At 61.8% G+C, this 57,671-nt stretch carries 40 protein-coding genes (2 of these 40 running past the window's edge); 2 read left to right on the top strand and 38 right to left on the bottom strand.

The genetic code is table 11. From position 1 onward, the window contains the following. From rsmD to VGB22_10270, 22 genes are all read right to left on the bottom strand, one after another. Positions 1 to 347, bottom strand: the 5' portion of a protein-coding gene (rsmD, locus tag VGB22_10375; protein HEX9751670.1) for a 16S rRNA (guanine(966)-N(2))-methyltransferase RsmD. Its footprint begins 247 nt before the window's first position; 347 of the gene's 594 nt are visible here — the first part of the coding sequence; its start codon is at positions 345 to 347; its stop codon lies beyond the left edge, outside the window. Then, complete coding sequence (locus VGB22_10370; protein ID HEX9751669.1) at positions 344 to 865, bottom strand: helix-hairpin-helix domain-containing protein; 522 nt, start codon at positions 863 to 865, stop codon at positions 344 to 346. The genes rsmD and VGB22_10370 overlap by 4 nt, the downstream gene beginning before the upstream one ends. Further along, positions 862 to 1,788, bottom strand: a complete 927-nt coding sequence (locus VGB22_10365) for a M28 family peptidase (protein ID HEX9751668.1) — start codon at positions 1,786 to 1,788, stop codon at positions 862 to 864. The genes VGB22_10370 and VGB22_10365 overlap by 4 nt, the downstream gene beginning before the upstream one ends. Before the next feature lie 29 nt (positions 1,789 to 1,817). Then, positions 1,818 to 7,829, bottom strand: a complete 6,012-nt coding sequence (sprA, locus tag VGB22_10360; GenBank protein ID HEX9751667.1) for a cell surface protein SprA — start codon at positions 7,827 to 7,829, stop codon at positions 1,818 to 1,820. Between the two features lie 274 nt (positions 7,830 to 8,103). Next, complete coding sequence (murB, locus tag VGB22_10355; protein HEX9751666.1) at positions 8,104 to 9,051, bottom strand: UDP-N-acetylmuramate dehydrogenase; 948 nt, start codon at positions 9,049 to 9,051, stop codon at positions 8,104 to 8,106. A gap of 29 nt (positions 9,052 to 9,080) precedes the next feature. Continuing rightward, a complete protein-coding gene (locus tag VGB22_10350) occupies positions 9,081 to 9,422 on the bottom strand; it encodes a DUF1844 domain-containing protein (protein HEX9751665.1) in 342 nt (113 codons plus the stop codon). Between the two features lie 153 nt (positions 9,423 to 9,575). After that, positions 9,576 to 9,893, bottom strand: coding sequence for a hypothetical protein (locus VGB22_10345; protein ID HEX9751664.1), 318 nt, complete (start codon positions 9,891 to 9,893; stop codon positions 9,576 to 9,578). 518 nt (positions 9,894 to 10,411) lie between these two features. Further along, positions 10,412 to 12,532, bottom strand: coding sequence for an ATP-dependent DNA helicase RecG (gene recG / locus VGB22_10340; GenBank protein HEX9751663.1), 2,121 nt, complete (start codon positions 12,530 to 12,532; stop codon positions 10,412 to 10,414). A 127-nt stretch (positions 12,533 to 12,659) separates the two neighbouring features. Continuing rightward, entirely contained in the window at positions 12,660 to 13,871 is a 1,212-nt protein-coding gene (ftsZ, locus tag VGB22_10335; protein HEX9751662.1) for a cell division protein FtsZ, read from the bottom strand. A 72-nt stretch (positions 13,872 to 13,943) separates the two neighbouring features. Next, on the bottom strand, positions 13,944 to 15,170 hold the full coding sequence (gene ftsA / locus VGB22_10330) for a cell division protein FtsA (GenBank protein ID HEX9751661.1): 1,227 nt from the start codon (positions 15,168 to 15,170) through the stop codon (positions 13,944 to 13,946). Between the two features lie 31 nt (positions 15,171 to 15,201). Further along, on the bottom strand, positions 15,202 to 16,002 hold the full coding sequence (locus VGB22_10325) for a hypothetical protein (GenBank protein HEX9751660.1): 801 nt from the start codon (positions 16,000 to 16,002) through the stop codon (positions 15,202 to 15,204). Further along, the gene (murC, locus tag VGB22_10320) at positions 16,002 to 17,408 is read right to left on the bottom strand and encodes a UDP-N-acetylmuramate--L-alanine ligase (GenBank protein ID HEX9751659.1); all 1,407 of its coding nucleotides are present in this window, start codon (positions 17,406 to 17,408) and stop codon (positions 16,002 to 16,004) included. The genes VGB22_10325 and murC overlap by 1 nt, the downstream gene beginning before the upstream one ends. Next, on the bottom strand, positions 17,405 to 18,520 hold the full coding sequence (gene murG / locus VGB22_10315) for an undecaprenyldiphospho-muramoylpentapeptide beta-N-acetylglucosaminyltransferase (GenBank protein HEX9751658.1): 1,116 nt from the start codon (positions 18,518 to 18,520) through the stop codon (positions 17,405 to 17,407). The genes murC and murG overlap by 4 nt, the downstream gene beginning before the upstream one ends. A gap of 1 nt (position 18,521) precedes the next feature. Further along, positions 18,522 to 19,691 (bottom strand): putative peptidoglycan glycosyltransferase FtsW, encoded by a 1,170-nt coding sequence (locus tag VGB22_10310; protein ID HEX9751657.1) that lies wholly within the window; start codon positions 19,689 to 19,691, stop codon positions 18,522 to 18,524. Next, positions 19,688 to 21,088, bottom strand: a complete 1,401-nt coding sequence (gene murD, locus VGB22_10305; protein HEX9751656.1) for a UDP-N-acetylmuramoyl-L-alanine--D-glutamate ligase — start codon at positions 21,086 to 21,088, stop codon at positions 19,688 to 19,690. Before murD ends, VGB22_10310 begins: the two co-directional genes overlap by 4 nt. A 50-nt stretch (positions 21,089 to 21,138) precedes the next feature. Then, positions 21,139 to 22,224, bottom strand: a complete 1,086-nt coding sequence (gene mraY, locus VGB22_10300; protein ID HEX9751655.1) for a phospho-N-acetylmuramoyl-pentapeptide-transferase — start codon at positions 22,222 to 22,224, stop codon at positions 21,139 to 21,141. A 17-nt stretch (positions 22,225 to 22,241) separates the two neighbouring features. After that, positions 22,242 to 23,624 carry a UDP-N-acetylmuramoyl-tripeptide--D-alanyl-D-alanine ligase gene (gene murF / locus VGB22_10295; protein ID HEX9751654.1) on the bottom strand — a complete coding sequence of 461 codons (1,383 nt, stop codon included), beginning with the start codon at positions 23,622 to 23,624 and terminating at the stop codon, positions 22,242 to 22,244. Positions 23,625 to 23,725: 101 nt separating this feature from the next. Next, a complete protein-coding gene (locus tag VGB22_10290; GenBank protein HEX9751653.1) occupies positions 23,726 to 25,213 on the bottom strand; it encodes a UDP-N-acetylmuramoyl-L-alanyl-D-glutamate--2,6-diaminopimelate ligase in 1,488 nt (495 codons plus the stop codon). Next, positions 25,210 to 27,291: a penicillin-binding transpeptidase domain-containing protein gene (locus VGB22_10285; GenBank protein HEX9751652.1), complete on the bottom strand. Its 2,082-nt coding sequence runs from the start codon at positions 27,289 to 27,291 to the stop codon at positions 25,210 to 25,212. Before VGB22_10285 ends, VGB22_10290 begins: the two co-directional genes overlap by 4 nt. 60 nt (positions 27,292 to 27,351) lie before the next feature. Beyond that, complete coding sequence (gene ftsL / locus VGB22_10280) at positions 27,352 to 27,681, bottom strand: cell division protein FtsL (GenBank protein ID HEX9751651.1); 330 nt, start codon at positions 27,679 to 27,681, stop codon at positions 27,352 to 27,354. Next, the gene (gene rsmH / locus VGB22_10275) at positions 27,678 to 28,610 is read right to left on the bottom strand and encodes a 16S rRNA (cytosine(1402)-N(4))-methyltransferase RsmH (GenBank protein HEX9751650.1); all 933 of its coding nucleotides are present in this window, start codon (positions 28,608 to 28,610) and stop codon (positions 27,678 to 27,680) included. Before rsmH ends, ftsL begins: the two co-directional genes overlap by 4 nt. Then, positions 28,607 to 29,041, bottom strand: a complete 435-nt coding sequence (locus VGB22_10270) for a hypothetical protein (GenBank protein ID HEX9751649.1) — start codon at positions 29,039 to 29,041, stop codon at positions 28,607 to 28,609. The genes rsmH and VGB22_10270 overlap by 4 nt, the downstream gene beginning before the upstream one ends. A 462-nt stretch (positions 29,042 to 29,503) precedes the next feature. On the opposite strand from VGB22_10270, the gene VGB22_10265 reads away from it, so the two are divergent. Further along, entirely contained in the window at positions 29,504 to 31,945 is a 2,442-nt protein-coding gene (locus tag VGB22_10265; GenBank protein HEX9751648.1) for a C25 family cysteine peptidase, read from the top strand. 2 nt (positions 31,946 to 31,947) lie between these two features. Here VGB22_10265 and VGB22_10260 read toward each other — a convergent pair whose 3' ends face one another. The 12 genes from VGB22_10260 to VGB22_10205 all read right to left on the bottom strand — a co-directional run bounded on the left by VGB22_10260 (position 31,948) and on the right by VGB22_10205 (position 51,578). Next, positions 31,948 to 32,820, bottom strand: a complete 873-nt coding sequence (locus tag VGB22_10260; GenBank protein HEX9751647.1) for a glycosyltransferase family 2 protein — start codon at positions 32,818 to 32,820, stop codon at positions 31,948 to 31,950. Beyond that, positions 32,817 to 34,118 carry a glycosyltransferase gene (locus VGB22_10255; protein ID HEX9751646.1) on the bottom strand — a complete coding sequence of 434 codons (1,302 nt, stop codon included), beginning with the start codon at positions 34,116 to 34,118 and terminating at the stop codon, positions 32,817 to 32,819. Before VGB22_10255 ends, VGB22_10260 begins: the two co-directional genes overlap by 4 nt. A 10-nt stretch (positions 34,119 to 34,128) precedes the next feature. After that, a complete protein-coding gene (locus VGB22_10250; protein ID HEX9751645.1) occupies positions 34,129 to 35,319 on the bottom strand; it encodes a glycosyltransferase family 4 protein in 1,191 nt (396 codons plus the stop codon). Then, positions 35,285 to 36,241 carry a GNAT family N-acetyltransferase gene (locus tag VGB22_10245; protein ID HEX9751644.1) on the bottom strand — a complete coding sequence of 319 codons (957 nt, stop codon included), beginning with the start codon at positions 36,239 to 36,241 and terminating at the stop codon, positions 35,285 to 35,287. The genes VGB22_10250 and VGB22_10245 overlap by 35 nt, the downstream gene beginning before the upstream one ends. Positions 36,242 to 36,279: 38 nt before the next feature. After that, complete coding sequence (locus VGB22_10240; protein HEX9751643.1) at positions 36,280 to 38,541, bottom strand: hypothetical protein; 2,262 nt, start codon at positions 38,539 to 38,541, stop codon at positions 36,280 to 36,282. Positions 38,542 to 38,589: 48 nt separating this feature from the next. Next, positions 38,590 to 40,098 carry an apolipoprotein N-acyltransferase gene (gene lnt / locus VGB22_10235; GenBank protein HEX9751642.1) on the bottom strand — a complete coding sequence of 503 codons (1,509 nt, stop codon included), beginning with the start codon at positions 40,096 to 40,098 and terminating at the stop codon, positions 38,590 to 38,592. A 104-nt stretch (positions 40,099 to 40,202) separates the two neighbouring features. Next, positions 40,203 to 41,252, bottom strand: coding sequence for a phosphoribosylformylglycinamidine cyclo-ligase (gene purM, locus VGB22_10230; protein HEX9751641.1), 1,050 nt, complete (start codon positions 41,250 to 41,252; stop codon positions 40,203 to 40,205). A 102-nt stretch (positions 41,253 to 41,354) separates the two neighbouring features. Further along, positions 41,355 to 43,856: a primosomal protein N' gene (gene priA, locus VGB22_10225; GenBank protein ID HEX9751640.1), complete on the bottom strand. Its 2,502-nt coding sequence runs from the start codon at positions 43,854 to 43,856 to the stop codon at positions 41,355 to 41,357. Positions 43,857 to 43,941: 85 nt separating this feature from the next. Further along, positions 43,942 to 45,423, bottom strand: a complete 1,482-nt coding sequence (locus VGB22_10220) for a hypothetical protein (protein ID HEX9751639.1) — start codon at positions 45,421 to 45,423, stop codon at positions 43,942 to 43,944. A 175-nt stretch (positions 45,424 to 45,598) separates the two neighbouring features. Next, positions 45,599 to 46,939, bottom strand: coding sequence for a DUF4139 domain-containing protein (locus VGB22_10215; protein ID HEX9751638.1), 1,341 nt, complete (start codon positions 46,937 to 46,939; stop codon positions 45,599 to 45,601). A 114-nt stretch (positions 46,940 to 47,053) separates the two neighbouring features. Beyond that, positions 47,054 to 49,708 carry a valine--tRNA ligase gene (locus VGB22_10210; protein HEX9751637.1) on the bottom strand — a complete coding sequence of 885 codons (2,655 nt, stop codon included), beginning with the start codon at positions 49,706 to 49,708 and terminating at the stop codon, positions 47,054 to 47,056. 1,198 nt (positions 49,709 to 50,906) lie between these two features. After that, positions 50,907 to 51,578, bottom strand: coding sequence for a hypothetical protein (locus VGB22_10205; protein ID HEX9751636.1), 672 nt, complete (start codon positions 51,576 to 51,578; stop codon positions 50,907 to 50,909). A 531-nt stretch (positions 51,579 to 52,109) separates the two neighbouring features. Here VGB22_10205 and mazG point away from each other — a divergent pair. Beyond that, entirely contained in the window at positions 52,110 to 52,928 is an 819-nt protein-coding gene (gene mazG, locus VGB22_10200; GenBank protein HEX9751635.1) for a nucleoside triphosphate pyrophosphohydrolase, read from the top strand. Between the two features lie 32 nt (positions 52,929 to 52,960). Here the strand turns inward: mazG and VGB22_10195 are convergent, their stop codons facing one another. The 4 genes in view from VGB22_10195 to VGB22_10180 are tightly spaced (at most 47 nt apart) and all read right to left on the bottom strand, a layout consistent with a single transcriptional unit that may run on beyond the window. Beyond that, positions 52,961 to 54,223 carry a SpoIID/LytB domain-containing protein gene (locus tag VGB22_10195; protein ID HEX9751634.1) on the bottom strand — a complete coding sequence of 421 codons (1,263 nt, stop codon included), beginning with the start codon at positions 54,221 to 54,223 and terminating at the stop codon, positions 52,961 to 52,963. A 4-nt stretch (positions 54,224 to 54,227) separates the two neighbouring features. Beyond that, positions 54,228 to 55,403, bottom strand: a complete 1,176-nt coding sequence (locus tag VGB22_10190; protein HEX9751633.1) for an anhydro-N-acetylmuramic acid kinase — start codon at positions 55,401 to 55,403, stop codon at positions 54,228 to 54,230. Further along, on the bottom strand, positions 55,400 to 56,329 hold the full coding sequence (locus VGB22_10185) for a glycoside hydrolase family 3 N-terminal domain-containing protein (GenBank protein ID HEX9751632.1): 930 nt from the start codon (positions 56,327 to 56,329) through the stop codon (positions 55,400 to 55,402). The genes VGB22_10190 and VGB22_10185 overlap by 4 nt, the downstream gene beginning before the upstream one ends. 47 nt (positions 56,330 to 56,376) lie before the next feature. Next, positions 56,377 to 57,671, bottom strand: the 3' portion of a protein-coding gene (locus VGB22_10180; protein HEX9751631.1) for a sensor domain-containing diguanylate cyclase. It continues 325 nt past the right edge of the window; only the last 1,295 of its 1,620 coding nucleotides appear in the window; the start codon falls outside the window, past its right edge — the gene reads right to left on this strand; its stop codon occupies positions 56,377 to 56,379.

Raw genomic sequence — 57,671 nt, 5'->3', positions numbered from 1 at the left:
ACCGAAAACCGATCCCCGCGTCCCGAGAGTTGACGCAACGCGCGTCCGGCATCCACTGCCAGCACCTCGCTTGACAGCTCTGCGCCCAATTGCGCGATGTTGTCGTGCGTGCAGCGCAGGGCGGAGCGTCCCTGATCGACGAAAACCGCCCGGTCCGCGCCACGCGACAACGACTCCAATCCCAAAGCGCCGCTGCCGCAGAACAGATCGAGCACGTACGCGTGCGGCAATTCCGCGGCGATGATGTTGAAGAGCGACTCTTTGACTCGGTCGGCGGTCGATCGCACCGCGGTCGACTTGACCGGGCGCAGGCGGCGTCCACCCAATTCGCCGGCGATGATTCTCATCGGGCATCCTCTCCCCGGCTGCTGTCCGGGAGCGCGACACGAACCAAACCGATGATGGCGGCGACTTTCCTGGGACCGATCCCCGAGACGCGCTGCAAGTCGGAGACCGATCGAAACAGACCATTCTTTTCGCGATCGACGACGATGCGACGGGCCAACTCCGGACCGATGCCGGGGAGTCGACGCAACATCGATTCGTCGGCGGTATTCAAGTCGAGCGCCGATGAATCGGAGATACTTGATATCCAGGATTCCGATTCGGCGGACAGACGGTCCTTCGAGTCGACGGACGGTTCGGCGACAACGGTTTCGATCATCCACGCCGGGACAGAACCGCTGTCGCGTCGCAGCCAGCCGGCCGTGCCGACGATCAGGACCGCAGCCGCCAGAAGCAGGATCAGTCGAATCTCGAAACGGGAGAATCCGTAGGCCCCGGCGTGACGCGGATCGACGCTCCCGTCCTTAACAGCGGCCACCCCCTCGGATTCGGCCCCGGTATGGTCGCGGTCATCGGTCATTCCGAGTACACCAACTGCAAAACGACGCGTCCGACCGCCGCCAGCGACGCCGGAGCGCATTGTTCGGGCGTGTCATGGATCGTATGCCAGTATTCGTAGTTCATGTCGATGAGATCGATGGCCTGGATTCCCTTCCTCAAAAGCGGGATGTGATCGTCATAGATGTCTTCGCCCAGCGCATCGACAAACACTTCGATTCCCAAATCGGCTGCGATCTCCCACACGCGCTCGGTCAAGTCGGGCGCAATGCGAGCGGAGATGCCTTCCTTCACCAGACGCAGGTCCTTCCCGCCGACCATGTCAACGATGACCGCCCAGCGATAGATGTCGCGGTAACGGCCATTCGGCGGATCGAGCGCGTCGGCGAAGTGTTGTGACCCCTGGCACCACAGGCCGGGCGTACGACCGTATTCGCCCACATCCTCCCCATCGAAGAACGCGAGATCGACGCCCACCGGGGGCACCGCCGCCGCCAGCGCACGCGCCAGTTCAATCAGGACGGCGACGCCGCTGCCGCCGTCGTTGGCGCCGTCGAATCGTGACCGATGGTTTGCGGGATCGGAATCTTGATCGGCGTACGGGCGCGTGTCCCAGTGCGCTCCCAGCAGGACGCGTCGGTTGGCAGCCCGGTGGAAACGTGCAATGATGTTGCGCATCGGAATGGCGGAATCGACCTGAGGCAGCCAGCCGTCAAAACCCTGTACTTCGACGGTGTCGGCCAATCCACGCATCGTCTCGATCAGCCAGTTGGCGCATGAGTCGTGCGCGGGGGTCCCCGGAATGCGCGGGCCGAAGGCAACCTGGCGTTCCAGATCGGCAAAGGCGCGGTCGGCATTGAACTCCGGAGGCACGGTCCCACAGGACAGCCACGCCGCCACGACCGGCACGCAGGCAGTCGGTACGGCCCGTCGCACGAGATTCATGCGAACCAAATTACAGCGAATGCGTGTGACTAAAAACTGAATTCGGCCCAGATGCTCAGAGCACGGATGTGGGTCTTGCGGTTGCCGCTGGTGCCCTCGGTGTCGCGATCGGTCCAGTCGGCGCTCAGGCCGCCAGTGACGCGGGACGAGAACGAGTAATTCGCGCGCGTGGAAACGGTCATATCGGCGGTCCGTTGAGTGAGTGCGAATTGCGACTGGCCGCCGGGATCGGTGAACGACTCGTCGACTTTGTGGGTCACGGTCACCGCCAGTGACATGCGCGATTTCAGACGGATGCTGCGCAGGAAGGGCAGCGGGATTCCATTCGGCGATGAAAACGCGTAGTTCGCCGTGACCCGCACCTGCCGACTGGCGCGTTTGGTCTGTCCCGAGGTGGAGTTGTCGGTGATCGTCGAGGAACGGTCGAGACTGAAGTTCAACTGGATTTGCTGCGGTGTCGTGCCCTGAATCGCAAACAGCGGCGAGTAGGTCTCGCCCTTCTGCCGGCTGGTGGTCAGCGAGTTGCGTGTTTCATCATTGGTCTGGCTGTACCCGAAGCGCGCCGACGCCGTGCGGAAAACCCATCCGATGGGCTTGAACCGCTCCAGCCGCGACAACGAGGTCGTCAACGACGGAAATGTCTCCGAATCCGTAAAGGTGGGAGAGCTTCCGCCCTGGCGTGTCGTGGATTTGGCCTTGCTATACGACGACCCGAAGTCGAGAATCCCCAGGAAATTGATGGTGTTCTTGACGGTCACGCTGTTGCGGTGCGTTCGCCGGTCCTGCTGTGCCAGCGATTGATTCGACAGGTTTGCCCGCGCGAATAACTGGTCGATGTCGCTGAGCCCGAATTGGTAGAGCCGATCGGGTCGTTCCAGCAGGTTTTGTTGATTGGCGCCATCCGACTCCGAATAGCTGACGTTCAGCGGCTTGATCGGCGATGTGACAAACCGGAACCCTTTGATCAAGCCATTCCAGAGAGAGCCCACTCCCAGGCCGGGACCTTTCGGTTTGGGCTGTTCGACGGCGGTGCCGCTGGTGTCTGTCTGCTGCGGTGTGCCGGGCGTCGGGCGCGCCGGCGTCGGTCCCCGTCGCGGCCGCGCGGGAGTGCGCGCCTGACTCCCAATCATCAGCGCTGTCCAGAACCTATCGACGTCGAAGTTGCTGGAGACGACCCAGTTTCGATCCAGACTGACATCGTGGTCACCGTACTGCTTGTCGATGTCGTCACGGAAGTTGGCGTTGTAGGTCAGAGACGGCGACAGGAACGAAAACAGGGACGGCCGATAGCTTGAAGACAGGCGTTGAGTGAAATTCGTCTCGGTGCCCAGTCGGAAATTGCGCGGGTTCAGTGAAAGGTTCAGCCGCTCGGGATCGGCCAGATCACGGTTGGTGGTCATCGCGTACGAGATTTGCACCGGTGAAATCGGCTGGAGGGTCGTGCTCGCGGTGCCCTGAAAATCACGTCGATACGACTGCGTGAGTTCGCCCTGGCTGTTGATGCTCATCGAGCGATCGCGTCGGACCGTCCCCTGTGCGTCGAAGCCCTGTGGCAAGAGCGAAAACGGCGTACCCCAGATCCGTCGCGGCAGAAAAAGCAGGCGCGTCCAATAGAGCGCCGGGAATGTCAGGCGATTGGCGATTTTCAGCCGATAGTCGGCCCCGGCGTCGTATCGGTCGCTTTCGCTGAACGGCACGGTCGGTGACCAGGTCTGTGAACGGTTCGTCGCGAACCGTGTTCCGATCGAACCGAGGGTCGAATTGATGATCCAGTTGTCGGTCCGGGGTCGAATGCTCAGGCGTGTCGAGAAGCCACGACTGATCGATGTCGATGTTTCCTGCGTCCGCCGCTCGGGGGTCAGGACGATATCCGACCCGGTCAGCAGCCGCGGCTCGCTGGTGGATTTCGAGTAGCTCGCGGTCACGGGGAGCGAGACCCCCAACACGGGAGGCAGAAACCGGTCGACAGACAGGTTGCCGTTGAGGGATGTCTTCAGTTGCGATGCTCCGGCGACCACGCTGGATGTGCGCCCCTGGGTCAGCCCACGGAATGCATAGTTCCGTCCCTCCACAACGGCCGTAAAGCCGCCCAGATCGGCCAACTGCATGGTCATACGGCCCGTGGCCGCCAGTCCCGCGTCCCGGCGCACCTCGGTCAGACGGAGATCGTCAAACCAGATTTCCCCGGAATGCGGGCTCAGAGTCGAGTCGTCGAACCGCACCACCCCCAGTTGGCGGTAGGTAATGTTCGACAGCGAGGGATTGCCTTTGACACCGAGCTTGGTTTCCGGATCAAACAAATACCCGGACATTCCGACCGTTCGATTCTTGGTGTCCTTCAGCGCCGTGAGTTTGTCGAAGTCGATTTTCATGGCGTTGTTCCGCCAATTTTGAATCGGGTCGGAGTCGTAGGTCAGCGTGTCGGCGTACTCGTAATAGTCGGTCGTGCTTTGTCCGAAGCGCAGGTAGTACCCTGTTCGCGCATCAGTCTGCGAATGATGGTTGGCCCACATTTCGAGGTAGCGGTATCCGGTGTAGTCTTCTTTGGCCACGACGATAGCGGCCGTGCCGGAATCGTTGGATCGGAAGTTGTCATAGGCCAAAAGGAGCGACTGCTCCTTCTCACGAAATCCGCTGCGGGGATCGCGATAACCGCTGACGCCCGGCGGCGAGACATATCCGGTGTCGCCCGACGAGTTCTCCTCGGTGTTGACGACGCCCAGCTCGAAGGCCGCATCGACGCTGACGACCGAATCGACGACCTTCAGCCGCGCATCCCAGGTCCGTTCGATGATGTCGATCGCGGCGATGTAGACGCGCGTGGTCGTATCGACGCCCTCGATCCACAGCCGCGCAAACTGGATGTCGTTGGAGTCGGGGTTTTGCCCGGCATCGGCATAGGCCTCGTAGCGACGGGCGTCCCACAGCGGGATACGGTAGGTGTACCACGTCAGCGTCGGGGCAAACCGTGTCGGATCGTCGTTCGTCGTGAATGCCGAATTCTGGATGCGGCTGGGATCGGCGGCGTTGACGTCCAGATCGACCGTGAATTGGTAGTAGGCATTGTTCCAATCGCTTTCGGACTCGCCGCCGATATCCTCGGTGTTGGGACGCTGCCCGACGACGGGATCAAGGTAGTTTCCGTCGGTGCCGTTGACGCGTGGATGCTCGCTGCGTGTCCGGGAGTCGTCGACCTCAGCGGGCCAGTTATCTCCCGCCGGATCGGGCAACGTATCCCGATGATACCGGGCGCCATCCCACCAGCGCACTTCCTGTTGGTCGGTCAGCGCGTCCAGCCCGATGTCTTCGCCGTCCTCGAGGATGCGATTGCGCGATTGGGTCACCGAGTCGAGGTGGTCTTCGGTATCGAACTCACCGTTGAGGTTGACATCCTCGGTGATCCGCCCCAAGTCCAGGTGCAGCGTACCGGGGTCGCTCCCGCGCGACGCGACCGCCATGCGCAGTTCGATGAATTCGGCGCGCGACTGATTCCAAACGCCCGCCGGGAGCCCGCGCATGATGCCGGCCCACGCGGTCTTTGGATCATCGGACTTCTCGTCGCGCGTGGGTGAGTCGTACGGGCGCGACTCCAGGACGAGCACGTGTGTGCGTCGGTCGGTTCCGTGCTGGCGGTTCGGGTCGCGCTCATAGATGTCGGTGTCATCGAATTGTGTGTAGGGGTTAAACCAACTGAACCCCGGATCATTCAGGCCCTTGAACAGCCGTTGCCCCAACGAATCGATACCGTGATCGTGCACGCGGTTTCGGCGATAGTCATCGCCGCCGGGGGACGCCAGGGGCGGCGACGCAATCGTCCAGGACTCGCGCAGCACACCCAGACTGTACGCACGCTTGGCCCCTTCGAAGTCGTCGACGAAGACTTCGCCGCGTGTGTTCGGATTGGGAAATGAGCGGGCCGCGGCGGTTTGAATGTCGAGATAGGAGTTGGCCTCCGTCTGGATCATCGGAAGCGCATTGGCAAAGCTCGTGAGAAACTTCGGCTCCGCCCGCCAATTGAGGAAGACCTCGCCGACGATGTCGCGAAACGGCTCTTGTCCCAATTGCGCCGGCCGGTCGGTCGCCTTCGTGCCTTTGTACAGGAAGGTCGCGCCCGTACGGAAGTTTCGTCCGCCGTCGAATGTGGCGGACGCCCCAAACAGGGCGCGTCGCTCGACGGTCAGGAACGGCGCGTATTCGTAATCGATGGTGATGTTGGCGTCCGGGTCCAGGACATCATCGCGACGAAACGTAATCGTGCCCAGTTCATAGTCGACGTCGTAATCGGAGCCGCGATTGAGACGGACGTTGTTGTAGGTGACGACTTCCGAGCCGGGCAGGATGTTGACCGTTCCCAGCCGTACCTGGCTGGAACGCTGACGCGTCGTAATCCTGATGTAGTACTTCGAGGAGTCCTGTCGATCCTTGGAGAGCGCCTGATTGTAGATGCCGGGCGCCGTCTCGTCCAGCACGTCGCTGGCGAACGGGAACGGATCGGGAAAGATGACCAGTCCCGCGATCATATCGAGAATCGCGGGATTGTCGTCGATTTTTCCGTCGGGGACGCCGCTGCCGGATGAGTTGACCACGTCCAGACCCAGCAGCTTGATGTACTGCTGGCCGCCCTGGTGATTGAGGTTGGAGGGGTTCTCCTCGTCGCCCAGCCCGCCTCTGTGGATGTCAAAGTCGAGGTCTTCGTACTGGATGTTCCGGATGCGGAGATCATACACGTTTTTGCGTTCCGCCTCCCAGAAGCCGTCGTCGGGCTTGGGGTTGATCTTCTTGAGATACTGGAGACGGTGCGGCACGAAGTTGGTGTTTTGGCTGAGCTGTCCGATCGTGAAGACCTCGCCGTTGCGGACATAGCTCAGGTAGTATGCGAGGGTCGTGTTTTCGATGCTCTGGACGCGCCGGGGGAAGTAGATATAGTGCTGTGCGTAGTCGATGAGATACTCGGAGATGACGATATCGCGGGCGCGCGTGTCGACGGGCGTGGCGCCCAGCGACGAGTCCTGCAGATTATCGTACAGCCGGACGCGCGACGCCTCGATGTCGGTGTTCGAGACGCCCTGGTAGAGAATGAAATCGACGATGGTATCGCCGGGCAGCAGGATTTTCTCGCCGCCGATGACGCCCAGATCGAACATGCGGTAGCGTTCGTAGTTGTAGTCGCGGATGATGATGTTTTGCTCGCTGGCTCCCGCCGTGACACGCGCGGTGGACGTATTTCCCTTTTCCTGCGAGGCGATCAACTTCATGTCGATCGGTCCCAGCTTCGCGCCGGCGCCGATGCCGAAGAGCCCCTGGATGCGCTCGCTGTAGCCGACGAACTTGGCATCCGAGAGCGAGAGCGTCGTATTGCCCAGGTCGACCGACTGCAGGATGTCGTCCTCGTCGCCCTTGTAGCGGATGATGATGCGGTTGTCGAGGTCGGCCGTGCGTTTGGAGTCCTGATCGACTTTCACCGAGATCTTCGAGCCGATGTTCCCCTCGACGGTAAAGCGCGAGATCTGCTCCATCGACAACGAGGGAAACTTGCTTTGCTTGACGGTCGAAGTGCTGGCCTGGTCGGTCCATTGCGACCGTCCAGTGAAGAGGATTTTGCGATAACCGGAGACCTTCAGCCCGGCGCCGCCCTCACCGACGATGCTTTCGACCGCCGAGGGCAGCGCGAGCGTCATCCTGAGTTCCCCGCGGCGTTCCGACTCGCTCTGGCGCAACAACGCCCGGACCTGGCCATTCCAGTTTTCGGTGACACGCTGATGATCGCGAAACGCCATGTAGGTTTCGTAGTCGAGCGAATCGACCCGCGCCACGAGCCGGGCGTCCAGATTGAGCGCCCATGGTTCCAGATCGACGCGAGAGGGGGGCGGCGTCGGGCCGCCGAAGAACGTCGGCGTAAACGGCGTCAGAGTATCTTTGACGGGAGGTGAAAATGTGTAGCGATACCGCGGCTGATCTTCCGGTGGGATCGACACGCCGGGGGCGGAGTGGGCCGGCGCGGTGACCAAAAACAAGGCGATGACCGTCAGTGTAGCATACACCGACGTCATCGTCGCGCGCTGCAATCTGTGGTTGTCCCGACCGGCGTGCAAAAAGCGCACTCCGTAGTTACAGGTTATCACCAATCAATCGAGCTGTTCGATAGGCGCTCCTTTGTTAAGTTCGGCGCAAGCTACAGATAGCAAATGACCTGCCCTCCCCCGGGGAGAATATACTTTAAGGCCGCCACTGCCCGCAATGGGGCTGTAGGGCCTTATTGCCTTGTGTACAAACAGGATACCGACCGGGTTCCCGATCCGTACCGTTGAGGGTTTCTCAGGTGGTTGGGGGCTCACCCAGAAAGCGCACCTCACTTTGCAATTCGATTCCGAATCGCTCCTTGACGCGGCGTTTCATCTCGGCGGCCAGCGCCAGGATGTCAGAGGCCGTCGCGCCGCCGAGATTGACGATGACGTTGGCGTGTCGCTCGTAGACTCCTGCATTTCCGACCCGCAGGGATTTGGCGTCGACCTGTTCCAGCAGTTTCCCGGCGGGGATTTTCCCGTATTCGGCGGTCGATTCTTCTATGTTTTTGAAGTATGAGCCCGCCGATGGCAGATCGGCCGGGAGCTTCGTCGCGCGAATCGAGATGATGCGATTGACTTCCGAGGTAATCGCGTTGCCATCGCCCGGCCGCAGAGCGACGCGGCACGACAGCACGGTCCACCCATTGGCGGCGCAGGCAGAGCTACGGTAGGCGAATCCCATTTGGCCGGTCGGGACGGTCCGGCGTGCCCCCTCGCGCGTGAGCACTTCGACCGACACGAGAACATCCTGCATCGATTTACCGTAGGCGCCGGCGTTGCCGAATACCGCGCCGCCGACCGAGCCATAGATTCCGGCGGCGAATTCCAGTCCGGTCAACGCTTCGGTGCGGGATCGCTCAACCAGCGCGGCCAGCAGGGCCCCCGCTTCCGAATAGATGGCGTCTCCATCACGCGCGATCGCGAAACAGCGATTGTGAATGACAAGCCCACGGATGCCATCGTCGGAAATCAGGACATTGGAACCATCTCCCAGAAGCGTCGTCGGCACTTGTGCGTCGCGGGCCGTATTCAGCGCCATCACAAACTCGGCGATCGTGCGCGCAGGATAGTACCATTCGGCCGGTCCGCCGATCTTCAGCGTGGTAAACGGCGCCAGCGGCTGATTGTATCGCAGAGATTCCCGCAGCGGCGCACTCCATGCGGGCCAGCCGCCGCCCGTGTCGGCGCGTTGGGTCACGGCTGGGGCCGTCAGTGAATGAAGCGGCTTCATATCGGCGTATCGCTCTGCGGTGACGCGTCCGTCGGCGGTGAGTCTGCTTCGGCCACGGATGGCGCTGTTTCAATCGGTTTGTTCATTTCTTCGACAAAGTTCATCCGCAATTCATAGAGAACATGATCGAGGAGCTGACTCTCTTCGGGGGCCAGGTTCCCCTGTGTCTTGCGTCGCAGCATCTCGAGCAGATCGATGGAGTGACGTGCCGAGTCCAAGTCCCGTTCGATCTTGCCGGTCGCCGGATGGATCGTCTTGCCCATCTGCATGATGGCGGCCGTTTGCAACGAGATGATCAACCCCATCAGGTGTACGTCGAGTGTCGGCGTCTGATCCATCGGTCCTGTTCTACCCGCGCGAGAGTGTTATACCCACGCCGGGTTGTCAAGACTGATCGCGCATTCCGTGGGATGCCGATCCGAAAGAGGGCGGCCAATATGAGGCCTGATGAACCGAGAACTGAAGTTGCGAAGCTGACCTGCGGGTCGGACCTAAATCGCACTTGTACGCAGATACTCGACTATTGATCCTTCCATCCAGGAGAGTGCCTTCTTCTTGGATGCGATTCGAGAGTCTATTTCTGAAGGTTCTCTCTCGATGATTCGTGTGATACGGCCGACGGCGACGTTGACATCGTGCTGCTTATAACCAAGCAAACGAAAGCCAGTCAGATCATTCGTGAATAGCCCGCGTTCGACAAGCACAATCTCGTCCACTTCCTCGGAATACGACGGCTCATCGCTGCCAAGACCGATGAACATGATGTCCGATTCTTCGAGGTAACGGAATTCCGGCTCTGGGAGCTTCATATCTTCTTGCCCCGTTTGATCTTTGGCGTAAAGTAGATCGTTTTCACAATTTTCTCGTCATGTGTCACAACGCACCAGAACCATCCCCGCTTTGCAATTGTCGCGGTTTCATTGACCCATACTCTATCGACTCTTGCGTAGTGCATCATACATGCATCATCCAAAGTACTCTCACGTCTTTCATCGGGTGCACGTAGCGCTCTCTTGATGCTGTCAAAATTGAAACGATACCACGCCCGACCGGGATTCGCACGCAAATGCGACTCCCAATTAGTCTTTGTTAGAACTACCCGAGTCTTTTTACCGTCGCGTTTAAGACAGTTGAGGTAACATCGGCCCTTGGAATCGAATCGTGGTCCGGTTTCCATTTGGGCAATGAAAGGTAATGGAGATCCATGCCGTCACCACCACAATATCATTGTACGCGAGAACGACGTCAAGATGGCGTTGATGAACTGTTCGCAAGCTATTGCCGTGCCCAACTTTGCGTGGCAATCCTCAACTCAGCATCCTCCTCGTTATCCGGCTTCGACGAAGCCGGACTGATTCTGTGTGCGTCGTCGCCACTCGGATTCGAGCCGTGCCCGGACGGGCGGTGCGACCGGTCGTCGGCCCGAGACGATTTCGAATGCGAGGCGTCGGGCGGGATCGACCAGCTCCGCGTCGCCTTCCAGATCGGCGATGCGGAATGCCGGCAGTCCGTGTTGCCGCGTTCCGAGAATCTCGCCCGGTCCCCGCAAGCGCAGATCGGCTTCGGCGATTTGGAATCCGTCGGCGGTGGCGCACATGACTTCGAGGCGCTCCTTCGCGATCGGGGTCGGATCACGGCCCAGCATGAGCACGCAAATCGAGCGCCCCGGCCCGCGACCGATCCGCCCACGCAGTTGGTGCAATTGTGACAGACCGAATCGGTCGGCGTTTTCGATGACCATCAACCGGGCATCGGGGGCATCCACTCCGACTTCGATCACGGTCGTCGCCACGAGGATGTCGATGGCGCCACGGTAGAATCGGCGCATCGTCTCGGAGCGCTCGACGACCGGCGTCCGGCCATGGATGAGGCCGACGCGGCGATCGGCAAATCGCTCCCGGAGATGTTCGAAACCGGCGACCGCCGCCTTCAAATCGAGCTTTTCGGACTCTTCGACCAATGGATAGACGATATAGACGACATTCTGATCGGCCGTCGTTTGAGCAATGAACTCGTAGATTTTCTCGCGCGCTTCCTCGGACCGCCAGACCGTTTGGGTCGTCCCCTTGCGCGGCGGCAACTCGTTGAGAATCGAAACATCAAGGTCACCGTAGTAGGTCATGGCCAGTGTGCGCGGGATCGGTGTCGCGGTCATGACCAGCAGGTCGGGCCGATGTCCCTTGGAGACCAAGGTTTGGCGCTGCGCAACCCCGAAGCGATGCTGCTCGTCGATCACGATCATACCCAGATCGCTGAATGCGACACTGGCGGTCAATAAGGCGTGCGTGCCGACGATCAGCCGCGCCGTCCCCGAGGCGATCGCTTCATGGGCATCTCGTCGCGCGGTGGCGCCCAGCGACCCAGTCAACAGCACCGGCACAATGCCCAACGGCCCGAACAATCGCGCGAGCGTGTGATGGTGCTGCTCGGCGAGAATTTCCGTCGGCACAAGGAGCGCGGCCTGTGCGCCGTCTTCGATCCAGTGAGCCATGGCCAGTGCGGCAACGATGGTCTTGCCGGCTCCGACGTCACCCTGCAGAAGTCGCCGCATGGCGCGCGTGTCGCGCATATCCCGAAGGATCTCAGAGCCGACCCGCTCCTGCGCCGCGGTCAAGGGCCAGGGGAGTGATTCGACGATCCGAGCGGCCAGCGTGCCTTCGGAGCGGCACGGGCGCCCGTCGCGTTGTTCATCGATCCGTAATCGGTGTTGCGCCATCGACCACTCAAAAAAGAACAACTCGTCGAAGGCGAGCCGTTTGCGCGCGCGTGAGGCCAGCACGAGCGACTCGGGAAAGTGAACCTGCGTGATCGCCTCGTTGAGCGTGGGAAAACCCAGGGCCTCCAGTAACACGGGATCGAAGTGGTCGGGCAGTGACGGCACTTCGTCGTCAATGATCGGCTTCAGCACACGACGGAGCGCGCGGGAGGCCAGCCCGGCCCGACGCCAGGCATCCCCCGAGGGGTAAATCGGGACGACACGGCCCGTGTGCGTCAAATCGTCGGCGTCCTCGTCGCCTAAGAATTCGCACTCGGGGTGCACCAGTTGCGGCTCACGGTAGACGACGACCGTCCCCGACGCCGTCAGCCGCACTCCCTTTTTGAACGTGTCTTTCAGGTAGCGATGTCCGGAGAACCACACCAACGGGATGCGGCCGGTGCCGTCGTCGAGGACCGCTTCGAACCGCTTCTTGCGGCCGTACAGGAAGCCCGCCGAGATGATCTCACCGACGACCGTGACCGTCTGTCCTTCCACCACTTTGGCGATCGGGGCGATCAGGGAGCGGTCCAGATAGCGACGGGGGAGGTTTAAGAGCAAATCGGCAACGGTGTGAATGCCGAGCGCCGCCAGTGCCTCGGCACGCTGCGGACCGATCCCTTTGAGAAATCGGACCGGCCGTTCCCACAAGGCCGTTTGCGGACCTGAGATTTTCGCGCTGGTGGAGTTCATCGGCAACGTCGGGGAAGATAGAGACACCGAAATGCTCCGGGCTATCAGTTCTCTGTCCGGAAGGAGACTCACGAAAAACGGGGCAAAGCGGTCGCTTTGCCCCGTGTGCGATCCCAGGAGTGGCCGATCAGCGGTTGTCGGAGTGCTGCCCGACTTCGTTGCGTTCCATGTGTCGGCGGACGAAAGCCGGCACATCGAGGTTTTCCTCGTCGGCGTCGCCGTCGCCCGGCTGTTCAAGGACGTCGGCTGCGCCCACGGTCAGCCCGGCGATGCGATTGCTGACGCCGCGCTCGACGCCGAAGAGTTCGAGCGAATCCTCACCGCGCCGTCCGCGCGACAGTCCACGCTGGCCGCGCATCGCCGGAGCGATGATCATGTCGCTGCGGCCGAAGCCGGTGGCGATCACGGTCACGGAGATCTGATCGCCGAAGTTGGGATCGACGACCGCGCCGAAGATGATATTCGCCTCGCTTCCGGCGGTATCGGTGATGACCGATGATGCCTCGTTGACGTCAAAGAGCGTCAGGTCCGGTCCGCCGGTGATATTGACCAGGACCGCGCGGGCGCCGGCAATCGACACATCCTCCAGCAACGGCGACTGGATGGCCGCGCGGGCGGCGATCGAAGCTTTGTCGTCGCCTGCGGCGCAACCCGTGCCCATGAGCGCGTCGCCCATGCCCTTCATGACCGTGCGCACGTCGGCGAAGTCGCAATTGATCAGGCCGGGGATCGTGATCAGATCGGCGATTCCCTTGGTGGCCTGGTGGAGGGTTTCATCGCAAACATAGAAGGCGTCCGTCAGGCGCGTGGTTTTCTCCACGACGGTGAGCAGCCGCTGGTTGGGAATGCAGATCAACGTGTCCACTTTCTCTTTCAATTCGGCGATGCCCTGCTCGGCGCGTTCGAGGCGGCGTTTGCCTTCGAAATCGAACGGTTTGGTGACGATGGCGACGGTCAGGGCACCGTGCTGGCGGGCGAGTTCCGCGACGACCGGCGCGGCGCCGGTGCCGGTGCCGCCGCCCATGCCGGCGGTGACGAAGACCATGTCGGCGCCGGCCACGGCGGCGGCGACGAGGTCACGATCTTCTTCAATGGCGCGGCGTCCCATCTGCGGATCGGCGCCGGCGCCCAGGCCCCTGGTGACTTTGTCGCCGACCTGAATGCGGCAACTGGCTTTGGATTTTTCCAGATCCTGCGCATCGGTGTTGATGGCCATGAACTCGACGCCGGTGAGTCCGGCCGAGATCATCCGATTGATGGCATTGCCGCCCGCGCCGCCGACCCCCACGACCTTGAGTTTGGCCGACGACTGCTCGTCCATCGCGAATTCAAACGTCATGACGCCCCCTCACTGAGTGTATCACTGATTCATCAAGATATTAACAAGACAAACTATGCACATACATATCCATCATATCAATTGCGATAGTGCATGCGCCAGGCGCGATGCCATCCGGTGCATCAGGCCGCCGCCGCGCGGTCCGGCCAGGTCCAGACCCCCGGCCCGGACCACCAGTCCGACCGCTCCCAGATCACGCGGTGAGCCGGTGAGACCCATCCCCGCCGCCCAATCCGGGGGGCGTGCGACCCGTACCGGCAGATCGAAAACCCGTTCGGCCAACACCCCGGCGCCCGGAAGCGCGGCGCCGCCGCCGGAGAGCACGATGCCCGCGGTCAGCAGATCGCCGCCGGGTGCGCGTCGAATCTCGGCTTTGGCCAACTGGAGAATCTCCTCCAGGCGCGGGCCGATGATCGCGGCCACCACGCGCGGCGAGACGCTGCGTGTCGGTTGATCGCCGACGCTGGGCACATCGATCGGCACGTCGGTTGTCACACACTCGCCGCAGGCGACGCCGGATGTCGTCTTGATCGTCTCGGCGGCATCCAACGGCGTGCGCAGGCCGATGGCGAGATCATTGGTGACATTGCGCCCGCCCAGTGCCAGCGCGCCGGTGTGCCGAACGGCATCATCGACAATGACCACCACGCTCGTCAGTCCCGCACCGATGTCGACGAGCGCGACGCCCATCTCGCGCTCGCGCTCGGAGAGGGCGATATCGGAGACTGCCAAAGGCGACAGCGTCAGACTGTCGAGTTCATATCCCGCCTCGGCGATGCAATGACGCACGTTGCCGATCGAGAGCGTCGAAGCCGTGATAATGTGCACGGCGACTTCGAGCCGGGCGCCGACCATTCCGGTCGGGTCTTTGATGCCGCCGTGTCCGTCGACCAAAAATTCCTGCGGCAACACATGCAGGACATCGCGGTCGGGCGGGACAGGGACCGCGCGGGCCGCCTGCAGGACCCGCTCGACGTCTTCATCGCCGATCGCGCCGCCGCGATGCGCGACTGCGATCACGCCGCGCGAATTCACGCCGCGGATGTGATCGCCGTTGATGTTGACATGGACGCCATCGGCCTTTTCACCCGCCATCATCTCCGCATCGGCCAGTGCGCGCGCGACCGCGGTGGTCGTGCGTTCCAGATGCACGATCACTCCGCGCCGCAGCCCCTGCGACGGGGCGCGTCCGACGCCGATGACTTTGAAGTCGCCGTCTGACGACACCTCGGCCATGACCGCGGTGACGGTCGATGTGCCGATGTCCAGACCGGTTACAGTACGCTTGTCAGTGGTCATGCCCCCCTCTGACGCAATGAAAGGTGCCCCCTTACGAACCGTCCGTCAATTGCGAAATACACTCCTGCCGGACCTCCAATGCGCGAACGACCAACTGCCCGCTGAAGCGGGTATCAATCTCGCAGGGATACGGCAACGCATCGGTTTCTCTCGACAACAGTCCGGCCGCTGCGCGGGCGCGCGGGCGGATTGCTGTTCGTCCCAGAATGATTCGCGAGGAACCGTCGGCGGCGATGATTTCCCAGCCGGTTTCCTCGGTGAAGCGCCACTCCGACGCAATGCGTGAGTAGCGTTGTTCGGTTTCCATCAGCTCATTCCAGACCGCCGCCGCGACGCGCGCGCGCGAACGCAACCCCGAACCACGCCGTGCCATGGGACCGGTCCACACGGGCGCCTCGGCGGATTCGCCGACCGGTGAGATCAAGACCTGGCCCGACGGCGATATGCCGGTCGCGGCATCCAGCCAGAGCGCGGCCTGTGTCGGGGTCACGCGGATCGCCAATGTGCCCGGCAATTGCAGGCGCAGGCCCACGGTCGCCAGGTCACCGAAATGGCGTGAGAGCGCTTCGCGCATGTCGGCCAACGGCAGCCGAACAAAGTTGGAGTCGGCGTCGATCGTGATCAGCGACAACGTCGCCTCGCGCCAAACCGGCGTGCCCTCGTAGACCAGCGCCTGGACCTTCCAGACAGGATAGCGCCAGAGAACCGCGACGGCCGTGAGGATCACGGTATCCACGATGAGCAGCGTGACGCGCCGCCAACGTCGGCGCCGTGGGGGCACGCTGGTCACGGGCTCGATCGGAGCGGCGGCTGTGCCGGATTCGTCAACCATCACGCATTGACCTCGATGCGGCTGAGTCGTTTGAGAATGACCGGACCAACGCGATAGATGGATCCCGCTCCGATGGTCATGACGGCATCGCCGCTTTCGGCCCATTCGCTGACCAGTGCGGGCAGCTCATCGAGCGAATTCGCAAGACGGCATCCCAACGGCAGCGTTGAGGAATCGATGCGGTCGGTGATCAGCGCCGAGGTGACCCCCGGAATCGGCTGCTCGCGGGCCGGGTAGATCGGCGCGAGAATGACACCGTCGGCCAGTTGCAGCGCCTCGGCGAATTGCTGGTGAAATTGCTGCGTCCGCGAATACAGATGCGGCTGAAACAGCGCAATCAGGCGGCCGCGTCCATCGAGCCACAGACGCGCTGCCGCCAACGCCGCGCGCAACTCGGTCGGATGATGCGCGTAATCGTCGATGACCGTGACTCCGGCCGCAGCGCCTTTGATTTCGAAGCGGCGGCCGACGGTCTGGAACGAGTGGACGGCCTCGGCGATCGTCGCAAACGGGATCTCCAGTTCGAGCGCAACCGCGCAGGCGGCCAGGGCATTCTCGGCGTTGTGTCGTCCCGGCAGTGGGACCATCAGCGTGCCCATCCGTCCGCCGTCCATGTGGACGTCAAAACGGCTCGTCGTCGGCTTGACTTCGAGCGAATCGCCTGAGATATCGGCCGGCGATTCGAGCGCGAATGTGCGATGCCGACGGTTGATGCGGAAGTCAATCGCGGCCAGCGCGGGAGATGCGGCATTGGTCAGGACAGAACCGTAAAACGGGACGCGCCCGAAGAAGGCGACGAAGTTGTCCTGCAGATCGGCCAAGTCGGCGAAGCAGTCCAGGTGATCTTCCTCAAGATTCGTGGCAATCGCGATGGTCGGATGCAGGCAGAGAAACGAACGGTCGTATTCATCGGCTTCGGCCACGAGGTAGTCGCTGGAGCCCAATTGCGCGTTCGCATCGAGACTGACAAGGCGTCCGCCGACGATCACGGTCGGGTCCATACCGGCGTGCGTGAGAATGTGTCCGATCATCGACGTGGTCGTTGTCTTGCCGTGTGTCCCGGCGATGCCGATGGAAAATTTCAGGCGCATCAGTTCACCGAGCATCTCGGCGCGGCGGATGACCGGCAGCCCGGCCTCGCGCGCGGCGCGAACTTCGGGATTGTCGGGTGTGACGGCCGAGGAGATCACGATCAGGTCGGCGCCATGAATGTGTTTCGGATCGTGCCCGATGAACAGCGTGATGCCGACGGCGGTGAGATGATCGGTCGTTTCCGACTCCGCCAGATCGGAACCGGTCACGATAAATCCATTGGCCCGGAGAATCTCGGCCATCCCCGACATGCCGGCGCCGCCGATGCCGATGAAATGCAGATTCCGGATCCGTCGCGACCAAAGGAGATTCATGATGTCTTCTCCCGCGTCGACGGAGGTGTCGTCACGATTCCCAGAATGCGATCGGCGATCCGGTCGGCTGCGTTCGGCTGTCCGAGCGCGCGCGACGCCTGTGCCATCGACTGCATGCGCGACGAATCATCGAGCAGCCGGAGCGCGCGTTCCAGAAGTGAATCGCACTTCAGTTCACAATCTTCGATGATGATCGCGGCACCGGCGTCCGAGAGGACGCGCGCATTGTGCATCTGGTGGTCGGCGGTCGCATAGGGATACGGCACCAGTATCGCGGGACGACCGGCCGCGGCGATTTCCGAGACGGTCAGCGCTCCGGCGCGGCCGATGACGAGGTCGGACGCGACCATCGCCTCGGTCATCTGATCGGAGAAGGTGAACCGGCGGACGGTCCAGCCGGCGTGCGCGTTGCCGCCGGATTCATCCGCGTGCCGGCCGGATTGCCACAGCAACGTGGTCGGAACCGCCGGCGAAACACGCGACAAGCCCATCGCAATGTTGGCGTTCATCGAGCGCGCGCCGCCGGAGCCGCCGGTCAGCAGGATCACGCGTGTGTGGATGTCGAGATTCCAGGCGCGTCGCGCCTCCTCGCGGGTCATCGTCGACAGACGCGGATCCACCGGGTTGCCAACGGGCTCGATATGCACATCCGATTTCAGGTATCCGCGCGATTGCGGAAACGCGAGAAAGACACAGCGCGCGCCTGGCGCCAGCCACCGTGTCGCCAAACCGGGGTAACTGTTTTGTTCCTGCAGGACATAGGGTACGCCGCGGCGCGCGCAGGCGCGGATGGGAAAGTACGAAGCGTAGCCGCCGCAGCCGACGGCAATGTCCGGAGCGAATTTGCCGACGATGCGTTGCGACAATTGCCGTGCCTGCCAATTGCGCCACAGGGCCGGGATGTTGCGCCACGGGCGTCGTCGGGACAGACCGCGCGCGGGCAATCCGACATAGGTGTAGCCGCGTGCGGTCACGACCCGCTCTTCGAACCCTTTGTCCGATCCGATAAACATCATTTCGCAATCCGGCCTGCATCGCTGCAAGGCCTCGGCGATGCGTATTGCCGGGATCAGATGCCCGCCTGTCCCCCCGGCCGCCAACAGGATGCGCATGCTATCGCCACCCGCTCCTCCGTCCGAACCGCGAGACGTTGAGCACCATGCCCCATCCCGCCGCCGTCATCAACAGCGAGGAGCCGCCATAGCTGACCAGCGGCAACGGCAACCCGGTCGCGGGCAACAGTCCGGTCGCCACTCCGAGATTGAGAGCGGCATTGACAAACAGCGAGCCGCCGATCCCGATGCACAGCAAGTAGCCGAAGCGGTCCGGTGCGACCAGCGCCACTTTCCAACTTCTCCAGATCAACAGTCCCAGTGCCGCCAATACGGCGCTGAACCCAATGAATCCCAACTCTTCTCCGACCGAGGCGACGATAAAGTCAGTGTGCGGCTCGGGGAGGTACAGCATTTTGGCGCGGCCGTTGCCCAATCCAGAGCCGATGATGCCGCCGGTGCCCAGTGCGATCTTGGATTGACGGACCTGATAGGAGCCATCGGTAACGGTCAGGCCGCGTTCCCAGTCGGTGATGCGCTGAGTCTTGTAGTCGAACCCATAGATCACAGTCAACACGCTGATAACGGCGACGGCAATGCCCGGCAGCAAGTGCCGCCAACGCATCCCCGCCGCGATGAGCATGAGGATGGCGGTGGCGCCGACCGCGAGAACCGAAGACAACTCCGGCTCCATCACCAGCAAGACAGAGCAGGTCGCCAGGATGACCAGCAGCGGGACGAGCTTTCTGAATGATCGCACGTCCGGGCCACGCTTGGCCAGATACGCGGCCACATAGACGACGAATCCCAAACGGAACCCTTCGGCGGGCTGCCAATTGAACGGCCCTAAGGGAATCCAGCGATTGACTCCCTTGATCGGCGGAACCAGGAGAACGACGACCAGCCCGATCAATGCCCCCAGCATGAGCACGGGCGCCAATGGCTGCCAGCGACGGTGATCGATGCGCGAAACGGTCACCAGCGTCACGGTCGCCAACGCCCACCACAGCAATTGCCGTCCCCAGAAGAAGCCGGGTGTGCCGAACTTGCGTTCGGCGAGGATGACCGATGATGACAGTATCATCACTGTGCCCAGCGCCATCAGCGCCATCGATGCAAACCAGATCAGGCGGTCCGCCGGGGGCCAGCCGGGACGGTTCAGGCGCATCATACGGGGCACGGAGGAGAGCACCTCGACAATCCCGCCTTTGGCTCGTGTGGCCGCGGTCATGACTTCCGCTCCGCCGCGAGAGTGCCGACAAGTTCTTTGAATACGCGTCCGCGATGCTCGTAATTGTCGAACTGATCGAAGCTCGCGCATCCCGGAGACAACAAAACCACGTCGCCGCGCTGCGCCAATTGATGTGCCGCCTCAAATGCATCGGAGAATAGCTCGGCGACTCGATGCTCCACGACGCCACCTAATTCGGTCCGCAGGATGTCGCGCGCGCTGCCGGTAAAGACGCAGGCGCGCGCCCGATTTCTAATGCTCTCGGCCAGCGGCGAAAATGACGTTCCCTTGGGCAAGCCGCCCATAATCACGATGAGCGGTCGGTCGAACGACGCCAGCGCCTTGGCGACGCTGTCAGGGTTGGTCGCTTTCGAGTCGTTGACGTAACGGACGCCGTCGATATCGGCGACAAACTCCAGTCGGTGCTCGACGCCGGTGAATCCCGTCAGCCCTGGTTCGATTGCATCAGGCATCAAACCATCAGCCAGCGCCATCGCGACGGCGGCCGCCGCATTCAGGCGGTTGTGTCGGCCGGGTGGACACAAACGATCTGATCCCGGGATCATGCCCTCGTCATCGTATGAACGATAGCGTAAAAAGTCACCATCGAGCCACACTCCCGCACCCGTCAGTCGGCGCTCAGAAAAGTGCCAGCGAGCGGCACGGCCGGTCTTATTTTTGCTCTCGTAAGCGACGATGACGGGATCATCGGCGTTCAACACGGCAACGTCGCCGGCTGTCTGATTGGCGAGGAGGCGGAATTTCAGTCGTACATATTCCGCGAACGACCCATGCCGGTCGATGTGGTCGGGCGTGATGTTGAGAATGGCGGCCACGTGCGGCTTGAATGTCGGAGAATGTTCCAGTTGAAATGTCGAGACTTCGAGAATGGCGCATTGATCGGCGGTCATCTCCCCGGCGAATTCGGAAAAAGGACGACCGATGTTGCCGCCGACTTGAATGGCGCGTCCGGCCGCGGCATCAATCGAACCCAGCCACGCGGTGGTCGTGGTCTTGCCGTTGGAGCCGGTCACGGCGCAGACGGGGGCATTGCACAACGCATAGGCCGCCTCCAATTCGGCAATGATGGGTATCTCCCGACGCTTCGCTTCAAGAAGCAGCATATTGTCGGGCGGGACGCCGGGGCTGGTGACGATCCAATCGCGGCTGTCCAGCGACGACATCGTGTGCCCGCCGGTTTCATGCCGGACGCCGAGTGAATCGAGGACGCCGATCGCCGCGGTCAGCTTCGCTGCGGGCGCGGCATCGGAAACAAAGACATCCGCGCCGCGTTGCTTCAACATCCTCGCACAGGCGACGCCGGAACGCGCCATGCCGATCACGAGGATGCCTTGGCCGCGAATCGTTCTTGCGTCGATGGTGCGATCGTGGGTCATCGTCTGATCCGACAAATGTAAGTGCGCGCGCGGCATCGTGTCGGTCCGGGCTATCGAATTTTCAGGGTCGACAGCGTCAGCAGTGCGCAGATGATTCCCAATATCCAGAAACGGACAACCACCTTCGATTCATGCCACCCGAGCAACTCGAAGTGATGGTGCAACGGCGCCATGCGAAAGACGCGTTTGCCGGTCATGCGAAAGTATCCGACCTGAATGATGACCGAGAGCGCCTCAGCCACAAACACGCCGCCGAGAATGAACAGCAGGATTTCCTTTTTGGTCAAAATCGCGACCGTCCCAAGTGCGCCGCCCAATGCCAGCGCGCCGGTATCGCCCATGAAGACTTCGGCCGGGTGAGCATTGAACCACAAAAACCCCAGTGATGCGCCCAGGGTCGCGGCGCAATAGATCGTCAATTCCCCCGCCCCGGGGAGATAGGTGATGGCCAGGTACTTCGAGAAATCGGCGCGGCCGGTCAAATAGCTGATCGCGGCGAACGCCAGGAAGGCGATGCCCGACAAGCCGACCGCCAGCCCGTCGAGTCCATCGCTGAGATTGACCGCATTGGAGGTCGCGGCCACAACCAGCAGCACAAACGGGATGAAGAATACGCCCAACGGCAGCACGAGATTCTTGAAGAAGGGGACATCGGTGTCGGTCGTGAATTCCGGTGCGGGCGGCCAGGCGTACAGCACCACTCCCAGCGCCAATCCGAGGATCAACTGTCCGGCCAGCTTTTTCTTCGCGACCAACCCCTTGGGCTGACCGCGCACCGCTTTGGAGTAGTCATCGATCAGTCCGATCAGTCCGGTGCCGAGCGTGACGGCGAGAATCAGTTGGATGTAGCGGTTGGTCAAATCCGCCCAGAGCAGCGTCGGCACGATGATCGCCAGCAGGATGATGATCCCGCCCATGGTCGGCGTGCCCTCTTTGGCATAGTGTGACTGCGGCCCTTCGCGGCGGATCTTCTCTTTGACCTGCTTGCGACGGAGTTGTTCGACGATCCACGGCCCCAGCCAGATGGAGATGACCAGCGCGGTCACGACGGCATAGGCGGAGCGAAAGGTGATATATCGGAAGACATTGAAGACGCTGACGACATCGCTGAGCGGATAGAGCAGGTGATAGAACATAGTCGCAATCCGAGCCGTTAAGAGCGCCGGCCCCGCGTGGTTTCATGTTCGCGCAATCGTTGCCCGATGACGTCCAGCCCTTCGCTGTGCGATCCCTTGATGAGCACGACATCCCCCCGCCGGAGATGACGTGTCGCCCACTGTGCGGCCGCGGCGGCGGACGCCACATGCGTGTGGGCTATTTCTGACGGCAAGCCCGATTGATAAAGCAGCCCTCCCGGTCCGACCGTAAGGACCAGATCGAGACCGCGCGTGTCCTGCGCGGCACGTCGATGCCACTGCCGCTCACCGCGTCCCAGTTCGCGCATTGCTCCCAGAACGACAATCCGCCGACTCCGTGTCGTGCGATGTTTGAGCGATTCAATCGCCGCCGCCATCGATGTTGGGTTGGCGTTGTAACAATCGTCGATAATCAGCGCGCCGTTCCAGCGCAGGATGCGCGAGCGTTCACCGACCGGCCGGACTCGTCGCAACGCGTCGGCGATGTCGCGAAAGCTGACGCCGAACGAACGGCCGACGGCGATGGCCGCAAGCGCATTGGAAACGTTGTACTCGCCCGCCATGTGAATCGCGAAGTCGTGACGAGCATTGACGCGAAAGGACACGCCGCTTGCGGTGGAGCGCAGATCGGAGGCCGTGACATCCCCGGCGTGGTCGATCCCGTAGCGAACGGTCGGCCGGCGCCATCGGGCCGCCCAGCGCCGCTGGTACGGGTCATCGGCATTCAGAAAGGCCGTGACGCTCGGATCCGAATGATCGAACAACTCGCGTTTGGCGCGCGCGATCTGCAGCAACGATTTCATCTGCAACAAATGCGCGACGCCGATGCGGGTCACCACACCCCATTGGGGCTGGATCATCCCGGTAAGACGCGCGATCTCACCGTGCGAGGACATTCCGAACTCGAGAACGCCCAGCGGTTCGGCATCCGACGAAGGGGTCCGTTCCAGCAATGCCAGGGGAATGCCCAGCAGGTTGTTGTAGTTGCCCGGCGAGCGGAAGACTCGGCACTTGGTCGCCAGGACCGCTGCGATCATCTCTTTGGTCGTGGTCTTGCCGACCGACCCGGTGACGGCGATATAGCGCGTCGGGAAGCGTTTGCGAAACTCCGCCGCCAGATCGCCGAGCGCAGTGACCGTGTCATCGACGCCGATGACGGGAACCGGCAGTCGGCGAAAACGCGGCAGACGCTCCCTGTTAACCACAATGGTGCCGGCGCTATTCCGCGCAGCCGTCTCGGCAAAGCGGTGCCCATCGACACGTTCGCCCCGCAGGCAGAAGAAGGCGTTGCGCGGCCGCAGCGTCCGCGAGTCGATGGAGACACCGGCGAAACGGCGCGCGCCATCCTGCACGCGGGCCAATGTCCCATTCATGATGGCGCAGGCATTCTCGGCACTCATTCTGATCACAATCTATGTGCGCCCCGCACGCGGGGATTTGTTGGCGAATCGGGGATGGATCCCCCCCTGGATCCACACACCCGATCGGTAAAAACGCCCCGTCATGGGGCCTTTGGCGGCGGGTGCCCTGCCGCCGCGAGCGCTTCGGCCGCCACCTGGCGATCGGAAAACGGATGCATCGTTCCGGCGATTTCCTGAGTTGTCTCGTGGCCCTTCCCGCACAGAAGGACCAAATCACCGGGCTGCGCATCGTCGATCGCGTGGGCAATGGCGCGTGCGCGATCTGCCTGGACCCAAACAGAAAAATCCGGATCGAATCCGGCCCGCACCTCGGCAATGATCGCGTCGGGGTCTTCCGAACGCGGGTTGTCCGAGGTGAGGTACACCTGATCGGCCCACTGGGCGACCGCCTTCGCCATCAGGGGCCGTTTGCCGCGGTCGCGGTCGCCGCCGCAGCCGAAGAGAACATTGAGACGTCCGCCGACCATCGGGCGCAATGTCGATAAGACTGAGGTGAATGCATCGGGAGTGTGTGCGAAATCGATGCACACCCAGAATGGCGCGCCGGAGTGAATGAACTCCAGACGCCCGGGTACGCCGCCAAACCTGGAAATACCGCCCGCAATGACATTGGGCGCCAAGCCCGCGCCCCAGGCAGCGGCGGCCATGGCTGCAATGTTGGAGTGGTTGAATTCGCCGCAGAGCGGCGATTGAAACATCATCTCGTCCTCGCCGAAACTGAGTCGGCCGCTGGTCCCGTCGAGCGTGTGCGAATCGATCGAGATCGTGACATCGCCGTCATGCCACGTTCGTGAAAAGCGCATGGCGCGCGCCGGTTCACTGGCGGCGGCGAACTCGTTGGCGACGGGATCCTCGCCGTTGATGACCGCGAACTGGTTCGAGTCGTTCAGCCGCTCAAAGAGCGCGCGCTTCGCCGCTTTATAGGCGTCCATCGATGCGTGATAGTCGAGATGGTCTCGGGTGAGGTTCGTGAACACCAGCCCGGCGAATGTCAGCCCCCACACGCGGTCGAGCGCGACGGCATGAGAGGAGGCCTCCATGGCGGCGTGCGTGACACTCCCCTCGCGCATGCGCGCCAGCATCGCATCGATGTCGGGCGCTTCCGGAGTGGTGCGCTCGGCCTTGATGGAAGCACCGGGCCAGGTGCATTCCAGTGTGCCGATCAGACCGGCGGGCATGCCCGCGTGCATGAGAATCCGATGCAATCCGGCGGCCACCGTGCTCTTGCCGTTGGTGCCGATCACGCCGATGAGCTTGATGGCGCGATCCGGATGGTCGTGGAAACGATGCGACGCCTCGGCCATCGCTCGCCGCGCGTTGTCGACGACGACGACCGGCACATCGCATCGAACGTCGCGCTCGGCGACGACCGCCGCCGCCCCGCGGGCGACGGCATCGGCGACAAAATCGGCCCCGTCGGCGCGCAGCCCCTTGAAGGCAAAAAACAGATCGCCCGGCCGCACGCGCCGGGAGTCATACGCGATGCCATGGACGACAACCTCCGCTGCCGGGGCGCCGCAGTCGGGCATGATCCCCGAGAGCGGACATCCGCGGGCGGTATCGGTCATTGCAGTTGCAACCGGCACGTCCGGTCTCCCGTCATCGGCGTCTCGGCATCCGGGGTTTGCGCGATGACCACGCCGCTGCCGGAAAACTCGGCGAGTGCGCCGTGCGCGCGCAGTGTGCTCAATGCATCTTTCAAGTTCATTCCAGTGACTTCCGGCCAGACATCGGGCTCGGTAACATCCGCGTTGGTTTCGCGGACAGGCGTCAGACCCAGACGGCTCCACCCTGTTTCACTACCGGGAAGGCCTGATCGTTCGGACGAATTGTCTCCTTCATCGGCCGATGGCGCCGCGAACGCTTCCTTTGGGCTGATCCAGGGCGCGACCGACGCCACCAGGCGGTGCGACCAGTCGGCAGAGTCTTCACTGAAACGCGACTTCGACGGCAGGTTTTGCTGCGCGGGATCGAGACGCGATTGCGCGGTGCCACGGCGGATCGTGTTCAACAAGACCGGCGCCGCCGTATGCCCGCCGTAGTGGATCGGCTCGGGCTCGTCGAGAATGACCAAACCGAGGATTTGCGGCTTATCCGCTGGATAGAATCCGACGAACGAGGCCATGTATTTGTTTTTGTCGTACCCGCCGGTGACGGGATCGGGTTTCTCGGCGGTGCCGGTCTTTCCGGCAATCGGATACTCGTCATCGTAGATCGTCCTGGCGGTTCCTTCGCGCACGACGCCGGCCATTAACTCCGCCATCAGCGATGCCACGTCCGGCGAGAGGATGCGCGTACCGTGTGTCCCGATGTCGGTCGTAACGCTGTCGGGATACTCGATTGACCGCGCCAGATGGGGGCGCACCCGGTAGCCGCCATTGGCGACCGCGGCGAAGGCCGTGGCCAACTGAATCGGCGTGACCGCGATGCCGTGCCCGATGGCCCGCTGCGCGATGTTGAAGTCGGAACGGCGTTGGATGGCAATGCGACCGCCGGATTCGCCCGGCAGATCGATCCCCGTGGGCTCGCCGAATCCGAACCGACGGACCCAGTAGTCGAGGCGGCCGGGCGCAAGTTGGTTGGCGACCCGCCCCGTGATGACGTTGGAAGAGACCGTAAACGCTTCCCGTGCCGAGAGCACACCGTGCTTCTTGTCGTCACGTATGCGGCGCCCGGAGAACACCCCGACCCCGTCACCGCCGTCGAAGTATTCTCCGAGGTGCACCGCGCCGTCGGACAACGCCGCCGCAAACGTGACCAGCTTGAATGTCGAACCCGGCTCGAATACATCCGATACCAGGCGGCTTTTCAAATCGCGGGTGGACGGCCCATGCGGATTGACATCGGCCATGGCGAGGATGGCCCCGGTGTAGGGGTCCATCAACAGGGCGCATCCCGATCTTGCCTTCCATTTGGCGACCGCCTGCGTCAACTCGTCGGAGAGGACCGATTGCCACCACAGATCGAGGGTCAGATGCAGACGGGCGCCGCTGATCGGCTTGCGACCGGCAATCGGATCAACACGAAAGCGCCGTCCAACGGCGTCGGAGAGGAACACGCCCTCGCCGTCGCGTCCCCGCAGAGCGTCGTCGTAGTACAACTCCAAACCGGCCGCGCCGATCAAATCCGCATTGGCAAAGCCGATGGCCCCCGCACATCCGGACGGCTGGGACGGATATTCGCGATCAAACTCCCAGGTCGGATGGACGCCCGGCAACTCCCAACCGTCGATGCGTGATGCCGTCTGGGCATCGCAACGGCGAATCATCCAGGTGAAACGATCATCGCGCCGAGCCCACTGACTCCTGAGAGACTGGACGTTGGTCCCGCGAACCGAGGCAAACTTCAATGCCAGCGTTGCGGTCGAGGTCTCGCGGTCCGGATACGCAAAGTACGAGCGGCGCGCGACATTGAGCGCCAGGTGTCGGCCCTTGGAATCGACGATGTCGCCACGCGGCGCCGCGAGGCGCACGAGTCGGTCGCTTTGTTCAACGGCGGCCAATGACAGATCGGATTGGTGCAGGACCTGCAATTGAAAGGCACGAGCCCAAACGCCCCCCCAAACACAAACCGCGGCGATCAACAGCAGCCGACGCCGTCGCACGAATGTGCGCGCCAACTCGCGACCGCTCCCCCCTTGTCTCATCCGACGATCCCTGTCTCTCGGTCTGTGCGGCCGTTTGGGCCCTGCGCCTGCGCGGAATTCTTAGAGTTTCTCCGTGATCGAAACGTCATTGGGCGACGCAGGCGGGTTGACGGCATCAATCGGAATCTCACGCCGCTGCTTCGCCGTGGTCGGTTTCATCCCTAATCGATTGACGGCAATGGCCTCGATGCGCTCACGGGAGCTGAGTACGGCGGTTTCGGCCAACAGGTCATCACGCACGCGAGTCAATTCGGTGATCTCACGTTGCCGATGATCGACATCCTCGCCCAGCTTGACGACGGCGTAGCGTTGCCAAACCGCCATCGTGGCCAGTCCGAACGCCAACAGCCACCAGCGCAGGTGAATACGACGGCGACGGCTGCGTTTCATCGTGTCCCCTCGTCGAACGCCGCCTCACCCGTGCGCTCGAAGACCCGGAGTCGCGCCGCCTTCGCGCGCGGGTTGGCGGCGATTTCGTCCTGGTCGGGCCGAATGACGCGTCGATGCAACGGACGCCCGCGCACGTCGGACCTGAATATTTGCTTGACGAGGCGATCCTCCAGCGAGTGATACGCGATCACTGCAGCTCGACCGCCAGGACGCAGATACTCAAGTGCCGCATTGATTCCCCGGGGAATCGCGGCCAGCTCATCGTTGACTTTGATGCGCAGCGCCTGATAGACTCGCGCCGCGGTCCGTCCGAAAGCGGCGCCATGCGCGCCGACGACGGAACGAATGACGTCGTTGAGCTGCCCGGTGGTTTCGACGCGCGCGCGACGACGCGTCGCAATAATGCCGCGCGCCAGACGCCGCGCGTGACGCTCTTCTCCGTACTCCCTGAGTGTTCCGGTGAGTTCGCGCTCGCCCGCGCGGTTGATCCACTCCGATGCGGTGACACCGTGCGTTTGATCGAAACGCAGATCCAGCGACCCCTCGAATCGGTATGCGAAACCGCGTCGCGGATCGTCAATTTGCGGCGTCGAGAGCCCCAGATCGAAGAGGGCGCCCGTCAGTTGACGGACGCCCAGCGTTTCGATCACATCCGCGAGATTGCGATAGTCGGCGTGGACGGCAATTAACCGGTCACCGAACTGCGCCAGCCGCGTTTGCACCCCTGCGATCGCGGCGGCGTCGCGGTCCAGCCCAATGACGCGTCCCTGCCCCCTCAGCACCGTCAACATTGCCTCGGCGTGCCCTCCATCGCCGACTGTCGCATCCAGATAATCTCCCGGTCCAACGATCAACTCGCGCACGACGGCGTCGACTAACACCGGACGATGCCGGCTGCCGGACGCTCCGGTCCCCTCTGCGGCCGTCACAGCAGTAATTGCGCGGCGACCTCCTCGTATGACTTGCCGTATCCCGCGATATACTCGTCGAGCTTATTCGCGCTCCAGATTTCGATGCGGCGGTTCATGCCCAGAAGGCGGACATCATGGTCGATGCCGACTTTCCCGGCCAATTCCGTGGGTATTTGGAAACGTCCCTGCGTGTCCGGCGAGATCTCATGCGTATTGAGCATGAGAACGCGCATGAAGTAGTTGGCGTCGCCGTGCGCGAAATTGAACTGGTCGAATTTTGACTGGATGCGCCGCCATTCAGCCCTCGGCACCAGAAAGAGGCACCCGTTGAGGCCCAGCATTAGATACGCCACCTCAAGCGACGCATCAGAGGACTGTCGCAGCTTGGCAGGGATGCTCAGCCTCGACTTCGAGTCAAGCGCGGCCTTGTATGATCCGAGGAATCCCACTGGGTGTCGTTACGGCAATCGATTGAGTACCAGATGGTTATTCAGTTTTGATAATTCAGCAATTCAGGCCGGAGACTGCGACCCGGCCACCGAACGGGGAATATGATAGATTCCTCAGCTTCAGGGACTGGTAGGGAATCTCCCCATCGACAGGGATTAAATGGAGAATTCAGGGATCAATCGCAAGCGGTATTTTGTGTCTAAGCGTCTGTCAGGATGAGATTTTCGCTGTCTGTTGAAGACTGGGGTTAGTATATGGGACCAATCCAACACATTAGGTTGTGCGGGCCTGTAGGCCAGTTTGACTTATTCGGATTGCTAATTCTCGACACGACGTAACATACAGAACAGCAATATCTTACGGATCACTCTTCAAGACAACCTCGAAATAAGTCCCCGGCATCGCTTTTGATCCCCCATCCTCTGGGGCTGTCTTAATGATGCGGCCCGCGGAGGGGGACGATGGTCCGCGGTTGGGTGCTTTGCAGGGTTTTGCTGATTACAATTGCCACGGTCGGGACTTCGCGTCCGGCTCTGGCCTCCGGCCCAATCTACGAACTCGTCCATCACGACACTCCCGACTTCCACGAGTCCGGCAGCGGCATGCTTTCGCTGACCGCGGGCTCGGAGGTTCCGGGGACCCTGGGCGAGCCGGATTTGGCATGGAAGACCCTTGTGGTGCCTGGGGCAGTGGCCACTGACGAACTGCGACTTGAGATCCTCGAATCGGATACGCTGGAGATCAACGGTCAACTCGCGCCGTGGTCCGGAGACATGCCGACCTCAGACACGGCCACAGCGCCGATACGACTGTCACCCAGCCCGGAGGTTTATGGGATCGACCGCTGGTATCCGGACGCGCCGGTTAGTGTGTTGTCGAGCGGTGCAGTCGGCGAGACCGCGGTCACCGCCCTCGCCTGGTGCCCGTATCGATACAACCCGGGCCGGAATCAACTCATCGTGATCCGACGTGCGGCGCTCACGGTCAGTCAGGGAGGCGAAGCCGACCCGATCAGCCCGCCATGCGACACATTGAACCCGTATGACATGCTCGCATCACTCGCCCGTCAACAACTGGAGACGGCCCCCAACATCCCGCCGTCGAGGATCCCCGGTGTCCCATCCCCGCCGGACTGGACCTGGCCGGGCGATCTGCCGTTGGGAATCGAATATGTCGTGATTACCAAGTCCGCATTCAAAAACACGTTGCGTCCGCTGGCGGAGTGGAAGGCGCGGCGCGGGTTGGCGGCTGGCGTAGCGACGATTGAGGCAATCGTGGCGCAGTACGGCGGTGAGGACCAGGCGGCGCAGATTCGCAATTACATCGCCGCGGCCCACAGCCAGGGACTGAAGTGGGTGGTGCTGGGCGGCGATGAGACGGTCGTACCGATTCGTTACGCCTATGCGGGCTTCGACTCCGATCCCGGCAGTCCGTACAATCTGCAAGTTTGCGATCTGTACTTTGTCGAGTTAAACGGCGACTGGGATGCCGACGGCGACGGCATCTACGGCGAGATCTCCGGCGACAACCCGCAAATCTATCCGGAGTTGTATGTCGGCCGACTGCTGTTTTCGACGGCTGCCGAGGCCAACACGATTGTCCAGAAGATCATCGCGTATGAGCGCGGGCCGCTCGACGACTCCTATCTGACGAAGTCATTGCACATCTGCGCCGACCAGATGCGCGACTGGAGCGGCGGCGGGCAGCACCAGTTGGTCGCCGACGCGGGGCCATCGTACTGGAGCGACGATCTGACATCGATGGTTGAAAACCCGTCGGGAGATGCGCCGGCCCCCAGCGCACCCAGCGGTGCGGACTTACCGGGGCTGTTGTCGGCCGGCGCCGGCTGGGTCAATTACTATGTCCACGGCAGCCATGATCGGTTTGTCGTGCGCTCCAGCGGGTTGAACGAAAGCGCCCTTTCGTATGTCTTCACTTTCGGTACAGTCGGTGACGGCAACGGGCACCTGAACACGATCCCGGCGACGCCGCGTCCGGGAATTCATGTCTCGGCGGCGTGCGATCAGGGGGCATTCGACACCGACTCCCCGCCGATGAGCGGTTCGACGGCGGAGTGCGTTGCCGAACGGCTGCTGTTGACGCCGCTGGGCGGGGCGGTCGCATTCATCGGGCAGTCGCGCTGGGGTTGGGTGTCATCGTCGTGGAAACTGTCGCAAAAGTTTTATCAGTATGTGGCCGATGGGCAGACGCCGAATCATGTCGGTGTCTACCAGACGCTCGCCAAGCTCGCCTATCCGGGATACCGCGATCTGATTTATGGCAACAATCTTCATGGTGATCCGGAGATGCCGGTCTGGAAGGATCGGCCACGCTCCCTCACGGTCGAAGCACCGTCGTCGTTTTTCCCGGGATATGGTTTGGGCACTGTCACTGTCCGCGAAGGCGACTCACCGGTTGCAGGAGCGCTGGTGACCGTCGCCGGGAGCGAGGGAGTTTGGAACGCGGGGGTCACGGGCGGCTCCGGGAGTGTCGACATCGACTGGGCGATGCCGTCGGACCACGACATCATCATCACCGCGAGCAAACCCGAGCATCGCTTGGTTGTGGACACGATTCCGGTATCGATCATCACAGATGTCAACGATGGGGACAAGATACGGCCCGAACGCTTTTCGTTGGGGGCGAACTACCCCAATCCGTTCAATGCAGGGACGGTCATCCCCTTCGAACTGGCGGCATCGGATCGTGTATCCCTGGCTGTGTACAACGTGCTGGGGCACAAAGTCCGCACACTGTGCGATCAGACCGAATCCGCCGGTGCGCATCGAGTCGCATTCGACGGAAACGATGATAACGGGAGTCCGTTGGGCACCGGTGTCTATTTTGTGCGGTTAGCGCAGGGGGCCGAGACACGTGTGAGAAAGCTGGTCTTGTTGAGGTAGTCCTACCCTGCGCGTTTGACACTCCACCAAATCGAACGCACCGCGGCCGCCAGCCAGACGAGCGGCGCGGACATCCAGACGAGCATCCGCCAATGCGGGCGCGGACGGTACAAGCGATCCAGATAGCGCAGGTATGCCGCATGCCCCATCCAGATCATCCTCACCTTGCGCCGATTGATCGATGCGCCACCGACGTGCCGGACGGTGATGTCGGGGTCGTAGAGGATCTTCCCGCCGTGCTCCTTGAGGCGACGGCACCAATCGACATCGTTGAAGAACATCGGGTACGATTCATCGAATGGCCCCACTTCCTGCCAAACTGATCTTCTGATCATCAGGCAACTGGCCATCGGTTGTTCGACCGGCCGGGATGTGCAGCCGTCGAAGTAGCCCATGCGCCAGCGTCCGAATGTTTCCGATCCGTGAAACACAAGGGACAAACCCAGAAGGTCGTACCACAAAGTATCCAGCCGCGGCAGTTCGCGCAGTGACAACTGCCGCTTCCCATCGGGACCGATCAGCATCGGCGCGACGGCTGCCAGTCCGGTATCGTGCTTCAAGCGCCGGAACAGTGCATCGATACCGCCGACCGGCAGGACAGTATCGGGATTGAGCAGGACCAAAAACTCTCCAGCCGCGCACTCGGCGCCCTGGTTGCCGGCGGCGGCGTAGAAGCGATTGGTCGTGTTGGCGATCAACCGCACGTGAGGGAATGTCCGCGCGATGAGATCGACCGTCCGGTCGGACGATGCGTTGTCGACGACAACGACATTCAGCGGCTGCGCGCTCGCGGCATACACGGATTCGATGCAAGCCACGATTTCGCGCTCCGAATTGTGGGTAACAATCACGACATCGCAGATGGCGTTGCTCACGGCCCGGCACTCCTGCGGCGCTCATCCGCGAGCAAGGCACACAGTTCCGAGAGACGGCGCGTCTGGTCGCGTCGGTCGAATCGGGCGATGTCGGCGATGCGTCGGACCGGCGCCGTGCGCGTCAGCAACGCAATCTGATGAAGCGCCGCGGCTCCAGCACCGGTGTCATCGGGCGCAACGACCCAGCATCCGGGCACGCCTTGCAGGAGGCGCGCGGCGGCGCCATGCAATGGCGCGATCAGCAGGATCGGGCGCAAGGTCCGCAGCGCTTCGAAGATGCGTCCCGGCACGATGGCGCCGGACCCTTGAATGTCCCTGATCGGAATGGCAATCACATCCGCGGCCACGATGGCTCGGATCGACTGACTATGAGGCAGGTACCCGACTTCATCGAAGATCGCATCAAGTCCGCAGCGGTCCGCCATAGCGTTTGCGTCGATTCCGATGGAAGCTCCCACATGTGAGATTCGAACGGTCAACTGTGTCCCGGAGTTTTTCCAGGCCCTGACGGCGGCGAAGATCGGCTCAGGCGAAAACTCCTCGCTGAATGTGCCGGGGCAGACGATCGTGAAGTTTGCGTCGCGGGCACTCGCCGTCGACGTGTCCGCGAAGTCGGATTCGTCGTAGCCATTGTGAATGATCTCGACAGGATGGGCCGGGCCATGTTGCGCCAAGGTTGCGGCGATGCCGTCGTTGACCGCGATCAACCGGTCGGCGGACCGCACGATTCGTTGCATCGATTTCTGATTGATCGCCTCGTGCAGCGGGGTCGCGCCCCAATCTCCGGCGCGAATGGCCCAGGGATCGCGAAAGTCGGCGACCCAAATGACGTGTGAACGCAGACTTTCACCGACGTGGTGTATTGAGGGCGGCGGCGACGTGGTCAGGATGACGTCGAAGGGCTTCTCACGATGTAGCCGTAGCGCGAGACGGCACGCCTGCCGCGCGTAGAAGACTTTGTCGTCCGGCAAACGTGTCCATTGGTTCCAGGCACGCCGCAAGACCGGCGCAATTCCGCCTCGTCCCCGGATACCGGACGATTGTCTGCGCACTTTGAATGGGAGCCGGTCCGGTGTCCATGGTTTGACGCGCTCGACGCGGACAGTCGCGGGCAGATCATCCAGCAGCGTGGGATCGAACTGGTGATAACTGCCGACGTCGGGCGCGATGACCGTGACGTCCCAACCGAACTCCGGCAGGTATTTGGCGAACTTCAACGGGCGTTGCACTCCCCCCATTCCCATGGGCGGGAAGTAGTAGCAGGCAATCAGTATGCGCGGCGGCGTGTGCGTCGGCATGCCGGAATACTCAGACACTGTTACAGGCCTGAATTGTTTCGATCATGGCGTTCTCGACTGCGGTCATGTTGTCAATCCAGCGGGCGCGCCGGGTGATGATTTCGCGATTGCGCGCGGCGGCCCGTTCGCGCAGATCCGGCTGCGCGGCGGCGCGACGGAGGCGCTCGGCCAGCATGTCGGCGTTACCGACCTCAAAGAACAGACCATTATCGCCATCGACAATCCACTCGCGATTTCCGGGAATGTCGGTGACGACCGGATAGCATCCGGCTGCCATCGCTTCCAACAGGGACACGGACGTTCCGTCCGATGAGGACGTGCTGACATAGAGGTCGGCTTTGGACAGCGCTTCGCGCAGTTGTTCGGCCGCCAACCATGGTCTGCACTCAAACAATGCCCCGACTCCCAATCGATGGGTCAGCTCTCTTAAGCGCTCCGACTGCGAACCTTCGCCGATCAGGACGAAACGGAACCGCGACTGTTCTTCGGGTGAGAGAAGCGATGCCGACTGCACGAGCGTCTCGACGCGATACAGCGGTTCGTGGCGGCGGTTGATCACGACGGTTACGTGAGAGAGCGGCTCGCGTGGGCGCGTCTTCGCGATATCCAGCCACTCATCATCGACACCCAACGGGATCAGCGAGATGGCGTCGGGCTTCGCGTCCAGATCGAGCAACTTGCCTCGCAGGAATTCGGCATCGGCGAACACTCGGTCGGCCCGTTTGAGGACATAGGATATGCGCCAACGGTGCAGCGGGGATTTCCGCGGGGAGATCAGCACATCGGAGCCCCAGGCGGAGACGCTGACAGGATGCGATCCGGCCATTGCCGCCAGCCAGCCATAGTCCGGAATGAACAGGGCGCTGACGATATCGGGGCGGAATTGATCGATGATTCGGCGGACTTTGCTGACTGTTCGGAGAACTCGCCATGCGCGGTGTCCGGTCACCGCGCCCAGGGACTCGGCCGGCTGACCAGAGGAAATCGGGGCAAACGACAACCAGCGCGTTGTCCAAGCGCGGTCGGCAAACCACTGCGCCCATCGCTGGGCATGGGTGACGCTCGCTTCGCCGAGAATCAGAATCTTCGCCGGGCGATCGTTGATGAGCACGCGCGCAAACAACGGCGAGGGACACCCAATCGGAAAGCGGAATCCGCATTGCGGCTCACGCTGTCCCGAGCGCCTTTCGCATGGCCGCATACCACCTTCGGCGGCAACGCAACTCCCGACGCTGAGTGGAACGCGCGCCCCAGCCGCGTTTGAATTGATCCAAGCCGTCCGTGGACTGCCCCCCCGGACCGGAGCCCAGATCGACCGTGTGAATGCCCCGCTGCGCTAATGACGCGAGAATTCGGGCAAATAGTGCATGATTGGCTCCGCCGTGGGATTGCTCACGGACGACAGCGCCGTCGACGTAGACGGCGCTGTTTGCATGCACCAGAAACAGCGCGGTGGCGACCGGTCTTCCGTTCCACCACGCGGATTCCCAAAGCAGTGCATCGGTCGTTGAGAACACGTCACACAATCGCGGGCCGGCACGCCGATTCAGGACGATGCGTGATCGGTGTGCCGCGTTCTGCCAGCGATCGATCAACTCGCTGACGTCAGATCGATTTCGGACTGGGCGAAACTCGAGATTCCGTGCGTTGCCTTCGCGGACATTCCGACGATGCCCTGGAGACCATTGGGTCGCCAAACTTTCGCGGTCCACAGCGAGTGCATCGATGATCCAGGTTGCGTGTCCAAGTCGATCGACGGTCCACCCCTTGATGTCGGCGTGCGACGGACCACCGGTTCGGCACCATTCGACCGTCCTTCGGCCGCACAACGCTTTGTGCAAATCGAGCCAGGCGCTTCCCGATAGTGCGGCGTCATCTCCCATCGGGCCGTACGGTGTTCCCATCGGCAGCGAATGGCACATCTGGAGTCCGAACCGTCCTCGGCGTACGACCGGAACGGCGCATTCAATCGCGCCCACCTCGTTGCAATGAGTCCAGAGTTCTGCGCGGGTGCCTGGCCACATCATCTCCCAAAACAGCGGCCATTCGGGGAGCAGGTATGGTGAAGGGTTTTTGGTAACGGACAGCAGTTTGAGCCAATCGACGCGTGGAAACGTGCGCACACTGTGGCAGGTCCATTTCATGGGGCAGAGATGACCGCTTAACGCCGATTGATCACTGCGATTTTGCCGCGTCCGTGCGAACCATCGGGACCGCTGATCACGAAGAGATAGATTCCGCTGGCGACATCGGAACCGTCCGTGGTGCGGCAATCCCAGCCGGCATTCACCGGACCATTGTGGACTTCGCGTCCGTCGATGGTGTAGACCATGACGCGGCCATTCGGATCGGCGTTGAAGCGGACGATCGCCGGATCGGCTCCTGTGATCTCGACCGGGTTGGGATACGCGATGACTTGTCGGACAGATTCGGCAACCGGGGGCGGTCCGTTGGTCGATGACAGACCGCCCTGGGTGGCAAACCAGACGTTGCCGGTCGCCTCATCGACGGTGATGCGACGGACGCCTTCACCCGCAATGCCTGAATTGGTGGAAGTGAAAAACTGCTCGGTTGCGTCGGCCGCGAGATAGACCACGCCGAGCGAAGTCCCCACCCAGATGCCGTTGGCGACATCGGCAGCGAGCGCGGTGATGGTCAGTCCCGCGTCTCCCGGTAACGGGATATGTACAAAACGCTGCAAACGCGGACGCCACTTGGCCAGCCCGAGGGTTGTGCCGACCCAGAGCGAATCGAGGCGATCCACCAGCACCGCGTAGACGGCATCCGACGGGAGACCGTGCTGCATCGTAAAGTAGCTGACCTGAACATTGACGGGCAGCGGGTCACCGTCGTTGCACAAGGACGACGGGTGCGACATGCGGATCAGCCCGTTGCCTCGCGTCCCGATGTACAGGGCATTTTCATCCAGCGCCAGCGACGCGCGCAGCTCCGGGATCTGGATACCGTCGGCGGCACCAAAGTATCCCCAGCAATCGCTTTCGGCGAAGGCGATGGCGCGTCCCGAGTCGGCGAACGTATTGGCCAACCAGACGCGACCGCCGTCATCGATGACGATATCGGTGACGAGGATGAAGTTGTTGGGCTGTTGGTTGTCGGCTTGAAACCACATCAACGTGTGTTCGTCGCGATTCAATGTGTCGTAGTGAATCCACCCGGTGTCGGACAGCGGGACTCGGGAGTTGACCTTGTACGCCCCGGTTCCGAAGGCGCCGAGCCAGACATCGCCATTGGGCGCGATTTCAACGACTTCGCCGGGGAAACTGGCGCCGACGTGATAGTAAGGGAGCGTTGTCCAGTGACCGTCCTGGAGATACGCAGCCCCAAAGTTTGGAAAAATGCACCAGGCGCGCCCGTCTGAATCGATGGCCACGTCGCTGACGGAATTCCCCAGCGGACCGTCGAACAACTCTTGTTTCCAACCGGCCGCATTGCGGCCCCAGACTCCGTATCCGGTCTGTCCGGCCCACAGCAAGCCGTTGCCGTCGGCAGCGATCGCGCTGAAGAATCCGGGCAAGGCGCCGGGTATGATGGCCAACCCGCACACGGTTGGCGTGCAATACCCGAGTCCGGATTCCAACATGACCCAAAGCGTGTCGTTGTCTACGACCAGATCGACAATCTGCATGTCGGGAAACGCAACCTGCTCCCAGGAATCCGCGGCGACGTTATATCGGAACACTCCATGCTCGCCGCCGGCGTACGCGTCGCCGCGAAACGTGATCACCGTGTGAAATGCCCCACCCGGCGACCATGTCTGCCAATGCGAACGAATCAGGAGGAACGGGTCGTTGACTCCGGCACGCGCCAAGCCGACGTCGCCGGCAATCCACAAGACGGTATCGTCAATGAATACATCGTCGACCGGCGAGTTGTCGGGCCAACCGCCGATGCGCAGGTAGCTCTCTTGAATCTCTCCGCCATGCCGTTCGATGTCGAATTTGTGAATGCCAACCTGAGAGCCGACCCATAGGTAGCCGTACGCGTCATCGTCGGCAGAGTAAATCGCAATGGGCCGATCGTCGGGATCGACAAAACCATAGACACTCCATTGGGCATCGGCGCGACGGCGGCTGAGCCGTCCGCGTGTCCCGCCGCACCAGACACGGCCGAGGGCATCGACGGAGACGAAGCGCAGATCATTTTCGCCCATACCATCGGAGTTGGTCATCCGGCGTTGGGCGGGATTACCAGATGTGCTCATCCACACGAGTCCCCCGCGCGTCGCCATCCAGAGTGTGTCGTCGGACACGGCGAGGTCCATGACTCCATTCACGTCGGTGTAGTTGGTCCAAGTGCGGCCTTGCGCACCGGCGCTCACGGTCACTGTGAACGCCAGAGCGAGAATCGACGTCGCGGCCCCAAGCGGGAGTAATCGAAGGTTTTGGTCGGCGCAGTCGCGCATGGTCGTGTCGAACGGTCACGCCCAACATGCACGACGGGCGTATGTCGATCAAACGGAATGCGCGGTCGGCGTCGTGCGCGAGCGCCGTGACAACAGGGCGGCGATCAAAGCCAGTGCGGCGGCGGCGGCGGCACATCCCTGCCCGAAAAACATCCCGTGACGGAGAAAAAACGTCGTCTCGTCGGGTCGGCCCAGCGGCAGGTCGAAGATTCGGACATCGGGAACATATTGGGCGCCGGCATCCCGAATCCGTCCGGCCCGGTCGATGAAACACGAGATTCCGGTGTTGGCCGATCGGGCAATCGGCCGGCGATTCTCAATGGCCCGGAATACGGCGATGTCGGCATGCTGCGTGGGGCCGGATGTGAAGCCGTACCAGCCATCGTTGGTGATGTTCACCAAGAAACGGGCCCCGTTCGCGGCGAAGCGCCTGATGATGGCGGGAAATGCCGATTCAAAGCAGATGGCGGCGGCGAAGGGCCCGTGTTCGTGCTCGAAGAGCCAATACGTTGTCCCGGCCGTGAAATGCGCTCCGCCGACATCGAGATTATCCAGGACATGCCAGCGATTTGAAAACGGTATCCACTCGCCGAACGGCACCAGTTGCAGCTTGGCGTGATACGCGCTGTCGTATGCGCCGTCGCGGACATAGACCGCCGCGTTGTAGCGCAGATACTGCTGGGGCGACAGGCGTTCGTATTCGAGCGTTCCCAGCAGGATGGGCACGGACAGTTCCGCGGAGAGCCGTCGGATGGCGATGCGATGTTCGGGACTCGAACGCAGGTAGAGCGGTGCGGCGGTTTCCGGCCAGACTATGAGAGCCGCACCGCTATCGGCGGCGGCACGGGTCAGCGTCTCGTAGACGGCAAACGAGTGGTCGACCGCGCCATCTTCCCACTTCTGAAACGAGTCGATGTCCCCCTGCAAAACGGCGATGCGGATGCTCTCGACGCTCTCGAGGCGATCGACCGCGCCGTGCCCGTACAGGTACGGCAGGACCAGTGCGAGGATGAGACTGAGCACGTGGAAGCGGACGTTTCCCTGGCGACGCGCTGTCCAGCGGAGGAACAGCCGCAGCATCAGGACGGACGTGAACGCCACCGTGAAACCGACAAAGAGATCGCCGGCGATGTCGGCGTGCTGGATCATGTAGACGTACGTGACCTGGCTTAGCGACAGATTGGTCCACGGAAACGCCAGTTCGCCGAGGCCACGGAGGTACTCGTGACCCACCCACACGACGGGAAACAGCCAGATGGCGCGCGGGCCAAATCGTGTTTCGAAGAGTGCACATAGTCCGAAGACAGTTGCAACATAGAGACCAAGGATGGCCGCCATGACCAGCATGCCTGGCGGCGCCACCCAGACCACCCAGTACAATGTCCCCAAGTGCCAGACGAAGCCGATCAGCCACCCTCGGCGCGCGGCTGTCTTCCAGGAGATTGGCCGATTGCGCCCCAAGCCAGCCGTCCACAGCGCGAGTCCGAGCGCAGGGTAAACCAGAAATCCGAGAGGAAACGGCGGATAGGAGAGCGCCAGCAGTGCGCCGGCGATCACACACGACAGCGCGCGAGCGGAGAGTGCGCCGCGGCGATCGCTCTGGATATTTACCGGGACAGCAGTTGACGCGGAGGACATACCGAGAGTCTGAGGCGATGATCTCAGCGTCCCGTTCCGACAGAGAGGCGGACGCTCCGTTGGCCGCTGAGCGTGCTGCCGATGTGATACGCCGACACACCCGCTTCCGCCAGAGCGGCAATCGCCTCGGTGACGGCGTCAAGGTCGACGACGACGATAAATCCGATCCCCATGTTGAAGACGCGGAACATCTCGTCGACTTCAATTTGCCCCTCGTGCTGAATGAACGTGAACACCGGCAATGGGGGCCATTGGGAGGGATCGACGACCGCCTGTACACCCTCGGGCAGAATGCGAATGAGGTTGCCTTCGATTCCGCCGCCGGTGACGTGCGCCATGCCGTGAATGCCCACCCGACGGCGCAGCGCGTCGACGGCGTGACGATACGACGGGTGCACGGCCATGACCGCATCGCCCACTGCCTGCCCCTTGAGCTCATCGGGTGTATCGTCGAAGGCGAAGTTGTTCAAGTCGAAGAGCACCTTGCGCACCAGCGAGTAGCCATTGGTGTGCGGCCCATTGGCCGCCAGCCCGATCAACGCCTGTCCCGCCTTCACCGCGGAGCCGTCGATGATCGCATCACGCTCCACGATCCCGACGATGAATCCGGCGATGTCGTAGTCGCCGACCTTGTAAAGCCCGGGCATCTCCGCGGTTTCGCCGCCAATGAGTGCCATGAGATTGGTACGGCACGCCTCGGCAATCCCGGATACCACATCTGCGACGATGGCGGGATCGAGGCGTCCCAGGGCGAGATAATCGAGAAAGAACAGAGGGCGCGCGCCGCTGGTCAGGATGTCGTTGACGCAGTGATTGACCAGGTCCTGGCCGATGGTGCCGTGGCGGCCTGACCGGATTGCGAGCTTGAGCTTTGTTCCGACGCCGTCGCAACTGGAAACGAGCACGGGACGGCGTTCAGTCGCCGTGTCGATTTCGAAGAGCCCGGAGAATGGTCCGACGCCTGCCAGCACACCGTTTGTATAGGTCGTCTGAGCGATCCTGGCGATCTGGCCTGCGGCCTGATCGGCGGCTTCCAGATCGACTCCGGCTGATTGATAATCGACTTTGGCCATTCGCCTTGCTGTGATCCCTCCCGCCATTGACGCGAGGGCCGCATTTAGGGACGCCGCCGCCGCTTTGTCAACTCCCCATCGGGGCGCATAAGGAGGACCGCATCAAAAGAAATCAACCGGGTCCACATCGACCTGCCAATTGATGTGGTTTCTGCGCAATGATGCGGTCGATTCGGATTCGTATTGGTCCAGCCGTTCATGCGTCGCCGGGATCGAGTCGGTCTTGATGAGAACATTATGGAAGTAGATCCGCCCGCGTTTGGCGAACAAGGCCGGCGCGGGTCCGTATACGGCGCCCGCGCCGGTATCGGCGCCCGCATTCTTCCAGAATTCAGTCAGGCCCTTTGCGGCAGTCAGCGAGCGCTGCGGTTCGGTCGCACTGAACACGCACAGGACAAGATGGCCGTATGGCGGGTATCGCAAGGCGCGCCGTCGCGGAAGTTCGCGGGCAAAGAACTCCTGCGGGTCCTGGCGCGCCGCGATGGCGAGCAGGTCATTATCCGGGCAGAATGACTGCACGATCACGCGTCCGGGCTCGGCATCGGCCCGACGACCGGCGCGTCCGGCGACTTGGGTCAGAAGCTGGAACGTGCGTTCCTCGGCGCGGAAATCCGGCAGCGACATCTGTTGCTCCGCCCAGATGACGCCGATTAAGTCGACCTTGCCGACATCGAGACCTTTGGTGACCATCTGTGTTCCGACCAGAAGGTTGCATTCGCCCGACGCAAACCGTCTCAGGATGCCTGCGGCGGTCCCCCGCCGGGCGGCGATGTCGGCATCGAGCCGTTCGATCCGCACGGGCGCGTCCAGACTCGCCAGCAGCAGCTCGATCTTCTGCGTGCCGGCGCCGCGCAGATTAAACTCTGCGCCATTGCACGCGGGACAATGATCCGGCGCTTTCATCACATGGGAACAAACATGGCAGCGCATCGACCGGTCGCGGGCATGGTAGGTCAGCGCCAGATCGCACGAGGGGCACCTGACCGGTTGACCACAGGCACGGCAGGCCACGCTCGTAGAATGTCCCCGGCGATTGAGGAAGATGATGGCCTGCCGTCCGGAACGGAGCGTTTCCTCGATGGCCGATTTCAGAGTCGGAGAGACCCAGCGTTCGTCGCCGAATCGCTCGGCACTGCGCAAATCGACGATTCGAACCGTGGGCAGGACGCCGTGGCCAACGCGCTGCGTCAGTCGCAGGAGCCGATATTCCCGCTCGTTGGATTTGTGAATGGTCTCCAGGGACGGTGTCGCGGAGCCGAGCAGACAGATCGCCCCGGTCAAGCGCGCGCGTTGTACGGCGAGGTCGCGCGCATGGTAGCGCGGCGCCGGATCGGATTGTTTGTAGGATTCAGCGTGCTCTTCGTCGACGATAATCAGTCCGAGATTCGGCATCGGCGCGTACACGGCCGACCGCGCGCCGACCACCATCCGGTAGCGGCCCCGGGCAACAAGCCGGGCCATCCAGTACCGTTCGGCCGACGACAATCCGGAGTGCCAGACAGCGATGCGTTCCTTCAACGACTCCTGCAGGCGCCCGATGAGCTGCCCGGCGAGCACGATCTCGGGAACCAGAAACAGAACGTTCTGCCCGCCCGCCCAAGTCCGTCGGATCGCCTCGCAATAAACGGCTGTCTTGCCCGAACCGGTCGGCCCCCATAGGAGCGCGATTGGGGAGGCACGGTCGCCGCGGATGGCGTCGAACTCCTCCAGCACACGCCGCTGTTCATCATTGAGCTTGTCGTATTCCGGCTCGGCGCCGACGCACTGCTCGGCGTGCCGATCGGAGACGGGATGCCAATCGAGTGCATCCTGTTCCAGAAGTTCGCACAACTGCGTTGCTCCTCGGGACAGGCGGCGTGTCATGGCGCGCGCAGTCACCGCCTCCCGAAAGGTCGTGCCGGACTGCAACAGCGGTTCGAGTTCTGCGGGGAGTTCGCCGGTGAACGCCGGGTGCCGTCCGAAGAAGATCGCGTCGCCAGGAATGGGGGGACGTTTCGTTTGCCAGCGAAGCGAGACCAGGCCCCGTTCGGCCAGACGATGGAGCGTCAGACGCCATCGCCCGGAGCGTGTCATACCGCGTGCCAGAGTCGTGACCGGGGTGTCGCGATCGGACGGCAGATGTCGCAGGATGCGCTGCTCGGTCGCGGTCAGGCGCGGCGCCTGCGCCGGCACATCGTTCCAGTCGGGGCGAATCATGCGACACGTCTCCACGGCGTCCGACATCATGGGAGCGGCGGCGACCGCCAATGCCTCGCCCAGCGAGCAACGGTAGTAGGCAGCGACATACCGACACAGCGCGAGCACATCCGGAGGAATCGTCCAACCGGAATCGATCGGATGCCTGAGCGACTTGAGTACTTCATTGCGATTTTCGATTGTATCGGCCGCGACAATGATGCCGACTGCGTCGGAACCGCCCAACGGCGCCACCACCAACTCTCCCGGTTGGGGGACATCGGGCCAATGGTCGGGTACACGATAGGAGAACTCGCGTCGGACCCGGCGTTTGAAGGCGACATCCACTGCGACAGCCGCGCGCGCGCGTGGCGACGGACTGGCGCCCGTGGGGTCGGCGCCGTCTGTCGATGCGAGACGGGGATTCATGGCGCCACGAATGTATGCCACGGGGCGCGCACAAAAAAGCGGCCCCATTGCCGGGGCCGCAGAAAGTGATCTTCGGGCCGCGCGATTACGGGCACTTCGGCGCCCACTCCTGCAACTCGTCGGGACGGTTCAGCCGTGCCAGGGTGACCTTCATCATCCGGCAGATGCCGATGTTATCGGGGTTGTTTTCGGCGGCGGCCAGCAGCATCTCTCGGCTCTCCTCCCACAGGGCAGACTGCTCGGGTGCGACACCGACGTGATTTTCGATGAGCGTGCGGATGTCGGTCAGAATCGCGTCCCGGTCCGCCTGTGTGAAGCGCGTCTCAACCTCGGTCAGTTGTGAGGCGATGGAGTAGTAGGCGATGCCCAGCAGGCGCCACGTTTCGTCATCTTTCTTGTCGAGCTCGACGACCTTTCTTAAGTTCGGAATGCCGCGTGCGAAGTTTTCGAAGGACTGTCTGAGGAAACCGATGTAGGAGGTCTTGGCGACATTGTCGCCGGCGTTGGCCAGCAGCGTCTTGTCGTACTTGGCCAGCGAGTCCTGCAGCCGAATGGCGTTGTTGTAGAAGAAAATCCCCATGTTGTACCAGGTGTCTTTCGAATTGGGATCCTGGCGCACGACAAGCTCGTACCACTTGTACGCCTCTTGCTCGTTGTCCAAGCGTGAGAAGCAGTCGGCGATCGTCACGATCGTGTTGATGTTGGCCGGGTCGAGCTGGTGATAGCGGCGATAGATGGCGATCGTATTGCCCCACTGCTCCTGGTCGTAATAGGCGGAGCCCAGCGCCGAGAGGATGTTGCGGTAGCGGCTGCGCTTCTCGTCGGTGAGTTTTTTGTACTTTTTCTCGAATTCCTTGTACGCCTCTGTCGGGGAGCCGGTCGAACCGGAGAAAAACACAGTCGAATCGTACCAGTCGGTGGTGGAATCGACGAATTCGTAGCGATGAAAGAGGGTCTCGGCCTTCGCCAAGTCGGCGATGGTCGAATCGACGTCGCCGCGCCGTTGGTGGATCAGCCCGCGGACTGAGTACGCCCTGAACTCCAGCGGCCGCAGCAGAACGCACTGGCGCAGCTTGTTTTGGGACATTCCACGCACGATCCCGGCGTTTTTGCGCGTGCTGTCGGCCAATGCGGGATCGGTGATCGTGTCCGCCAGCGAGGCGAGGGAATCGGCCTGGTTGAAGAGCTTCACGGCATCCTCCAGGCGTTTGATCCACAACGATTCATAGAGCTTGTCCAATTCCTTCGCTTCCTTTTCCCACTGCTTTGGCGTGGCCAGCGACTTCGACAACTCGTAGGAGGCGACCATGCTGTCGATCTCGTCCTTCTCCGCCCAAATCGTTCCCATGAGGAAGTGAACGTCATGATTCTCCGGATAGTTGGCGCGGGCGATGTCGAGATTCTGGATGGCGCGATTGAACTCGGGAGGATTCGTCTGCAGAGCAATGCGGGCCGTACGCAGGTAGACGTCGACCGGCTGCACCGACTCCAACGACTTTTGCGCGAATGCGAGGGCGGAACAACCGATGACACACCCTGCTATGACCAATCCTCTGAGAATCCTCATCGTCTGCTCCTCCCCGTCATGCCATCCCGCGATCTTCGATAACCTGGGCTGCAGGCCGCCAGCATATGACGCCGTGCATGTTGGCGGCAAGCGGTTTCTGCGCATTGTGTCAACTCTTCTTACACCGCCGGCTCACTGTCGGACGATCCCGCATCCTCTGGGAACCGCGCGACGCTCAGGAGCGCTGGCGGACGGTGAACGTCAACGTGGTTTCGCCGTTGGCGGTTACCGGGAGCCGCCACTCGGCGGTGTTCGCGTCCTTCTTCTCGAACTTGTGTGACTCAGAGGATATCGACCAGTCACCCCAAAAGTGTTCGACAACCAAAACCGAGATGTCGGTGTCCTTGTGGTTGCGCAGGTTGACCGAGATGTCGATTTCGACCACGCGGTCGGCGATGCGTCGCTGGTTGACGACTGTTCGTTCTCCGATGATATCGAAGGCATTGCCGAGATAAACGCGGACCTCCTCGTCTTTGGGCGTGTGATCGATCAAGTCTTCCCCGACAAATTCGAGCGAGCCGTCCGAGGATGCCTTCATCGCGCGGACTTTTCCCTTCGGCAGCGGCATGCCGAGCCCGGCACTCTCGGAGTTGACGAACTCCATCGTGACGCGCACGTTGTCGCCGTAGCGCGCCCCCTCGTAAGTGTAGACCTTCTTCGCGTTCACGGTTGCCGGTTCAAACAAGGACAACTGCTTGATCTCGTTGTCGCGCACGGTCGAGGGGCGATCAAGCGTGTAGAGGTGATACTCGAAGAACTGTTCCTGCTGAAAGTCCGATGCCGCGCGCGACATCGCCATCATTTCGGGGCGGGGCTTGTATTGATCCTGAACCAGATTGACGTCCCCCGCGACCAGTTTGATACGGGCATCAGCGTAGGTCGCACCGCTACGGTTGTCGATCGATACCCAACCGGCCAGCTCCAGCCCGTCCTCGGCGGCATTGATCGTCGCGATGTATTCGGCGTGCCAACCGATCTGTTTGGTGAGATAACGCACCTCTGAGCGCACCGACCCGTCGACGTCCGATTGGAGCTTCCAGACCAAAGTCGGACGAGTAATCAAATCTTTGGGGAGCTCGGCCAATGATAAGTCGGCGACCTCTGCGCGATTGACAAGGGTCAATCCCCCATCGGGACGACGCAGCGTGTATGCGCTGGGGTCGGCGGCCAACAGGACGCCGTCGTGCACTTTTTCCTGCTTGGTGATCAGTTGGACCTGCTGGTCGATGTACTTTTGCAGGATCTTGTCGACCGACACGAGATCGTAGCGGTAATCCTGCTCGAGCAGCGTGACGGCGTTCGGATGATCGACGGCGGTAAACGCCACCGAAGTCGGATCGATCGCGGCCGCGACGTCGGTGAATTCGAGATCGAAGACGCCGCGTTGGTAGTCGAGCGTGCGCGTTTCCTTTACCAGCGCCAGATCGTTGTTGTAGACCGTCAGTCGGACTTCGCCGCGCGCCGTTGACGCCATCGCCGCGCACACGATCAGCCCCATTGTCATCCATCGTCTCATTCGAATACCCCCGTTCCAGAGAACATTATGAGCACCGGTCCACGCTGTGATTCCGAGACTGTTACCCGCGAGGTGCGCGGATCGTCCCGGAAATTTCATGGGACGGCAATCGCCTCACCAGCCGACCAACTGTTCGAGGTTCGACTGGATGCGGGCGACGATCTTTTCGAAGTTTTCCCGCTTGGCGCGCTCGCGCTCGACGACGTCGGCGGGGGCGTTGGCGAGGAAATCATCGTTGCTGAGCTTGCGGTTGATCTTTTCCAGTTGTGTCGAGTGATGTTCGAGGTCGCGCTCCAACCGGCGCCGTTCGGCCGCCAAGTCGACCACTCCTTCAAGTGGAATGAATATCTCGGCATCGCGGATGACCGCCGAGGCGCTCGGAATCGGCTTGTTGACCTGTTTGTCGATGGTCAGGTTTTCGATGCGCCCGAGGATCCGCACGTTGTCGGCGTAGGTGCGCAGGTGGCGCAGGAGACTGGTGCGGTCGGCGCGGATCAGACAATCGATGCGGCGGCCGGCGGGAATCTTCATCTCGGAGCGCACGCTGCGGATCGCATTGATGACGGCGAAGACCTGGCTCATCGCCTCTTCCAACTCGTCATCGATGCGTTGCTCGCCGGCTTGGGGCCAGACGCTGATCGTCACGTGATCGGGCGCGCCCTGCAGCATGGGTCGCACATGCTGCCACAACTCTTCGGTCACAAACGGGGCCAGCGGATGCAGCAGGCGGACGATGTGTTGCAGGACATACAGCGACACAGTCGTCGCCGTGCGACGGTCGGCGGCGTCGTCGCCCGCGTATCGGGGTTTGACCAGTTCGAGGTACCAGTCGCAGAACTCGGCCCAAATGAAATCATACAGCGCCTTTGATGCGCTGTTGAATCGGAATTCATCGAGCTGGGCGGACACATCGCGGATCGTGCGCGACAGGCGGCTGAGAATCCAGCGGTCGGGCATGGCGAGCGCGTTGTCGTCCCAATCCGGCTCCAGCGCGACCCGCTCGGGATTGTCGCCCTGATTGGCCAACACCAGTCGCGCGGCGTTCCAGAGCTTGTTGGCGAAGTTGCGTCCGAGCTCGAACGTATTCGGGCCGATCAGCGGATCGCGTCCTTCGGGAGCCGCCAGCATCAGCGACAGACGCAGCGCATCGGCGCCGTGTTCGTTGATGACATCCAAAGGATCGATGCCGTTGCCCAGCGACTTCGACATGCGCCGTCCCTGCGTGTCGCGCACGGTACCGTGGATGTAGACGTCGGAAAAGGGGATCTCACCCATGAATTCGCACCCGGCCATGACCATCCGCGCCACCCAGAGGAAGATGATCTCCGAGGCGGTGAAAAGAGACTGGGTCGGGTAGAACTGTTTGAGCTCATCGGTCTTCTCCGGCCAGCCGAAAGTCGAAAACGGCCAGAGCCACGAGGAAAACCAAGTGTCGAGGACGTCTTCATCCTGACGATATAGTGCGGCGTTGGGCGGGTTGGGACCGACATGAACCGAGCCGTTGTCATTGTGATAGAAGACCGGGATGCGGTGTCCCCACCACAACTGCCGCGAGATGCACCAATCGTGGATGTTCTCCATCCAGTGGAGGTACACCTTCGACCAGTGCTCGGGATGAAACCGGATGCGTCCGGAAGTGACCGCCGCGATCGCGGGCGGCGCCAACTCGGACATCTTGACGAACCACTGCTCGGAGAGATACGGCTCGATGATGGTCGAGCAACGATAACAGATGGCCGCGGACAGCTTGTAGGGTTCGGTCTTCTCCAGGAGGTCTTGTGCTTGAAGATCAGCTATGATCTTCTGGCGCGCTTCGCTGCGGTCCAGCCCGGCGTAGGCGCCGCCCGTCGAGTTGATCGTGCCGTCGGGGTCGATCACCTTGATCGAATCGAGGGAGTGGCGACGCCCGATTTCAAAGTCATTCGCATCGTGCGCGGGAGTGACTTTCATCGCGCCGGTGCCGAACGTCATGTCGATGTAGGCATCGCCGATGATCGGCAACACGCGGTTCATCAACGGCAGAATTGCCTTTTTGCCGATGAGCTTCTTGTAGCGTTTGTCCCGGGGATTGACCGCGACGGCGGTGTCGCCGAGCATCGTCTCCGGACGCGTGGTCGGGATCACGATGTGCCCGGAGCCGTCCTCCAGGGGGTAACGGATGTACCAGAGCGAGGAATCGCGGTCTTCGCGTTCGAGTTCATCGTCGGAGAGGGTGGTGCCGCAGCGCGGACACCAGTTGACGATGTACGTCCCCTTGTAAATGAGACCTTTGTTGTATAGACGGACGAAAACTTCCAGCACCGCCTTCGACAGGCCCTCGTCCATGGTGAAGCGGCTGCGTTCCCAGTCGCAGGAGCAGCCCATCAGCCGCAATTGCTCGAGGATCGTGTCGCCGTTTTTTTTCTTCCAGTCCCAGACGCGTTGCAAAAACTTCTCGCGTCCCAACGCTTCGCGGGTGGCGCCCTCTTTGATCACCTGTTTTTCCACGACGACTTGAGTGGCGATGCCGGCATGGTCGATGCCCGGCAGCCACTCGGCCTCGAATCCCGACATGCGCTTGTAACGGATCATCACATCCTGCATCGTGTTGTTGAGCGCGTGGCCCAGATGCAGGATGCCGGTGACGTTCGGGGGCGGGATCACGATCGTGTATTTGGGCTTTCGGGACTTTGGATCGGCGTGGAAATAGCGTCTGTCCTGCCACTCTTGCAGCCAGCGTGTCTCGGCGCTGCGAGGATCGTAGTTCTTGGGTAGTTCGATGGCGCTCATGGGTGCCGCTTTAGCTTCGCTGAAAGAGCGGCATACTACGCCGCGTCGCGGGGGTCTGTCAAGGGGCGGCGAACGATGGGAATGTCAGGAGCAAAGGGATTCTGAGCTAGTCACTGATAGCCTGGCGTCAATTGGAATATCTGGCCGGTCTCGATCTTGAGTATCTGGAGCCCGCGTGAGCTACGAGTATCGGAATAGACTATGAATCTTCCGTCTGGTGACAATCCAAACGGAGTCCACGCTGAGACGGCTAGGGGCCTCAGTGACTGTGAGAGTCTGTGGAGTTGAAGGACTCTGTAGGAACTCAGTTGAGAATCGTAGGCGGTAAAGTACAGGGATCCATGGTCGGGACTCATCCGCGGATTATCGATTGTCCGGGTGTCACAATGAATTGTATCTCGCGGAGACATCTCCCCGGTCGACAGCAGAGCGATGCAATCGCGATAGCCCGCTCCGTTAACCAGCACGACCATTGAATCTGAGTCGGGAAACACATGCGGAGACGAGACATAATCTGAATCATTGGATGTATGGCGGATCACGTCAGTACCGTCGGGATTCATGGAGTACACTCCGCCCGCGGAGCCATGCTCATTCGAGAAGAAGATCCGACCGCTGACTCTCGACCAACTTGCCGAGGCATATGAACCGTCCATCAGCACCGTTGAGCTGTCGCCGCCAACGAGTATCTTCCATATTCCTCTATCCCCCGATAACAGAAGCCAGCGACCGTCAGGGCTCCAATCAATATTGAGGGCGAACTGAAACTCATCGCAGATTGTCGTGATCTCTCTTGACTCCGCATCTACCAGCCGTATGAACGTGTTGTACAAGTAAGGCGTTGAAGACTGTTCTTCAGCCCAATAGGCCACCGTCCGACCGTCAGGCGACCAAGCGGGACACGCATCGAGACCTTTCGGGCTCGGAGGGGGCGGAGGCGGGGGTGGCGGCGGACCGACCACCGTCCGTTCTTCCGTGCATCCCACACAGCCGGCGAGAACCGCGCATGTGGCCATGTACGTCAGGAGAGACCCGAGCCCACCTGCCATAGACCGCATTCCGGCTTCCTTCCTTTCTTCTGCCTGATCGGCTTCAAGATCGGCATCTCCAGCGGCTTGTCAAACGGAATCGGCGGCGAAGCAGCGTCACCGGTCCGACAACTCCATTGCCTGAACATGTTACCCCCAATCTCGGCGCATCAATGCACCGACTGTCCATCCTTGCGCGTGAGTTGGAACACCTGTCCAGTACGAATGCTGATTATCTGTAGCCCGCGTGTCCTCGCTGCGTCGTGATAGACAATATAATTTCCGTCCGGCGAAACGCTGAAGGGATTCTGACTCGTTGCGCCCGTCAAAGGAGTTGACACACCGAATTCCCTCTTGAGATTGTAAATGCGCTGAATCTCTTGAGCCGTGTCGAATCCGACAAAAAAGACACTCCTCTGATCCGGTGCCGGGCGGGGGTGGGCGACCAAGGGCAGTCCACACGCCAAGACCTCTTCAAGCAGCACATCGTGAGGGTAGTAGAGCGCAATGCAGTAATCGCCGTTTGCGTCGTAACTTTGTACGACGAGCGTATCCGAGTCCGGAAAAACATACGGGCATTGCATGACCCCCGATGCTGGATAGGTCCACCTTTGAAGGTTTGAACCGTCCGGCTGCATCGAGTATATCCCGCCCTCGGATCCGCCGTTGATCCCGAAGAATATCCTGTTGCTGACGGAAGACCAGCTCGCTGAAACGTGAAACTCTCCGACCTTCAGGAGCGTCAGGCTGTCTCCGGTTGCCAGCATCTTGAAGATGCCAACTTCCGTGGATAACAACAGCCAGTGCCCATCGGGGCTCCAGGCCAGGTCGAAGACGAACATCTGATCATCTCGTAGAATCGTAGTCGTGTCGTAGGTCCCGACGTCGACAAGTCGGATATAGGCTCGAATATTGATCTGATTCGAGTCGGTTTCGGCGGATACATATGCAACCGTTCTCCCATCGGGCGACCAAGCAGGAAATCCATCGCTGTAGCCGAGTTGCGGTGGTGGAGGCGGCGGGGGTGGAGGTGGCCCCGCCACGGTCCGTTCCTCCGTGCAGCCAGCGCAGCCGGCGAGAACGGCACAGACCGCCATGCACGTCAGGAGAGACGAGAGCCCACTTGCCATAGACCGCAATCCAGCTCCCTTCCATTCTTCTGCCTGATCGGCTTCAAGTTCGGCATCTCCAGCGGCTTGTCAAACGGAATCGGCGGCGAAGCAGCGTCACCGGCCCGATTCCGACAAATTCGGTCACCATTGGCGACTTCGCGACTTGGGGACGCCCCACCAATGCGCCCTTTGACGCGACATTCGTATGGATTACACGCGATAGCAGCGTAATATTCCATTGAGATTCGATTTTTCACTCCTATGCCTCGCCGCCCACACCCAAAGAAGTACAGCTTCAATGATCTGGTCGCCATCATGGGCCGCTTGCGCGCGCCGGGCGGCTGTCCATGGGATCGCAAGCAGAATCATCAGTCGCTGCTCCCCTATCTGATTGAAGAAACCTACGAGGTCGCCGATGCGATTCAGAAGCGCGACATGGACGAATTGTCCAAGGAACTCGGCGACCTGCTGTTGCAAGTTGTATTCCACGCGCAGTTGGGCAGCGAACGCAAGCGGTTCAGCATCGACGACGTCACCGATCACATCTGTCGCAAGCTGATCGCGCGGCATCCGCATGTGTTCGAGAAGAAGCGGCGCCTGTCGGCGCGCCAGGTGCTGAGCAACTGGGAGCAGTTGAAGATTCAGGAGTCAAAAACCGACGGGGAGTCGCGCGGCGCATTGGACGGGGTGCCGTCGAGTTTGCCGGCGCTGCTGAAAGCATTTCGACTTCAGGAAAAGACGGCGCGTTTCGGCTTTGACTGGGACGAGCCGCTGGCCGTGCTCGATAAAGTGGCGGAGGAAGAGAATGAGCTGCGCCGTTCGCTGAAGAGCCGCAAGGGTCGGCGACGGCGCAAGCAGGAGGTGGAGCACGAATTGGGCGATCTGCTGTTTGCGCTGGTGAATCTCGCGCGTCATCTGGGCATCGACCCCGAGACGGCGCTGACAAAAACCAACCGGCGTTTCATTCGGCGATTTCAATACATCGAAAAGCACCTTCCGAAAACCGGCAAGAGATTGGGCGAGGCGAGTCTGGCCGAACTGGATGTGTTGTGGGAGGCGGCGAAGAAGGTTGTCGGATAGGGGCGATTCAGTCGCGCAGCTATCCGAAGTGCTCAGTACACCCGTACGACCTCGGTGCCGGGGTAGTACGTCGTCAGGATTATGTCATAACGCTCCCCGTCGCGGGCGCGACCGATCATGCCGCACTGGCACATGCCGACCCCATGGCCGTATCCGGTGCCGTGAACAACAGCACCGACAACGCGGCCATCGGCGTCACGCGTCGGCTCCAGAGTGAAATTGCTCGACGGCAGAATCGTCCCCGGACGCGACGGACGTCCCAGCGCCCAGCGAATCTTGTCGTCCAGGATTGTCCAAATCCCCGACGATGTTTCCACCGTCAGGCGGCGGTACCGCCCCCCGGCAGTCCTGCCATCGAGACGGATGTCGGTGATACGATCAAAGTCGGCGATGGGGGCGTCACGCAGCAGACGCCGATAGGAGCGCAGGTTGCCGGTCAGTGTCGGTTCGTCGAATTCTTCTGTCCACTCGGTGTATTTGGACCAGAGGCAAAACGTGTCGTCGACGACTCTTTGCAGATAGGGTCGCGGCGACGATCCCCAGATGTCCTCGATGGCATCGGTGGAGCCGCCGCAGGTTGAGTGATAGAACGCGTCGATCAAGTGGCCGTCTGAGCGGATCACTTCGCCAGCAGTCGCGGAGACGGCCCGGTCGACCCAGTCGCGGCGCTGGCTGCGCCCGAGGTAGACCTGATCGCTGACATCGGCGTGCAGGTCGTACGACTTCGATTCGTACTGGCCCAAATGCGCCAGGGCATAAGTTCGCGCGGCGACCGCCTGCGCCTTGACCGCTTCGATTTCATCATCCCGACGTTCCCCCAGCTCCGGCTGCAGGACCCCGGTGAGGTAGTCATCGAGATTGAGGCGGTTGACAACCTGAATCTCCGCGTTGTCGCGGCCAACGATCAGACAGCCGGAATGAGCGATGCCGTTGACCGTGAGGACTCCGTCGTCGTTGACAGTCTGGATCGTGAGGCCATTGAGGTCCAGCCCCAGGCGCGCGCCGTCGGCCGAAATGACGTCGATGCCGCCATTATGAATCGTAAGCTGCACACTGGCGTGCGTCGAGTAAGTCAATATGGCGCCGGTCGGCTGCTCGGGAATACGGATGAGCATGCGGTCGGTCGTGGAGACGATCAACTCACTGCCGGGATCGGGGAGCCGCACGCGCACGACCGGCGGCACCGTTCGATCGGCGCGAAACAATCCGGCCGTCGTCGTAAGCTGGGAGACGCAGCCGGTCGCGCCGGGCAGCAGTAATGCGAAGAGTGACGAATACCGAACAAATCGGGACATTGAGCTATCCAGTATAGGGCTGCGCAATCACGCCGAGAACGGCGGGCTTGCCCCCGGTTGCGCTCCCGAGATTTCCCGCGCGGCCCCGCAGAGTTTCGTGAGCCAGTATCGCAAACCCCGCCGGTTCCACGAACTGCGGCGGGATTCCGAATTCATCACTTCCGACCAGCTCCCATCCGATCAACAGATCGCGCAGCCGCCGCATCAACGCGCGATTGCAACCGCCGCCGCCGGAGACGATGAGCCGGCGTGATGACGTGATCGGCTTGATCCATCGGCTGATCGCGCGTTCCGTCGCGCGCGCCGTGATCTCGACGACGGTGGCCAGCCAATCGGCGGGCTTGTCACTGCTTGCACCCCTCATCAGAACGCTCTGTTCCACAAATGCTGCGCCAAACTCCTCCCGGCCGCATGTCTTGGGCGGACGCCGGCGAAAGTAAGGATGATTCAATACGCGCCGGAGTGCGGGGGCGATTGCTGTGCCGCGCATCGCCTCACGACCATGACGATCGAAGGGCCTGCCCAACAGCCGTCTCGCGAGTTCGTCGGAGATCATGTTGCCGGGACCGATGTCGAATGCGATAACCCGGAGCCGGCCGCGCGAATATTGTGATACCGAGATGTTGGCGATGCCGCCGAGGTTCAGGACGATGCATCCTGTTCCAAACAGCAAATGGTGATAGTATCCGGACAGCGGCGCCCCCATCCCGCCCGCGGCGGTATCGGCTGCGCGGAAGTCGCCGACCGTCACACGACCCGACAGGTGAGCGATCACGTCGGGTGATCCGATTTGCAGCGTGGTCGGGCCGCTCCACAGAGCCGGCGACGACTTCGGGTAATGGGCAACCGTCTGCCCGTGCGAAGCGATCACATCGACGGGATGACGGCGCATGATTGACCGTGCCGCAGCGGCGATGGCACGTCCGAGCGCCATGTCCAGAACGATGAGTTCGCGCTTGTCCAATGTGTCCGTCGATGCAGCAGACATGAGCGCGCGCCGAATGCGTCCGGGGATTGCATTCTGTCCGGTTGCCAGCACTCGAAATCGCGGCGACGGCCGCCGATCGTCGATCCGCAACAAAGTCAGATCGAGGCCATCCATGGACGTGCCGCTGTTGACACCCAGCACATTGAGGCGGCGGCGGCGCAGGATGTCTTTGAGGGAATTGCCCGCTCTCATGAGGTCGATTGGGAAGTTGTCGCGTTGGCAAGGTGCTCTTCATAGGCAAACAGCGCCTGCCTTTGGAGGAGACGATTGCGACAGACGAGGAGGTAGTCGCATCCCGCCGCGCTCGCGGCCGGCACCGCCATGTCCATCGAGTAGCGCTGCGTGATCGCGCTCATCGCCATGTCATCGGTCAACACCAAGCCGTTAAAGCCGAGCCGTTCGCGAAGCAGTGCTCTCACGATGATCGGCGAGAGGCAGGCTGGACGTGCCGCATCCAGCGACTGCATCCGCTGGTGGCCGACCATGACGGTCGCGACACCCGCCTGGATGGCGGCCCGGAAGGGGATTACGTCAATTCGTTCCCAATCCGGAATCGACGCGTCCCCGATTGCTTCGTTGCGGTGCGTATCCTGCGCGACCGTACGCGTACCGGGGAAGTGCTTGGCGCATGCGGCAACGCCGACCCGTTGAATGGCCGGAATCACAGCGGAAGCCATGAGCGCCACTTGAGGCGCCGAATCGGAATACGTCCTTCGACGGAGCCACTCGGCATGGTGGTTCCCGACATCCACGACCGGCGCCAATAGAGTATCGATGCCGAAGCCATCGAGCCGTCGGGCAACATTGGCGTAGGCATCCGCCACGACGCGGACATCCTCCGCTTCGTAGTCCCGCAGGTCGCGCATCGAGGTGGGAGCGTCCGGCAGACGGCGGACTTGGCCGCCCTCCTCATCGATCATGATCCGCAGCGTGGGACCGCCGGCGTCGCGCAATGCGCGGATGGCGATGGACAGCGCCCGTTCATCGACGGCATTCTCACGAAAAATCACGACACCGCCGACCCGTCGATCCTCGATCCAGCGCAGCAGCTCACGGTCCGGGCCAGTGCCGTCGTAGGAGAAGACCAGAGGCGATGAGATGTTCCGCGCGTGAGTCATCACGAGTGATTATAAAGACACTGTGTCGGCGGCGCGCAATGGGGCTTTTAGTGGGCGGTGTGGGTGGGCCGCGATGCACCCGCGGGCATCGTGAATCCGGCCTCGTAGAGACGCACGGAATTCTTGCCGGCGTCCTTGGCCCGATAGAGCGCCTGGTCGACGGACTCGACCAGATTTTCTTCGGAGCCGCCGCTTTCGGGGAAACACGAGACGCCGACCGAAACGGTGATGCGGATCGGACGTTCGGCGGCGTCGGGGCCGAACTCGGTTTGCTCAACCTTATGCCGGATGCGCTCGCCGATGGAACGGGCTTCATCAGTGCCGGTCTGGGGCAGGATGACGATGAACTCCTCGCCGCCGTAGCGGGCCAGAATGTCAACGTCGCGGATGCAAGCGCCGATGACAGAGGCGAGCTGGCAGAGCGCGATGTTGCCGATCTGATGGCCATGACGGTCGTTGAGCTGCTTAAACCAGTCGATGTCGACCATGATGAGTGATAACGGCTGCCCGTAGCGCACCGCGCGGCGTCGTTCGTCTTCGAGCCGTGATCGGAAGTAGCGGAAGTTGAACACGCGGGTCAGTTCGTCTTCGATGGTCAGCTTCTCCATTTGCCGGTGCAGATCGGCATTTTTCAGCGCCAGGGCGGTGGAGGCCGCCAGGATCGAGAAGACGCGTTCATCCCGGTCGCTGAAGGCATTGATGTTGGGCGACTCGGCATTGAGCAGACCGATGACCTTGCCCTCGGTCATCATCGGCGCGACCAATTGCGAACGATGCGGCGTGCCGTCGACGACGGTGCGCCCGAGATTGCGGTCGACGACCCTGGCAATCTCCTGCTTGTTGATCGCCCGCTGGAAGTTCGGCGTCATCGGGACAGTCGGCGCGCGATCGTAGCGGCGCGTGGTGGGGCCGTCGACGCGACCTTTCAGTCGCAGTTTGCCCGACACCTGGTCCCAGGTGTAGATTTCGCACACGGGATAATTGAGAACCGAGCGGGCGATGTGCAATACGCGCTCGATGACACTCTGCTCGGCAAGCATGTGCGCCAGTGAGCGCGAGGTCTCATAGATGGTCTGCAACTGCGCGTGGCTGCGTTCCAGTTCGGTCGTCCGTTCGTTGAGCTTGTCCATGGCATTCAGCAGCCGGTCGGTCGAGGTCCGCGCCGAGCGGGCGGCCATGCTCATCGCGCCGGCGAATGCACACAGCACCGCGCCGCGAAACACCATCTGGGTCGGCTGAAATGCTCCATGAGTCAGCATGGGCGGAACGGCGTAAACCACGGCCATTCCGAACGCGACACAGATGGCCGTGACAAAGTCCAAATGGTAGCCGACGAATGCGA

It is taken from the genome of Candidatus Zixiibacteriota bacterium (assembly GCA_036397555.1).
Classification (GTDB): Bacteria; Zixibacteria; MSB-5A5; order WJJR01; family WJJR01; genus DATKYL01.
The sequence above is the reverse complement of the archived record's forward strand: the minus strand, read 5'-3'. Positions and strand labels throughout refer to the sequence as shown.

Bases quoted from the DNA above. Each gene is read 5' to 3' on its own strand.
- VGB22_10370 (HEX9751669.1), bottom strand. From the start codon at position 865: ATGACCGATGACCGCGACCATACCGGGGCCGAATCCGAGGGGGTGGCC.
- VGB22_10365 (HEX9751668.1), bottom strand. From the start codon at position 1,788: ATGAATCTCGTGCGACGGGCCGTACCGACTGCCTGCGTGCCGGTCGTG.
- VGB22_10350 (HEX9751665.1), bottom strand. From the start codon at position 9,422: ATGGATCAGACGCCGACACTCGACGTACACCTGATGGGGTTGATCATC.
- VGB22_10345 (HEX9751664.1), bottom strand. From the start codon at position 9,893: ATGAAGCTCCCAGAGCCGGAATTCCGTTACCTCGAAGAATCGGACATC.
- recG (HEX9751663.1), bottom strand. From the start codon at position 12,532: ATGAACTCCACCAGCGCGAAAATCTCAGGTCCGCAAACGGCCTTGTGG.
- ftsZ (HEX9751662.1), bottom strand. From the start codon at position 13,871: ATGACGTTTGAATTCGCGATGGACGAGCAGTCGTCGGCCAAACTCAAG.
- ftsA (HEX9751661.1), bottom strand. From the start codon at position 15,170: ATGACCACTGACAAGCGTACTGTAACCGGTCTGGACATCGGCACATCG.
- VGB22_10325 (HEX9751660.1), bottom strand. From the start codon at position 16,002: ATGGTTGACGAATCCGGCACAGCCGCCGCTCCGATCGAGCCCGTGACC.
- murC (HEX9751659.1), bottom strand. From the start codon at position 17,408: ATGAATCTCCTTTGGTCGCGACGGATCCGGAATCTGCATTTCATCGGC.
- murG (HEX9751658.1), bottom strand. From the start codon at position 18,520: ATGCGCATCCTGTTGGCGGCCGGGGGGACAGGCGGGCATCTGATCCCG.
- VGB22_10310 (HEX9751657.1), bottom strand. From the start codon at position 19,691: ATGACCGCGGCCACACGAGCCAAAGGCGGGATTGTCGAGGTGCTCTCC.
- murD (HEX9751656.1), bottom strand. From the start codon at position 21,088: ATGACCCACGATCGCACCATCGACGCAAGAACGATTCGCGGCCAAGGC.
- mraY (HEX9751655.1), bottom strand. From the start codon at position 22,224: ATGTTCTATCACCTGCTCTATCCGCTCAGCGATGTCGTCAGCGTCTTC.
- murF (HEX9751654.1), bottom strand. From the start codon at position 23,624: ATGAGTGCCGAGAATGCCTGCGCCATCATGAATGGGACATTGGCCCGC.
- VGB22_10290 (HEX9751653.1), bottom strand. From the start codon at position 25,213: ATGACCGATACCGCCCGCGGATGTCCGCTCTCGGGGATCATGCCCGAC.
- VGB22_10285 (HEX9751652.1), bottom strand. From the start codon at position 27,291: ATGAGACAAGGGGGGAGCGGTCGCGAGTTGGCGCGCACATTCGTGCGA.
- ftsL (HEX9751651.1), bottom strand. From the start codon at position 27,681: ATGAAACGCAGCCGTCGCCGTCGTATTCACCTGCGCTGGTGGCTGTTG.
- VGB22_10265 (HEX9751648.1), top strand. From the start codon at position 29,504: ATGGTCCGCGGTTGGGTGCTTTGCAGGGTTTTGCTGATTACAATTGCC.
- VGB22_10255 (HEX9751646.1), bottom strand. From the start codon at position 34,118: ATGCCGACGCACACGCCGCCGCGCATACTGATTGCCTGCTACTACTTC.
- VGB22_10250 (HEX9751645.1), bottom strand. From the start codon at position 35,319: ATGCGGCCATGCGAAAGGCGCTCGGGACAGCGTGAGCCGCAATGCGGA.
- VGB22_10240 (HEX9751643.1), bottom strand. From the start codon at position 38,541: ATGCGCGACTGCGCCGACCAAAACCTTCGATTACTCCCGCTTGGGGCC.
- purM (HEX9751641.1), bottom strand. From the start codon at position 41,252: ATGGCCAAAGTCGATTATCAATCAGCCGGAGTCGATCTGGAAGCCGCC.
- priA (HEX9751640.1), bottom strand. From the start codon at position 43,856: ATGAATCCCCGTCTCGCATCGACAGACGGCGCCGACCCCACGGGCGCC.
- VGB22_10220 (HEX9751639.1), bottom strand. From the start codon at position 45,423: ATGAGGATTCTCAGAGGATTGGTCATAGCAGGGTGTGTCATCGGTTGT.
- VGB22_10215 (HEX9751638.1), bottom strand. From the start codon at position 46,939: ATGAGACGATGGATGACAATGGGGCTGATCGTGTGCGCGGCGATGGCG.
- VGB22_10210 (HEX9751637.1), bottom strand. From the start codon at position 49,708: ATGAGCGCCATCGAACTACCCAAGAACTACGATCCTCGCAGCGCCGAG.
- VGB22_10205 (HEX9751636.1), bottom strand. From the start codon at position 51,578: ATGTTCGTCTTCGACCTGGCCTGGAGCCCCGATGGGCACTGGCTGTTG.
- mazG (HEX9751635.1), top strand. From the start codon at position 52,110: ATGCCTCGCCGCCCACACCCAAAGAAGTACAGCTTCAATGATCTGGTC.
- VGB22_10195 (HEX9751634.1), bottom strand. From the start codon at position 54,223: ATGTCCCGATTTGTTCGGTATTCGTCACTCTTCGCATTACTGCTGCCC.
- VGB22_10190 (HEX9751633.1), bottom strand. From the start codon at position 55,403: ATGAGAGCGGGCAATTCCCTCAAAGACATCCTGCGCCGCCGCCGCCTC.
- VGB22_10185 (HEX9751632.1), bottom strand. From the start codon at position 56,329: ATGACTCACGCGCGGAACATCTCATCGCCTCTGGTCTTCTCCTACGAC.